The organism is Campylobacteraceae bacterium, assembly GCA_013215945.1.
Lineage (GTDB): Bacteria > Campylobacterota > Campylobacteria > Campylobacterales > Arcobacteraceae > NORP36.
Genome location: JABSOM010000010.1, coordinates 57,672 through 115,342, shown reverse-complemented (window position 1 = coordinate 115,342; position 57,671 = coordinate 57,672). Strand labels below are relative to the sequence as shown.

Here is a 57,671-nt window from a genome sequence, read left to right as displayed (position 1 = left end):
AAACTAAATAAAGTTGCACTTGCCCAGTATTTGCAATATTTTGTGCCTTTGGGTGAGAATACTTTTTATCAAGACATCAAAAAACTAGAAGCATCTTCGTATTTAATATATGAAAATAAGAAGTGTTTTATAAAAAAATATTACAAAATCAATACGTATAAACGTTATAAAGATGAGAAAGAAGCTTTAATTGGTATTGAAAATGAATTAATTTCTGCAGTTGAGCGTCGTTTAGTAGGAGATGTAGAAGTAGGGTCCTTATTAAGTGGTGGGATTGATAGTTCTTTGATTTCATCTTTATACACAAAAATCTCTGGAAAAAAGATTCATACTTTTTCTGTGGGATACAAAGAGTATAAAAACTATGATGAACTAGAGTATGCCAAAACTGCATCTTTGCATATAGGTTCGCAACACCATCCTTTAGAAATAGGACAAAAAGACTTTATTGATTCACTTGAAGAGGTATTTGATGCTTTGGAAGAACCTCATGCAGATGCTGCTGCTATCCCTTTGTATCATTTAACAAAAAAGATCAATAAAATGGGAATTAAAACTGTATTAAGTGGCGAAGGAAGTGATGAACTCTTTTTAGGTTACGATAATTATGCAAAATTTCTTAAGTATTATGAGTTCCAAGAGAGTTTGAAAACTCCTCAGAATGATTTTTTAAATTCCATTATCTCTGCTTTACAAAACAATACAAAAGAGAGTGAGTATTTAAGAAGAATAGTTAAAAAAGAAACCTTGTATAACAGTTTTGGAGAAATATATACTGATATACAAATCAAACGATTGTTTGTTAAAAGACCTACTTACAAAAAAGAAAAACCTAAGAGTGACCCTGTTGACTGGATGTCTTATGCGGATTTGAAAGTATGGTTGGGTCAAGCTCTTTTATCAAAAGTTGATAAAATTTCAATGGCTAATTCACTTGAAGTCAGAACACCCTTTTTAGATGTCAATTTAGTTAATTATGTATTTGCTATTGATTCTAAGTTAAAAGTAGGAAATACCAACAAATATCTACTAAAAAAAATAGCCAGTAAATATATTCCTGATGAAATTATAACTAGAAGTAAGAAGGGATTTAATTCTCCTTTTAATGAATGGATTTTTGCTGAATACGGAAACAGTATTTTTGATTTGATTAAAGAAGTCAATGATGAAAGTTCTTTATTTAATGAAAGTTATTTAGAACATATTTTTATCTTAGCAAAAAACAAAAAATTCAAACAACATCTTTGGGCAATATACGTTTTTTCAAAATGGTATAAAAAAGAATATATGTAAATAATAATTAGCGTTATATTATAAAAACCATTTTATGCCCTAATACTTTTTTTCATTTTTAAGCTTCATATTTTATTATTTATTGTTTTTAATTATGAGAAATTTCTATAATTTCTCATTTCACTTTTATTCCTTTTAGCTAATAAAATAATTTTAATCCATAGATATATTATTCTATAATATCTTCTTATCTTCTCCTTGATTTTCTATTTTTTTTCAATATAATAGGTAAATTTTCAGCTTTTATATTATATTTTATGTATTTTTTTAAAAATAAACATTTTTATATACTTTTTGTTATAATTATGTCTTAATAAAACTAGATAAAATTAGAAATAAATATTTATACTGATAAAGGTGCTATATAATGAATAATAAAGTTGGTAGACCCATTACTAAAAAAAATAGAGTTAAAATTGGTCTTTCTCTTGAAGGAGAAAGTAATAATGTCTTGAACAAATTAACAATACTTTGTGGAAAAACGAAAAGTAGAATCATAGAAGAAGCAATTGACTTATATTATGAAAAAGAGATTGGGTCTAGGAAGCATAAAAATAATTTTACTGAATTAAGCGCTATGGAAAACTTTAGAAATTATATGGGAACAAATAAACGTTCTTAAATTCTTATTAAATATTATTTTGCTAATATTTAATATATTTTATTAGGGAGAAACAATGAAATCAAATTTTTTAAAAATAATTTTAACTTTTTCACTTTTATTTGCAAGTTCTTTATTTGGAAAAGAAAAAGTGTATAAATTAAAATTAGCTACTACATGGGGACCAACAGCAATACCTTTAATTGATGCACCAAAGAATATGGCTGCAATGGTTAAAAAAATGTCTAATGGGCGTTTACTTATTAAAGTAGATGCTTCTAATAAACACAAAGCACCTTTAGGTATCTTAGATATGGTTAAGGGGGGTCAATATGATATGGGCCATTCTACTTCATATTTTTGGAAGGGTAAAGATATTGATACTTTGCCTTTTACTACTATGCCTTTTGGTATGACTGCTTTAGAGCAGTACGCTTGGTTTTACAACGGTGGTGGAATGGAATTAATGCAAAAAGCCTATGCTAAACATAAGGTTCTTTCTTTTCCTGGTGGAAATACGGGTGTTCAAATGGGTGGATGGTTTCAAAAAGAAATTAAAACACTTGAAGATTTAAAAGGTTTAAAAATGAGAATTCCTGGTTTTGCTGGTGAAATAATGGCAGAACTTGGTGTTTTGGTTACAAATTTAGCACCTGGTGAGTTATACACTGCGCTGGAGCGTGGAACTATTGATGCTTTAGAGTGGGTTGGACCTTCTATGGATATTAAAATGGGATTTCATAAAATCGCATCTTATTATTATACGGGTTGGCATGAACCAGGTGCTGAAACTCAGTATTTAGTGAATAAAAAGTCTTTCAATAAACTTCCAAAAGATTTACAAGAAATTTTAATTGTTGCAATGAGAGCCTCTGCTTATGATATGTTTATTCAAAACTACCACTTAAGCGGTCTTGCTTTAGGAAAAATGTTAAAAGAATATCCAAATATTAAAATTAAAGCTTTTCCAAAAGAAGTAATGGATGGAATGAAAAAAGCCAATACCCTTTTACGAGAGGTAGTATCGAAAAAATCTGCTTTATTAAAAGAAGTACTTGATCACCAAGCATCATACTTAAAACAAGTTAGACCTTGGTCAGAAATGTCTGATTATTTATATCTAAGAGATAATCTTACAAAATAACACAGAGTTTTTTCTGTGTTAATTTATACAAAGAAATAAAACATATTTTTATTTCTTTGTTTTATTCCCAAAAATCCTTTAACTCATTTTTTTCTTTTTTATTGTCTTCATCAGAGAGTTCTTCAATATCTTTTAAGGCTTTTTGTACTTTTTTTTCTTCAAGTTCATCTTCATTTTTTACTTTTGGTTTTTTAGATTTTTTTTCTTCTTTTAATATCATATATTCACTCATTATCTCTTCATATTTATTAAAATCTATTAAGATGAAACTGGGTTTCCCATCTCTTAAAATAACTGCTTTATCTATTTCACCTTTTTGAACACTGTTAAAAACTTTTTTACTTTTTCTTACCAACTCAGTAGCTGAGATCATTTCTTTGGATGTGTATTGTAAATAATTCATTTTATTTCCTGTTAATATTTATGTATTTAAATACGTATATTGAGATTTAATACGTATAACTATTGCACTTACAGCTATTTTGTATACTTGTATTAATAAATATTGTAGCTAAATTTTTTAATTATGAGTAAAAAGATACGTATTATTATTTGTTTAAGTATAAGTATATAAGAAAAAAATCTTATATACTTATTTTTTTGAGAAAATACTTTCTGCCCATTCAGTAATTGGACCTCTTAGTACTTTTTTTAGTCTTATTGCAAAAATATTAACCAAAGATGAGTCAATTTTTGTTGATTTTAGTAGGGTTGTTAAAGCATTAGTATGTTTATTAACATAAAAGTTGTCAATTTGTTTATTCGATCCTAAAACTACAACTTTACAAGTGCTGTCTATTCGTGATAAAACCATTTGCATAGTTTTATTTGACATATTTTGCGCTTCATCTATAATTACAAAAGCGTTTGATAAGGTTCTTCCTCTCATCTCTCCTACCCACATCGTTTCTATGGAATAGTTTTGAATTAAGAGTTCAACTCTTTGCTGCACTTCTTTATCTTCTAAATCTTCAAAACTGTCTTTTTTATTTGCTCTTCTTTTTTTGTGCTCACTTCTAATCATATAATCAAGTGAATCCATTAAAGGATGATTATAAATAGCAAATTTTTCTTCCAGACCTGGTAAATAACCTACATCTTCACCCTTATCTAAGGATTCGATAGAGTTTCTTATGTAAATTACTTTTTGTTTATTTTTTTGTTTGATTAATTTTAAGGCACCTGAGAGCGCGAGTAATGTTTTTCCCGAACCAGCCTTAGCTTCTACAATTATAACATTGTAGTGGTGGCTTAAAATAGCATTACAGAAGAGTAATTGTTCTGTATTTAAAGGCGTAACAATTTGATTTCTCACTTCTTCTTCATTTAGTACTTGAATTTTTTTATTTTCAATGCTAGCTAAAATCATTTGATCTGAATCTTTGACTTTAAAACAGTAAGAAAAATTAAATATTTCATAGTTTTTGTCAATTTCTTCTATATTTTTATTGTCTAAGTGTTCTATTTCACTAAAATTTATTTCAATTTGTTTGATAAATTCATAAGAGAATTTTTCACTGCTAGTTCCTAGAAGTGAATCTACTTTAAGATCCAGAGATAAAGCTCTGGTTCTAGCCATAATATCAAGTGATAAAAATTTTATTTTTTTGTCATAAAATGTATTACAAAAACTTGCAATTTCAAGTATTTTTCTATCATTTATTATATTTAAAGAAGTATTTTTAGAATCAAGATCATATGATTCTTTAGAAATAATATCAATAGTTGATACACTTAAGTCACTTATTTCTAAACGAATGATTTTATAGCCATCAATACTTTGTGATTTTAACACTTTCGCATTTTCTAAAATTCGTGCAAATTCTCTTGCTTGATAATTTATCTCATCAAAACCAGATTTTTTACTGTCTATTTCGTCTAAAACAGTTTCTGGAAGAATAATGAGATTTTTATTTTCATCCGATATCTTATAAATATTTTTTGCGTCTTCTAATAAAATATTTGTATCTAAAACATAATACTTATCAAAGTTCATTCTTATCCTTTTTTGTCATAATTTTATATATAGTAAAAACAAAGAGTAGTATTATCAAACTTGTAAATAGTATTGATACACTTTTTACAATTACATAGGTCACAATTAAAATGGCTAAAGCTGTAGGTAATTCATTATAGGCTCTAAAAAATTTTGAACTTTTATTACAGGTATTATTTTCTAATTGTTTTCTGTAATAATTTAGTGAAAGTGAATACATAATCATTAGTATTACCGTGATTAGTTTTGCGTATAACCAAGGTCCTGTATTAAATAAGTCTGGGTGCATAATAAGCATTGTAAGGCCTGAAATTATGGCTGCATACATCGCTGGGTTACCAATATATGCGTAGAGTTTATATTCTTGTATTTTTACAATTTTTACAAATTCTTGACTTTCTTTATTTTCAACATGATAAACAAATAATCTTGGCAAATAAAATAGCATTGACATCCAAGACATAAAAGCAACAATATGAAAACTTAATATCCATGTATAGTATTCCATTTAGTCCTCGTTCTTAATTTTTTTTAGCCATTCATTAAGTGTTTTTTCAAAACCTATATTTTTGCTCTTATATAATTCTATCGTTTTTTCTAAGTATTCTTGTTTAACATATCCCCCATAATCATGGGGATATTTATATCCTAAGTGCAAGGAGTTTAAGTGAGTAGGGATGTTTAGGATGTTTCCCTTTTTTACTTCTTCAAGTGCTTTATTAATTCCTAAATAAGAGGAATTTGATTTGGGACAAGAGGCTAAATATATAGCACATTGACCTAAAATAATACGAGATTCTGGATAACCAATTTTATTAACACTTAACATAGTGCTTACCGCTAAATTAAGTGCATTGGGGTTTGCATTTCCAATATCTTCGCTGGCAAAAATAACCAATCGTCTAACAATGAAATCAACCGATTCTCCACCTTCTATCAAACGAGCTAAATAATATAACGAAGCATCAACATCTGAGCCTCTTAAAGATTTAATCATAGCTGAAGCCAAATCATAATGTGAATTAGAGCTTGATACACCATCTCCTATTACATTTTGACGCAATTCTTTTAAAATTTCTAGAGTAATATTTCCTTCAACTTTATAGGCAAAATCGATTAAATTAAGCATAGCTCTTGCATCACCAGAAGAGGTATTAATTAAGTACTCTTTTTCATCAGGTTTTAATATACAGTCCAGCTCTTTTTGTGCATATACAAGTATATCTTCAAGTTCTTCTTTATTAAGGGCTAAAAACTCGAATAAAAAGGATCGTGAACGTATTGCCGAGGTTAAAGTAAAAAAAGGATTTTCAGTTGAAGCGCCTATGATTATTGCTGAATAATTTTCCATTATTGGCAATAAAACTTCTTGTTGCACTTTGTTTAAACGATGCACTTCATCAATAAAAATAAGGGGTTTTATAAGGGAGTTTTTATAACGATCAAAAACTTTTCTAAGATCATCAATTTTTAGACCTGTAGCATTAAAATAATAATAATCTGTGTCAATTTCTTTTGCAATAATTTTGGCTAGAGTAGTTTTTCCAGTACCTGGTTTCCCATGAAAAAATAAGTGAGGAATTTCTTTTTTTTTAATAAGTTTGTATAAAACTTTTGATTTTGAAATAATATGGCTTTGACCAACAAAGTTTTCTAAATTTGTTGGTCTAAGAATATTGGCCAGTTTATCCATTGTCTTTTAAATATGATCGTAAATTTTTATATTCGTCTTTACTTAAAAATCTGCTTTTTCCTGTAGGTAGATTATTTAGTGATACTCCACCATAATCAACACGTTTTAAATCCATAATATCTAAAGAAAAATGTGCAAAAAATCTTCTTAACTCTCTGTTTTTTCCTTCAGTAATGATAACTTTCAATTTTGAGAATTTATCACCATTGGTTAAAATCTGATAAGCCGCAAAAGGCTTAAAATTCATAGAAACTATTTTTGAATGAGCATGGCCACCAATTTTTGCATCTTCTAATTCTAAACCTTCTTGCATTGCCATTTCAAGCGTTTTACTAATAGGTCCATCAACTTTAATTTTATACGTTCGCTCTAAAGGTGAGTGCATTAGTCCATTTACAATATCAATTGAATCAGATAATAATAGTACTCCTTCTGAAGAATAATCCAATCTTCCAACAGGTCTGAAGTGTAAATATTTTTTACCTAAAGTATCATAAATGATTCTTCTTCCTCTGGGGTCATTCTTAGTTACTAATTCACCTTTTGGTTTATTATATACAATTACCGTATAGGTTTTATCATCATCAATTTTAATGATTTTATTATCAATCATAACTAAATCATTTCTGGGATCAACTTGTGTTGCTAAGTTATCAATAACTTTTTTATTGATTTTTACACGGCCTTCTGCTATTACTTTATCTGCTTCTCTTCTTGAGAACTTTGAGTTATGTGAGATAAATTTATTAAGTCTAACTAAATCGTTTTGTTTGTTTTCCATATTATTTCCTATTTTATTCCAGCTTCAATAAGATCATGAATATGCAATACACCTAATAGTTTCTTATTTTCATCTTCTACTATTAGTACTTGTATTTTAAAGTTTTCTATAATCTCTAAAGCATCACTTGCCAATAAATTCTTATTTTGAATTGTTTTTGGGTTTTTTGTTGCAATTGATTCAACAGAACAGTTAAGTGAAAAATTATCTTTCATTAATGCTCTTCTTAAATCTCCATCACTTAATAATGCTATCACTTTTTTATCATCATCAAGTATTAAAACAGAACCTATTCTGCCTTCACTCATTTTTACTATTGCATCTTTTAATTTGGTTTCACGTGAAACTATTGGTAAAGAATCTTTTCTTAATAAGTCAGATACTTTAACAAAAAGTTGTTTTCCAAGTGAACCCCCTGGGTGAAAAGATGCAAAATCTTCTTTTTTAAACTTTCTTTTTTCCATTAAACAAACAGCTAATACATCACCCATTGCCATTGTTAAGGTGGTGGAAGAAGTAGGGGCTATATTTAAAGGACAGGCTTCTTTTGTAATACTTATATTAAAAAAGATGTCTGAATGTTTTCCAAGGGTTGACTTAATATCTTTGGCCATTGAAATCAATGGTATATCAAAACGTTTTAAATGTGGAAGTAAACGAATCAACTCTTCACTTTCTCCTGAATAAGACAAAGCCAGAACTACATCACCTTTGGAAATCATTCCTAAATCCCCATGCATTGCTTCAGTAGGGTGTAAAAAGAATGAAGATGTACCAGTACTAGCTAGAGTAGCAGCTATTTTAGCTCCTACTAAACCAGACTTTCCAACACCAGTAATAATTAATTTTCCTGATGTTTGTACAATTAAATCAACTGCTTTTTCTAAGGCTATTTCATCCAGATTTAAAGCAGCTAATTCTAACTCTTTTGCTTCTGTTAATAAAACATCTCTTGCAATTGATTTATAATTCATTCTTTTCCTTCTTTATTGTACTAATAATGTAGGTACAATCATTGGGTATTTTTTGTATTTTCTAATACAATGTTTTCTTACTACTTTTCTTATTTCATCTTCAAACATTCTATTATTAGCAAAAATACTTTCTTTTGCATTACTTAAGAACAGTTCTAATAAGTCTTCAATTTCTTTTGCAAAAAATCTGTCTTGTTTATTTGAAACCAAACCAAAAGAGGCAACTCTCATTTTTCCTTCTAGTTTTCTCTCATTTGCATTGATTTGAGCTACTAACATTACAATACCTTCATTGGCCATTGTTTGTCTGTCAATTACAATATCTTCTGCAATTCTGTGGTTCATTTGATTATCAATATATGTTTTACCAGATTTGATTGTTTTGATTTTTTTCATGTATTTAGGAGTAATTTCAATTTGTTCTCCTGCATTCATTACATACATATTTCGCTCTAAAACACCACAATCAATTCCTGTTCTTCCATGTTTTAAAGCATGATTGTATTCACCATGAACTGGTAAAAAGAATTTAGGTTTAACTAAACGTAACATTAATTTTTGTTCTTCTTGCGCAGCATGTCCTGATACGTGTAAATCCGGATAATCATGATATGCAACAACGGCACCCGCTTTTAAGATGTTATTAACTAAACCAGATACACTTGCTTCATTTCCAGGAATGGCTTTTGACGACAGTACAATTGTATCTTCTGGTTTGATTTTAATATGTCTGTGTTCATGAATAGACATTCTAAACAATGCAGACATTGGTTCACCTTGTGATCCTGTTGTTACGATTAATACTTCATCATCTGTATATTTATTAACTTCATATGCATCAATGAATTTATCTTTTGGAAATTTTACATATCCAAGTCCAAGTGCTAAGTCTAAGTTTTTCTCCATAGATCTACCAATAACACAGACTTTTCTTCCTGCTGCAATTCCACGTACTATTGCTTGTGAAACACGGTGAATATTTGATGAGAAAGTAGACATAATAACTCTACCTTTTGCATTTGCAAAAATTTTATCAAAAGTAGGTCCAACTGTTTTTTCTGTTCTTGTAAATCCTGGAGAGTGAGAATTTGTTGAATCAGATGTTAATAACATAACACCAGCTTCTCCATAATGTGCAAGTCTATGAAGATCAGTAGGGTAACCATCAACAGGAGTATGATCTATTTTAAAATCACCAGTATGAATCATTGTTCCTGCATCTGTAATAATAGCAATTGCAGATGAATCAATAATTGAGTGAGTAACATGCATCCATTCAACTTCAAAATCTTCAGAAATTCTAATAGGTCTTCTTTTTTCAATACATCTAAATAAAGCTCTGTGTTGTCTCATTCTATGTTCATCAAATTTTGAACCAATCATTTCTAAAGGTAAAGCAGTTCCGAAAATTGGCCATTGCATTTCTTTAAATAAATAAGGTATAGCTCCAATATGATCTTCATGTCCATGAGTAATAATAACAGCTACAATTTTATGTTTGATTTCTCTAAGATAAGTAAAATCTGGAATTAAAATATCAACACCATGCATTGTTTCATCTGGAAAGTTCATTCCAACATCAACAATAATTGCTTCTTTTTCAGTTTCAATGATCATCATGTTTCCACCAATTTCACCTAAACCACCTAAAGGAGTAACTTTAATTTTAGCTGTTGTTCCTAAGTTTAGTTTATTGTGTGGATTTAATCTGTCTTTTTGAACACGCTCATTTATATTAAAACCTTTTTGTAAATCACTGGTCCAACCCTCACCCGTTGTAACTTTGATTTTAGGTTTTACTCCACCTTGATTGTTTCTACCACGTGGACCATTTGCTGGTTTTTTATTGTGATTGTGAACAGGTTTTTTATTGTGATTGTGAACAGGTTTTTTTGCAGGAGCTTTTTGAGCTTCTTGCGTATTTTCTGTTTTAGCTTCACTTGTAACTTCTGTTTTTGAAGCTACTTTTGTTGCAGGTACTTGTTTTTGTTCTTTTTCTACTGAACCAATTTCTGCACTAATTTCCGTAACATTATTGTTTTCTTCCATAATTATCTACCTTTTTGTACATTTGGCTATACAAAAATGCATCAATTTCATGAGGGCGAACATTATCATGAATATTAAGTTCTTCAAAAATTTTATTTACTGTATCTCTAGGGATAATTGAAGATATATTCCTCGAAAGTTTTTTTCTTGGCTGTACAAAACAGGCTTTTAAAAACTTCTTGAATCCAGGTTCAATACTCTTTAATGAGTCTTTTTTTATATATAAAATTGATGACATTACCTTAGGTGCAGGTTCAAATGAAGTGGGAGGTACATCAAAAAGTATCTTCGCTTCAAGTGATAAAAGTTTGGTTATAACAGATAAGGAAGAAAATGTTTTTTCTTTCACTTCTGCTGCAAACTTTAGTGCAACTTCTTTTTGGATCATAACTATAATATGTTCACAGTTATCATCTTCCAAGGCTCTTAAAATAATATTCGTTGCGATATAATAAGGCAAATTTGCTATCATATCGTACTTACTCTCAAATAATGTTCCTTGGTCATCCCAAGCCTCTAAAACATCTGTGTGAATCAGTTCTAGTTTGTTATCATCTATTTGTACAGCAAATTTTGTTCGTAGAATTTTGATTAAATCATTATCTACCTCATAAGCTCTCACATTTTTGTACTTGACTAATTTTTGTGTCAAATCACCTAAGCCAGGCCCGATTTCAATTAGCTTGTTTTTGTTGTAGGGCATCGATTCGATGATTCTTAATAAAATGCTTTCGTCTTTCAGAAAGTTCTGTCCGTATCTTTTTTTTGCTTTAATTTTTTCCATAAGCAAAGAGTATAGCTTCTTTTAACTTACAATTAGATAATATCAACAAAATATGTCGTAAAGGATATAAATTGAGCACATTTGCTAAGAGAATAATACCTTGCCTGGACGTAAAAGACGGACGCGTAGTTAAGGGTGTAAATTTTGTAGGTTTAAGAGATGCAGGGGATCCTGTTGAAGTTGCTAAGAGATATAACAATGAAGGTGCAGATGAAATCACTTTTTTGGATATTACAGCATCTGTTGAAAACAGAGATACAATTGTTGATATTGTAAGAGATGTTGCAAAAGAAGTTTTCATTCCTTTAACAGTAGGTGGAGGTATTAGAAAACTCGATGATATTTATAAACTACTAAATGTAGGTTGTGATAAAGTTTCTATTAATTCTAGTGCTGTAAGTAATCCAGACTTTATTAATGAAGCATCAAAACGATTTGGCTCTCAATGTATTGTAGTTGCAATTGATGTTAAAAAAGTTGCAGATGGTTCTTATCATGTTTTTGTTAAAGGTGGACGTGAAGATACAGGTCTTGATGCTCTGGTTTGGGCTAAAGAAGTTTATAACAGAGGTGCAGGAGAGATACTTTTAACTTCTATGGATACAGATGGGGCTAAAACTGGTTATGAACTTAATATCACTTCAGCTATATCTTCTTTATTGGATATTCCTGTAATTGCCTCAGGTGGGGCTGGAACAATGGGTCATATTAAAGAAGCTTTTGATTGCGGAGCAAGTGCAGCATTAGCAGCATCAATCTTTCATTTTAAAGAAATTGATATTATGGATTTAAAAAGATATTTGGATAGCAATGGCATTGCTGTAAGGTTATAAATGAAAAAGCATTATTTATTATTTACTTGTTTGCCTCTAAGCCTTTTCTCCTATGAAGTTGAATTTGAAAAAAGATTTGTTAAAGAACTGAAACCAGATACTTTATCTACGCAGATTGAAATTACTACCAAAAGTAATTCTATTATAACTGTATCAAAGATATTAAATAGATTTAGTAAAGAAATAAAGTCTAATAATCATGTTGATATTTATTTTAAAAACTATCTCGTATATCCTTTATATAAGAAGGATACAAATAATCTTCCTAAAATAATTTCTTATCTTGGTAAACTACAGTATAAAGTTTCAAGCAACAGTGCTTCAAGTTTGAATTCTTTCATATACAGTATTAATCAATTAAAAGAAAAGAGACAGACTTCTGTAGAACTTTCTTCTTTATCCTGGAAAATTAAAAAATCTTCTGAAGAAAGTGCTTATGAATTACTTCGTTTTCAAGCAATTAAATGGGGGAATACTTACGCTAAAAATTTATCAGTATCTTTAAATACCCAATGTAAAATCAAAGCAATAAAAATTAAGTTAAATTCAAATAAAGCTGATTCATCATTCACTTCTTTTGATAAACATGATGGTTTTATTCTTCCTACTTTTGCTTTGGAAAACTTAGCTTTGGATGCTTTATATTCTTTGGATTGTAAGTGATAGTTTGTGCTGGAAGAAAAGAAACTTTTGAATTTGCCAAAATTATTGGCGTAGGGTTAATTGAATCTGCTATTAATCTTACTGAGATTTGTTTGGAGAATAAGCCCAAAAATATACTTTTTATAGGCACAGCAGGTTCTTATGGTGAGTACAATATATTTGATATTATTGAGTCAAGAAGCGCAGCTAATATTGAATTGTCTTTTTTACGTAAGGACTCTTATACCCCTTTAAATACTCTTATAGAATCTCAAAATAAAATTGTAAAAAATGATACTATTGTTAACTCTAGTAATTACATTTCTACAAACAAAAATCTTACAGCTACTTTTTTAGAAGAAGGAATTGGAATAGAAAATATGGAGTTTTTTGCTGTTCTTGAAGTAGCAAAAAAGTTTAATATTCCAGCTGCTGGAATCTTCATTGTTTCTAACTATACCAATAAAGATGCGCATAAAACCTTCTTGAAGAATCATCACTTAGCAATGTCTAAACTAAGTTCTTATGTCTTAAATAAAGATCTTATCTAAACAATAACTACTTGATAAATGAGCTAGTATTGTTTATTTATCAACTTCTATCTATTTTACATTTTTTAATAAAATGCCTCTATACCGCTATGTAAGGATAAGATATGTACTTTATCTACTTGATATAGGATTGATGTTTCACGTGAAACAATATTAGTCCTTATTTTCTAACACACAAACTTAATAGGTAAAAGCAAAAATTTTTTAAAGAAGAATATATATATTAAAATAAATTCATTAAGCTTTAAAATATGATTCTATAAGTAAATCCATATTCCTCTTTTCGATTTATTGTTCATGTATAAAATGAAACATTGGCTTGAAAAAAGAGTTTTGAAATTTGTAAAATAATAGTAAATAAAATAGATCAAAATATTACAAATAATGTTAAAATACAAAATAATATAGACAAAGGATAATGTTGAAATCAATTTATGATTACACCTTAGAAGAATTAAAAGAAGAAGTGAAACCTTCATTTAGAGCCAAACAAATTTATGATTGGATCTATAAAAAATACGTAACTTCTTACGACGATATGAAGAACATACCTCAAGATTTAAAAGACAACTTGATATCAAATAATTATGATATTTCTATCTTAGAGCAAGTACGAAAAGAAGAAAGCACAGATGGTAGTATTAAGTATTTATTTAAATTAAGAGATGGACATACTATTGAAGCTGTTCTTTTATTGATGAAAAAAAAGAAGATTAATGAAGAAGGAATTGTTGAGAGAAGTGAAAAATATACTGTATGTATTTCTTCTCAAGTTGGCTGTAAAATAGGCTGTACTTTTTGTCTAACGGCAAAAGGTGGTTTCGTAAGAAACTTAACAGTAGGAGAATACATTGCACAAATTGTTCATTTAAAAAGAGACAATAATATTGCAGCTAATAAAGCAGTAAATATTGTTTATATGGGAATGGGTGAACCTCTTGATAATTATAAAAACTTTGTACAAGCTGTAAAAATATTTTCTGAAGAAGATGGTTTATCAATTGCAAGGAGAAGACAAACGGTATCAACTTCTGGTATTTCATCTAAGATAATTAAACTTGGGGAAGCAGATTTAGGTATTCAGTTGGCAATTTCATTGCATGCTGTTGATGATAAATTAAGATCAGAGCTAATTCCTATGAATAAAGCTTATAATATTCAATCTATTATTGATGCGGTAAAAGCTTTTCCTGTTGATGCCAGAAAAAAAGTTATGTTTGAATACTTAGTAATAAAAGATAAAAATGACTCTTTAGCAGATGCAGCTAAATTAATCAAATTACTTGATGGTATAAAAGCCAAGGTAAACTTGATTTACTTTAATCCTTATCCTGGAACCCCTTACAAAAGACCAAGTGTTGAGACAATGGAGAGCTTCAAAAACTTTTTAATATCAAAAGGTCAATTAAGTACTATTAGAGAATCAAAAGGTTTAGATATCTCTGCTGCTTGTGGACAGTTAAAAGAAAAAGACGCTAGCAATTTTGAAGAAGTTAATAAGACTAATAAAATTAAGGGAAAATAAATGGCAATAACACGATTTGCACCAAGTCCTACTGGATATTTACATATAGGTGGATTAAGAACAGCATTATATGCTTATCTTTGGGCACGAAAAACTAAGGGTGAATTCAAATTAAGAATTGAAGATACAGATACAGCAAGAAATAATGAAGAAGCAATGAAGGCCATTATTGAAGCTTTTGCCTGGGTTGGTTTATCTTATGATGGAGAAGTTGAATATCAATCAAAACGTCTTGATATATATAATAAATACATCAAACAACTTCTTGATGAAGGAAAAGCATATAAGTGTTATATGAGCAGAGATGAACTTGATGCTTTACGTGAAGATCAAATGAGTAAAAAACAAACACCAAGATATGATGGAAGATACAGAGATTTTACAGGAACTCCCCCAGAAGGAGTTACTCCAGTTATTAGAATTAAAGCCCCATTAGAAGGTGTGATTAATTTTGAAGATGGTGTTAAATCATCTATGAGTTTTCAAGCTTCTGAAGTAGATGATTTTGTAATTGCAAGATCAAATGGTATGCCTACCTATAATTTTGTTGTTGCTATTGATGATGCATTAATGAAAATGACAGATGTTATTAGAGGCGATGACCATTTAACAAATACGCCAAAACAAATTGTAATTTACAATGCTTTGGGTTTTTCTATTCCTAAATTTTATCATGTTCCTATGATTAATAATCCTGCTGGAAAAAAACTCTCTAAAAGAGATGGGGCGATGGATGTTATGGAATACAAAAGATTGGGATATTTACCAGAAGCACTATTGAACTTTTTGGTAAGACTTGGTTGGTCAAATGGAGATCAAGAAATATTTTCAATGGATGAAATGTTAGAATTATTTGATCCCAATACAATTAATAAATCTGCTTCTGCATACAATGAAGAAAAACTTTTATGGTTAAATTCACACTATATAAAAAATGCAACAAATGAAAGACTAATAAAAGAGCTTAAATTTTTTGATTGTGATTTAAGTTCTTATGATAAAAAAGATATGATTTTGGATTTATCAAAAGAGCGAGCAAATACGCTGGTAGAATTAAAAGCATCTGTTAATAAAATTTTGCTTGTTCCCGCTTCGTATGAGAAAAAAGGAAGCAAAAAATTTGTGAAAGAAAATACTTTAGATATTTTAAAATCATATATCTCTTTGTTAGAATCAAAAAAAGATACTTTATTAGTGGCAGATGATTACGAGTTAATTACAAAACCATTTATTGAAGAAAATGAATTAAAATTTCCTCAAATCTTTCAACCTATTCGCATTGCACTTACGGGAGTAACACAAGCCCCTTCTGTTTATGACATAATGGCTGTTTTAGGATGGCAAGAAACTATTAAAAGATTTTCTACTGCTATTGCTAAAAATTTCAACAAAGATGTAGAAAACTAATCTATTTGTTATATTTTTTTTGCTAGTATAATTCTATATACTAAAAAGGAAATATAACATGAATATTTATGTAGGGAACTTGTCGTATAAAATGGACAGTAAAGATTTAGAAGAAGTTTTTGCTAAATTTGGAGCTGTAAAAAATTCTACTATTATTTCAGACAGAGAAACTGGAAGATCTAAAGGTTTTGGATTTATAGAAATGGAAACATCTCTCGCAGGAAACGAAGCAATTGAAGCTTTAAATGGAAATGAATGTGATGGAAGAACATTAAGAGTCAATGAAGCAAAACCAAGAGAAGAAAAACCAGGTCAATCTTACTAGTTTAAAAGAGAACTAAATCTTTAGTTTTCTTTTCATTAAATAATAATTATAATTATTTAATGAAAAGATATTACCCTCAATTTATAAAATACTCATAAACGAATTTTAAATGCCCTTAAAGACAAAAAGTAACTATCTGAAGGCAAAGTACTCTTTTTATAATTTAATTAGAAGGTATAAGAGAGAAATCATTCAAAATCACTATTCTTTTTCATACTTTTCCAAATATCATAAACATCATCTTTCCAAAAACTTTGAAAATAAGCGATTACATTTTTAATATCATTTTTATTTAGTTCTTTTTCAAAAGCAGGCATTTTCCCATTATAAAGTTTGCCTCCTTTAGTAATGATTTCTGCTAAAGTATTATAATCATGATGCCAAGTATGAGCTTGCCCATTTAAAGGAGGAGGGGGATAAAACCCATCTTTATTTGTTTTTTTCCATAATCTAGTACCACTTGCATCCTCTTTATGACAGCTGGCACAATTTGTTAAAAAAATACTTTTTCCCTTATTTACATTTGATTCATTAAACCAGCGCTTATCATAAGCACTTGGAGTTAGGTAAATATAATTTAATAAAAAAAGCAGAAGAAAAAAAACAAGAAGTAAAATAATCTTTTTCATTTAATGTTTTTCGTAAATACTACTTGTTCCCTTTTTGTTTATTGATAAAATATTATAAGGTTTTTTAATATCTTTGTATTCCATTCCTGGACTTCCCACAACCATACCTGGAACACTTAATCCTGCAATATTACTTGGTTTTTCGCTTAAAAGTTTTTTAATTGCTGAATAATTTACATGACCTTCAATATAATAGCCATCTACAATTGCTGTGTGACAAGAAGCATGTTCGTTTTTAATATTAAGTTTATTTTTTATTTCATTCATTTCTTCTGTTTTAATAACCGTAATATCAAAACCCTTTTTTTCCATAATTTTTGTCCATTCTGTGCAACATCCACAAAAAGGAGATTTATAAACAGTCATCTTTTTGCCTTCAATTGCGAAAACATTACTTGCTAAAAGAGTAAGTATTAAGAGAGATTTTTTTAATATTGGTAATTTTATATTTATCATTTTTGTCCTTTTAGCCTTAATTGTAGCAGTTTTTTGTGCAAGTTATGTGGAGAGTAAATATATCTTCTACTAATAAACTTATGATATAATTTTTCAAGGAAAAAGTATGAAAATATTATTATTAGAAGATGATCCTATGTTAAATGAGATTATAGAAGAACATTTATTAAAAAATAATTATGAAGTAATAAGTGTATTTAATGGTGCCGATGCTGAAAGTCTTTTGTATTCCCAGACCTTTGATTTGCTTCTTTTTGATGTGAATGTTCCTAGTATTAATGGTTTTACTTTATTAAAAGACTTACGTGAAAAATCTATACTAACTCCAGCTATTTTCATTACATCCCTAGATATGCTTAGTGATGTTGAAAAAGGTTTTGAAGCAGGTTGTGATGATTACATTAAAAAACCCTTTGATTTAAAAGAATTGGATTTAAGAATAAACAATCTGATAAGACTTTTTAATATTAGTAACAAAGAAATAGAGATTGCAAAAGATTTATTTTTTGATAAAAAAAGATTAGTAATAAAAAAAGACAATAAAAAAATAAAAATATCTCAAAAAGAAGCAGATGTTTTAGACTATTTAATACGTAATAAAAACAAAATGCTTTCCGTTGAGAATATCTGTTTAAATGTTTGGGCTTATGAAGAAGCACCTCTTGGTTCAACAATAAGAACCTATATTAAAAATTTAAGAAAGATTCTTGGTGCAGATCATATTATAAACATAAGAGGACTTGGCTATCAATTTAATTAGCGGTGAAAAAAAAGCACTCTTAAGGTTTTTATTTTTATATTTAGGATCTTCTTTTATTTTAATACTTATTATTGCTTTTTTTTATTATGAAAATGAAAAAAAACTCTATGCTGATTTAATTAAATCAAATATGAATTATGAGGTTTCTTTATTGTCTTCAAAAATAATTTATGCACATATGACAAACAATGATTTTGATCCATCTATTTTATTAGCAAACAAAAAATACAAAATGGCTTTGTACAATGTAAATAAAGAAAAAATTCTTGGTAATCTTGTACATAAAATTGATTTTGATCTAAGTTTTCGTAAACATGGTAATAACTACGTACTTACTGATGATTCAGCGCTAGGACATTTAGGCGTATATTATATTACTCTTGAAGAACATTCTTATACGAATAAAGTAGAACATTTACAAATAGAAATCTTTATTTTCTTTTCAAGTATTTATTTTTTTGTTACTTTGTTAGCATTTTATTTAGCAAAACTTTTTATTGCACCTATTAAAGAAGAGAGAATAAAACTTAATAATTTTATCAAAGACAGTACTCATGAATTAAATACTCCTCTTACTGCAATTTTAATGTCCATTCAAAATGATAATCTAAGCACAAAACAAATCCAAAGAATACGTATTAGTGCAAAAAGAATTTCAGATATTTATAAAGATTTGCGTTACTTATTTTTAGAAAATAACAAGGAAAAAAAAGACTCAATTGATTTAGACTTAGATTTATCTTTATTAATAAAAGAGCAAGTAGAATCTTTATCTCCTCAAATAAAACAAAAAAAGATAAATATTATTTTAGATTTGCAAAGTACTTTGTATAAAATCAAACAAGAAGACTTTGAAAGGCTGTTCTTAAACTTATTAAATAATGCTATCAAATACAATAAAATAGATGGGAAAATAAGTATTTTTTTAAAAAACAATACTCTAAGTATAGAAGATTCAGGTATTGGAATTAACAAAGATAAAATCAAAGATATTTTTAAACGTTACTACAGAGCAACGAGTGAACAGGGTGGTTTTGGAATTGGTTTAAGTATAGTTGAGCGCATTTGTGAAGAATATAATATTAATATTCAAGTAAAATCAGAAGAAAAAATAGGAACAACCTTCACTTTAAAATTATAAAAAATAATTATTCTACTTATTCTAAAATAATGCAAAAAAAGATTCTTTACACTCTCTACACAAAAAATATATAAAATCATTTCATCAAAACCTTAGGAGTTAATATGAATAAAGTACTTGGGATTTTAGGATCATTATGTGTTGTGGGGACCATGGCATTAAATGCCAGTGTTCACAAATTAGATTTTGCACACAGCAATGTTGGTTTTTCGATTAAACATTTAATGATTAGTAATGTTAAAGGAAATTTTAAAACATATGAAGCTGCTATTGATTTTGATTACAAAACAAAATCTTTTAATACTTTTAATGCAACAGTTGATTTAGCATCAGTAAACACTCAAAACGAAAAAAGAGATAAACATTTAAGAAGTAAAGACTTTTTTCAAGCCAATATGTATCCAAAAATGACTTTTAAAATGGCTGAATACAAAAAAATGAGTGATAATCATGGTGTTATGACGGGTGAATTAAAAATTAAAAATATAAGTAAAGTTGTTCAATTTGATGTTGAAGACTTAGGTGTTATAAAAGATTTTAAGGGAAATAACAGAGTTGGTTTTACTTTAGTAAGCAAGATTAATCGGGCAGATTTTGGGCTTACATGGAACAAAGCTTTAGAATTTGGTGGATTTGCTGTAGGTGAAAAAGTAAAAATTACTATTGATGTAGAAGCAATAGAAAAATAAGTATATTAAAGGGAGAAACAATGAAAAAATTAATGATGGTAGTAACACTAGGTCTTGCGTTTGTAATAGCAGGTTGTGCTAATAAAGCGGACAATATGGATGATGGTATGATGAAAAACGAAAGTACTATGATGAAGAAAGAAAGTACAATGATGAAAAAAGATGGAATGATGAAAGATGATGAAGCCATGATGAAAAAGAAAAAAATGGATTCTATGTAAATTCTTATTTTATTGCCGTAAACATAAGAATATTACATTAAAAAAGAAGAGCATAATAATGCTCTTCTTTTTTCATTAATTACACAGAGTTTTTAATTTCTTTTTGGTATAAATAAAGGTAAAAATAGCAGCTGAATAAATCATTACAAGTATTCCTACCCATAAATAAATAAAATCAAGTTCTAAATAAATTACAATAATATAAGCTACCAACAGTTTTGCAATAATTTGTCTGTATAAAGCTATATAAAATATCATTTTAGGTTGTTTAATGGCTTGCAAGGTAGAAATAGAAATAAACAAAATAATATAAGCATAAAAAATCCATACTTCAATAAGTATATAATCATAACCATAGGCAATTACTTCTGGATTGTCATCAAACTGAGAAATAATCAATTTTCCAAATATATACAAAAAAGCTATTCCAAATGTAGAAATAACAGAACCATAAATAAAAGCTTTTTTAACAATTAAATATACTCTGTCATATTTTTTTGCCCCATAATTATTAGCAACAAGCGTTAAAACAGCAGTACTTAATCCAAGGGCTGGAAGTAACATTAACTGTTCAACTCTAAAACCTATTCCATAACCAGCAACTGCATTTACTCCATAAGATGCTACAAAATACATCAGAATTAAAGATCCAAAAGCCATAATTAACATATTTAAAGATGATGCTGTTCCTTGTTGAATAAAATCAAGATATATTTTTTTATGAGGCAAAAAATATTCAAGTTTATTAAAATGAATAAGTTTTGTATCTAATACTTTTTTAAATAAATAAAGATTATTAAAGAATTGAATTAAAACCGTTGATAATGCAAGTCCTGCAATACCCATAGGTGGAATAAATAAAAACCCATAAATAAACAAAGGATTTAGGATTAAATTGGCAAAAAAACCAAAAATCAAAGAGTTTCTATACGATTTTGTATCTCCACGTGCTACTAAAATAGCATTTAAAGCAAAATTGATCATAAAAAAGATCGTACCATATAGAATAACATCTATATAAGCATAAGCATCACTTAAATACTCATCTTTAGCCCCTAAAACCTCAAACATATAAGGCGATATTATAAAGCCTACAACAGTAAGTATAAGGCTTAATATGATAAAAAACATAATACCTTTATGGGCATAGATGGAAGCCAGATGATTTTTCTTTTTCCCAAAAGCATTTCCAATTAAAGCAGTAATAGCAGATGAAAATCCATATCCTAAACCAATGATGACAAAAAATATCATAAAAGATAAAGTAAGTGCAGAAATAGCTTGGGTAGAAATAAGTCCTGCATAAAAAGTATCGACAACATTGTACATAGTATTAAAAAACATTCCAGTAGATGCAGGAATGGCTATTTGTTTTAAGAGGGATGGAATATCATCTTTGAGTAAATATTCATTTGACATATTTTCTCCTTTGAGAAATAGGGTGAATAGAGGCTTAGTCCTCTATTCTTATCATGGAAGGTGTGCTTTTAACTTCACTTGTTTGTTTTAATGCACTTAATGCATTTGATATATCTTTTTCAAGTGAGATATGAGTAGCTAATAATAAATTCGAATTATTGTTTTCTAAGGGTTTTTGAATCATTTTTTCAATTGAAATATTATTCTCTTCAAATAAAGAGGATATTTTTGCTAAAACGCCTGCTTTATCTTCTATTTCTAATCGAATATAATATTTAGATTCAATTTCTTCTCTAGGCATTAGGCTTAATTCTTCGTTATGAGATTTTTCAAATCCAAGCATAGGAGAACCTTTTCCTTTTCTTGCAATATCAATTAAGTTAGCAACTACAGCAGAAGCCGTAGCATCTCCACCTGCACCTGGTCCTGAATACATTGTTTCCCCAACTTTATCTCCTATTACAGAAATACCATTCATAACACCATCTACTCTTGCAATCATTTGTGTATTTGGAATAAGAACAGGATGTACTCGTAATTGAATTTTTGAACCTACTTTTTTTGCAATTGCCAAAAGTTTAATTGCATAATCAAATTCTTTTGCAAAATCTACATCAGCAGGAGCAATATTTTGAATACCTTCAATTAAAATATCTTCAGGTTTAGCATCAATTCCATAAGCAATAGAAGCTAAAATAAGTAATTTATGTGCAGCATCATAACCACCGACATCAAAAGTAGGATCAGCTTCAGCATAACCTAAATCTTGGGCTTCTTTTAAAATAGAATCGTAGTCAATACCTTCATTAATCATTTTCGTAAGCATATAATTTGAAGTACCATTCATGATACCTTTTATACTTTCAATATGATTGGCACTTAAACCTTCTCTTAATGCATTAATAATAGGAATCCCACCAGCAACTGCTGCTTCATATTCAAAAGGAGTTTCCCCTGCTAAATCTTGTAACTCGTAACGGTGGTAAGCCAATAGGGCTTTATTAGCAGTAACCACTGCTTTCCCTTTTTTAAGTGCTTTTTTAACAACATCAAAAGGCAGTTCAATGCCTCCCATTAATTCAACAATTACATCAATTGAATCATCGTTAAGCACTTTGTTAATATCATCCGTAAGCTCAATGCTGACATTTCTGTCTTTTTTTAAGTTATTAACCACTCCAATAACAGGAACAATTTTTTTTCCTGCACGTGCTGTGATAATATCTTCATTATCTTTTAATATATTCGCAACACTTGCACCAACAGTTCCTACTCCAATTATTCCTACTTTTAACATTTCTTTTCCTGTACTTTTTATAAAGTTTTTAAATATTTTTTAACATTTTTTGCCGCTTGTCTGATTCTTTTTTCATTTTCAATCAATGCAATACGAACATATTCATCGCCATAATGTCCAAAACCAATACCTGGACTTACTGCTACTTTTGCTTGGGTTAAGAGTTGTTTTGAAAACTCCATTGAACCTAAGTGTCTTGCTTTTTCTGGAATTTTTGCCCAAATAAACATTGAAGCATTGGGTTTGTCCATTTCCCATCCTGCATCTTCAAATGCTTCTAATAAAACATCTCTTCTTATTCTATATTTTTCAATATGTTCAGCCACACATTCTTGTGGACCATCTAATGCAACAGTAGCTGCTACTTGAATAGGTGTAAACATTCCATAATCAAGCCAAGATTTAATTCTCTTAAGAGCCCCGATAAGTCTTTCATTTCCTACCATAAAACCAACTCTCCAGCCAGCCATATTGTAAGATTTACTTAAAGTAAAACTCTCAACTGCAACATCAATAGCACCAATAGCCTCGAAAATTGAAGGAGTTTTATATCCATCAAAAGTAATATCTGCATAAGCAATATCTGAGATTATGTAAAAACGTTCTTTTTTTGCTAAATCAACCAAACGTTGATAAAATTCTGGTGTAACCGTAGCTGAAGTAGGGTTATGTGGAAAATTAACCAAAACATATTTTACTTTTGGAATAGATTCATCCAAGGTTTTTTGAAGACGCTCAAAAAACACATCTTCATTAACTGCAAAATCTTTTCCATAAGCCAATTCAAATTTGTGAATAGCTGCACCACTTAACATAAATGCATAAGAGTGAATAGGATAGGTAGGATCGGGAACTACTGCTACATCGCCTACATTTACTATTGCTTGAATTAGGTTTACATAACCTTCTTTTGAACCCATTGTTGCAACTGCATGTTTATCTGGATCTAAATAATCTACATTGTATTTTCTTTTATACCAATTACAAATAGCTAATCTTAGTTTATAAATACCAGCACTTGAAGAATAACCGTGATTTTTATCTTTGCTAGCTGCTTCTTTTAGTTTATCAATAATATGTTGTGGGGCAGGACCATCAGGATTTCCCATAGAAAAATCAATAATATCTTCGCCCGCTCGTCGTGCTTCCATTTTTATGTTATTTACCTCTGCAAAAACATAATTTGGCAATCTTTTCATTCTTTCAAATTCAATCTCTGGAAACATATTACTCCTTAATTGTAATACTAAGACCTCTTTTAATATTAATTAATGAAAATTGGTCTTTAATTTTTATATATTTTGTATTTTCTGGCAATGAAACATTCATTCGTGATGTTTTATAATCTTGTTTTTTTACACCCAAGATATTTAAGTCTTCATCATAAAATGCAATATAAGGAAACCAATTGTTTAAGATTCTACTTTTAATATAAATGCTTTTTGCATTTGCATCTACTGTTAAAAAATAAGGTCTTAAGGGTTTACTTAATTTAATGCTTTCATTGTTTAATACATTCTTGGCTTCAAATATTGAGCCGTTTTGCGTATCGATTGTATATATCCATTTGTTGTTTTCTACTCTTGTTATATCGACAACTTTACAAGAATTTTTCAACAATTCCTTTGATAGTATCAAAGGATTGATGGCGGCTTCTGTTTTTAACTGAATGCTCCAAGTTAATTGTCCTTGTGTAGAATAACTTGTATTAGTAATAAAGTAATAATAATAACCTAAAGATTTAAGCGTATTTCTAAGAATCTTAAGTGTTTTAATAGCATCATAAGAGGCTTTAAACTCTAAGTTGATATTTTGAGGTGAAGAGAAACCAAGTTTTAATAAACCGTTGTCTTCTAGTTTTTTTATAAGTGGAATATAAAGAATGTTTTCGCCATTTAAATACTTGTCTTCATTTTTAAATAAAAATTTTACTAGGTTTTTATGCACAGCATATTCTTCTTCTCCAATAAGGTTTTCTATTTTTTCTTTTAAAACAGAAGAAGAAAGATTAAGTACTAGAAAAAAAGACAGTAAAACGGCTTTAAACATTTTAGTTCTTTAAGTTATAAATTAAGATTCCAGCTGCAACTGAAACGTTTAGAGAATCGAAATCATTACACATTCCAATAGAAACTTTTAAATCCAGTTTATTAATCACTTTTTTAGAGATTCCTGTACCTTCACTTCCAAGAACTAAAGCTACTTTTCCACTGTTTTCAATGGTTCCGTATTTTTTTAAATCAACACCATCTGTAGTAGCACCAATTAAAGCAAAACCTGCTTGTTTTAATTCATTTGCTACATCTCCTGAATTGGGATGTTTACAAAAAGGAATATCTAACATAGCTCCTGAGCTCGTACGTACTAGACCTGATTCTTTTAATGTTTTAATACCAGAGGCAATAACACCATCAACACCTAAAGAGTGTGCTGTTCGTAAAATTGCTCCAATATTACCAACATCGGTTAAACCATCAAGTACTAATACAAAATTAAGTTCTTTCATTTCAGAAAAATCTTTGTATTCGTAAATACTAAGTTTTAAGAAAAAACCTTGGTGATTTCCACCTTTTGCTAAAGCCTGTGCTTTTTGATTATCAAGTTTGTGTATTTTCTTACCTAACTTTAAAAACTTAGAGAACATTTTTTTGTCAATTTCTTTTGCAAAAAATACTTCATCTATTAACTGAGGGTGATTGTTGAGTACATAAAGTACTACTTGTTTTCCATATATTATCATGGCTAGATTTTAGCTAAAATTTGTTGATAAACATCTTTCACATTAACACCTTTTAATTTAGCAATTAATTTGGCTTTTATTTTAGGAGCTAAGTCCAAGTTTTCGAGGTCTTCTAGGGTGATTGGTAAACCATCAGTTGAACTGGCTTCTAGTACAATAACCCATTCTCCTCTAATTGTTTCATTTTTTACTGTTTTAAAAATATTTTCTGCACTGTCTTTAAAAACTTTTTGGAATTTTTTAGTGATTTCTTTGGCCAAAAATAATTTTCGCTCAGGTGCTTTAGCTTGAATTTCTTCCAGTGTTTTTAAAAGTCTGTGAGGAGATTCGTATAAAATACTCAAATTAGCACAAGAAAGTACTTTATCTAATTGAGCTACGCGTGATTTTCCTTTATGATCTAAAAAACCAAAAAAAGTAAACTTAGTATCAGAAAATCCACTCATTGCATAAGCAGTTAATACCGCATTTGCACCAGGAAGAACGTCATAAGTTATTTGATTTTCAAGAGCATAAGCTACTAAAGAAGCACCAGGATCAGAAACACAAGGCATTCCAGCATCAGATACATAAACAATATTTTTTTCAAAATCTTCAGGTTTTAATGTTGCTAATACAGCTTTTTCATTGTGTGAATGAAAAGATTTGAATTCAGTACAAGGGAAGTTTAGGTTTTGTTTTTCGCTTAAGAGAGAAAGGAGTCTTTTTGTGACACGTGTATCTTCACAAAAAATAAGTTCCGCTTCTTCTAGGGCAATAATTGCACGTTTAGACATATCGTCTAAATTACCTATAGGAGTTGGAACTAATGTTAACATATATGGGCTAACTTATTTTTTTAATTCGTACTTAGCTTTGAATTTCTCAACTCTACCAGCAGCATCAACTAATTTTTGCTCACCAGTAAAAAATGGGTGACAAGCGTTACAAATATCAACTCTTAAAGTCTCAGTAGTTGATCTTGTTTCGAATGCATTACCACAAGCACAAGAAACTGCACATAATTTATAATCTGGGTGAATATCTTTTTTCATAGGTTTTCCTTATTTTTTATCATATATAACAAAAGGTCAAGTCTAGATGTTGCCCTTTATTATCATATTCTTTTATTTTAGTGCGAGATTATACCTAAAAGAACTTAAGTATCACTTTATTTAAGTTTTCTATAATATTAGAATGCATGTTCTCATCAAATTGCCCTTTATTAAAAGTAACCTGACGTTTTGCTAGTCTTGCGGTATTCATAGATATTTTGTTAACAAGTTCTTCCCTTGTAAGTTTTCCATCGAGATATTGTAGTGTTTCTAAAATACCAATAGAGTTCATAGCATTGGCTTCTCTTGCGTATTTTTTCTCTAAAAATATGACTTCATCTATAAGACCATCATTTAACATTATTTTGCTTCTTAAAGCGATTCGTTTTTTTAATTCTTCTCTTGGCCATAAAATTTCAAATATTTTAAGATCTGGACTAATAGGTACTTTAGGGTTTTGTTTAAAATACTTACTGGGAACAAGGCCTGATATCTTGTATATAGAATAGGCTTTTTTAATTCTATATGTGTCATTAGAAGCAATATTTTTCATATACTCTTTATCCAATGCGCTTAAAAGTGCATGGGTTTCTTGAATACTTACGTCCAAAGAAACTTCTTCGTTAATTCCTTGGCTAATACCTTCTTTTAATGTTTTTACATAAAAACCAGTACCACCTACGATTACTAAGTTTTTTCCTTTTTCTTTTGCGAAATTTTTGGCTCTTTCATAAGTAGAAATAAATTCCATTACATCGTATTTTTCATCTACATTAACTTCATCAATCCCAAAATGTGTAATACCATCTCTCTCTTTTAAACTAGGTTTTGCAGAGGCTATATCAATTTCTTTATACACAGATAAAGAATCAACAGAGAGAATGATAGAGTTGGTTTTGTGGGCGATCTCTATGCTAAGGGAGGTTTTTCCTGAAGCCGTTGGGCCAATAATTGCTATTTCTTTCATAAAGAATTTTATCAAAACTTCTTAAAGTTTTTGCTTATTGACCACTATCAATGCAAAAGCAAAATTTTTTCTTTAAAATAAGCACAAATTACAAAGGAAAAATATGGATTCTTATAGTCTTGTTTTAATCATTCATTTATTATGTGCAATATTTTTTATTGGTTTTATTTTTACAGATATTTTTGTATTTCCTGTTTTATCAAAAACATTTTCGCAAAAAGAAGTTCAAGATATCAAAAAGAGTATAGGAGGAAGAGGCATTAAAATATTTCCTTTAATGGTACTTGTTTTATTAATCACTGGAACCATGATGTTTTCAAAATATATAAATGCAGAATTGGGTTACTTTGAAAGTACTTTTCAATATCTATTATGGTTAAAAGTTTTTTTGGTTTTTCTTATTGCTTCTGGAATTGTATATTCATTATTTTGCAAAGTAACAAAAAGAGTTCCTTTCTCATTTATGGAACATTTTCATAAGTTTGCATTTGTACTTACTGTACTAATTGTAATCATTGCAAAACTTATGTTCGTAGTTTAAAAAAGATTAGAAAAATCATTGATAAAAGTACTCAATATAAATCTATTATCTGCTAAAATCTCGCCATGAAAAATATATTTAAATTATTAAACGATTTTAATGAACTCGTAATGTTCAAACACTCTATTTTCTCCTTGCCTTTTATTTTTATAGCAATGGTTGTTGCTGCAAAAGGCTGGTTTGGATGGACTTTATTAGTATTAGGACTTTTAGCAGCTCTTAGTGCTAGAAACTTTGCAATGGGTTTTAACCGTTATTTAGACAGAGACATTGATGCCCTTAATCCAAGAACAGCCTCACGTCCAAGTGTAGATGGAAGAATATCTGCTAAATCCATGTTCTTATTTACTTTTGTTAATGCAGCTGCTTTTATAATAGTGGCTTATTTTGTAAATGAACTGGCTTTTTTATTGGCTGTTCCTATTTTATTAATCATAGGTTCATATTCTTATTTTAAACGCTTTTCTTATTTAGCCCATCTTATCTTGGGAATTTCTTTAGGTTTGGCTCCCATTGCAGGAGTGGTTGCAGTAACTGAGAGCATTCCTTTGTGGTCACTGTTTTTAAGTATTGGAGTTATGTTTTGGGTAGCTGGTTTTGATTTGCTGTATTCTCTTCAAGATATAGAAGTAGATAAAAAACTAGGCCTTCACTCAGTACCTTCAAAATTTGGAGCACAAAAAACTTTATTATTTTCAAAAATATTGCATGTTTTAACAATAATCTTTTGGTTCTTATTTATACAAGAATCAGACTCAGGAATTTTTGCATATACGGCTCTAGGCCTATCTGCACTTATGTTAAGTTATGAACATTATTTAGTAAATAAAGATTTTACCAAGATAGATAGAGCCTTTTTTACCATCAACGGTTACTTAGGAATTGTATTTTTCGCATTTATCATCCTAGATAATCTTTTCTAAAGAAAAGATTCACTATAATTCCAACCTAATAAACGCGTCTGTGGCTTAACTGGATAGAGCACTGGGTTTCGGCCCCGGCGGTTGCAGGTTCGGATCCTGCCAGGCGTACCATTAGAAAGCCCGATATAGTCACTATGTATAGTGTTTATGTCGGGCTTTTTTTATGCTCGATTTTAAACTTTCACCAGGCCATTCCCATGCATGATATTTTATATTCAAATTAATTTTCTCTAGTTCTATATCATAAGATAAAAGTATGTAGAACAAATCATTAAATGAATCATTCTTTCCTAAGGCTCTTTTCCCTGACTTTGATAAAGCTAAATCTTTTTATTTTTTGGCGGAAAAAGGTGAAAACTGTCTGAACGTAAAGAAATGTGCTCTTTAGCACGTTTTAGTGAGTTTTTGAACCTAGCTAACAAATAAAAATCTTTAGGTACCCGAAGGGCTTTATCAACTCGTCAGTTGCTTCTTTTTGTTTCTTTTTCTAACAATTAAGAAAAAGAAAAAAGCGCAAATGAAGTTTGAAAGAGCTCTTTAATAATCTCTTAATTCTTAACGTTATTTAATTAAAGGTGGTAGCTGTCCCCTTTATTTTGCCTTATTTAATTAATTCTCAGTAACTTAATAAATTTATACCTAAGAAATTCCGATATATAGAAATCAAGCTAGGCTCAATATATTGATTACTTATCTTTAAGTATTAAGTAATCATTTAGTTATAAATCTATACAATCATTCTAAACGTCCATAAACTTTTTCAAAAAATCGATGATTAAGATTTTTTATAGTTTAAGCAAATAATAAATTCATTCTAAGGGATTCAATATGAAATTAAGTTCGATTTTTAAAAGTGCGATTATATCAACGCTAATACTAAGCGGTTCACTTCAAGCGAAACCAGTTTATGTTGCGGTTACAGCAATTGTTGAGCATCCAGCGCTCGATGCCGTAAGAGATGGAATCAAACAGACATTAAAGGAAAATGGTTATAGTGGGGATCAACTAAAATTCACCTATCAAAGTGCTCAGGGAAAACCAGATATAGCAGCACAAATTGCGCGTAAAATGGTGGGTGATGAGCCAGATGTAATTGTTGCGATTGCAACACCATCGGCACAAGCCGCCGTAGTTGCTAGTGATACAATTCCAGTCGTATTTTCAGCAGTAACAGATCCCCTGGCTGCGAAACTCATTCCTCGTCTTATCCAACCAGGTGGTAATGTTACAGGTTTATCGGATATGGCTAATGTTAAAGAACATCTTGCTTTAATCAAAGAATTTTTACCTAATCTAAAAGCAGTTGGAATTCCATACAATCCAGGTGAATCAAACTCAGTTTCAATGCTTGCTGCTATCAAAGTGGAAGCTGCTAAAATGGGAATTAAAATTGTAGAATCTGCAGCACCAAAATCATCAGATGTAATGATTGCAACTAAACAATTAGTCGGTAAAGTAGATGCTATTTACTGTCCAATTGATAATACTATTATTAGTGCTGTTGAAGCTGTTATAAGAGTTGGTATTGATGCCCAAATTCCAGTTTTTGCTGGTGACACCGATACAGTTGCACGTGGGGCTGTTGCCGCTGTTGGTTATGATTATTTCGATTTAGGTCGTCAAACTGGAGATATCGTTGTTCGTATCTTAAAAGGTGAAAAACCTGGTTCAATTGATGTTAAAATGGCAAAAGGTACTAATTTGTTTGTTAATCCGAAAATGGCTGCACTAATGGGAATTAAAATTCCAGAGGCAGTTCTTGCTCGTGCCACTAAAATTATTGAAAAATAAGGGTTGTTAAATTGTCACTTTATGCTTTTTTAGGAACACTAGAGATAGCCTTTATCTATGGTTTAGTAGCTATGGGGGTTTATCTTACGTTCCGAATTTTAGATTTCCCTGATTTAACCGTTGATGGAAGCTTTACACTAGGGGCTGCTGTAACAGCTACTCTAATTGTTGCGGGTATTAATCCTTATTTATCGACATTATTTGGCACACTAGCAGCTGCTTGTGCAGGGATAGTTACCGCTTGGTTAAATCTACGCTTTAATATTCTTCATCTTTTGGCCAGTATTCTTACCATGACAGCTTTATATACTATTAATCTGCGCATAATGGGGAAACCTAATATCTCCTTGATTATGGAGCCAACGATGCTTAGTCCTTTTGAAGGATTAGGAATACCAGCTATGTATATGAAGCTTATATTTGTGGCTGTATGTTCCGTTATTGGGGGCCTATTGTTGGCGTGGTTTTTATACACTCAATACGGCTTAGCAATGCGCGCTGTTGGCTCGAATAAGCGGATGGCGCAGGCAAATGGTATTGTTGTTAATCAAAAAGTATATGTAGGGCTAGCTTTATCTAATGGATTAGTGGGACTTGCAGGCGCTTTATTTGCACAAACCAATGGTTTTGCTGATTCAACAATGGGAATAGGAACAATTGTTGTAGGTTTAGCAGCCGTTATTATAGGAGAATCATTATTCGCTACTCGTTCGATTTTAGTCATTGTAATGGGCTGTATCGTCGGATCTATTTTGTATCGTCTTGCTGTTTCTATGGCACTTAATGCTGACTTCTTAGGTTTTCAAGCATCGGATTTGAATCTGCTTACGGCGGTACTCGTTACTTTATCATTAATCTTTCCAAAATTGCGCAGTGAATGGAAAGCCAAAAAAGCGAAACAAAAAGGAAAAGAAGTATGATACGTTGCGAAAATTTGCATGTTACCTTTAATGCTGGCTTAGCAACTGAAAAACTTGCTTTGTGTGGGATTGATTTAACTATTCCTACGGGTGAATTTATTACGGTTATTGGTTCAAATGGTGCTGGTAAATCAACCTTACTTAATACCATTGCTGGTGATATTGAAACGACTCACGGTCATATATTTTTTGATGATAGGGATGTAACAAAATTGCCAGCTACTGGGCGTACTAAAGATATAGCACGTGTATTTCAAGATCCCCTTGCGGGTACTTGCGGTAATTTAACCGTAGAAGAAAATATGGCAATTGCTTATGGTCGTGGAAAGAGGGGCACTTTATCTTTTGCCTTGAATAGCAAATTACGTAAAATATTTAAAGAGCAGTTAAGTCGCCTTAATCTTGGTCTTGAAGATAGATTAGATTCTGAAATGGGACTTTTATCTGGTGGACAACGACAGTCTGTTAGTTTATTAATGTCCGCATTACAGCCAAGCAGTATTTTGTTATTAGATGAACATACCGCTGCACTTGACCCCAAAACAGCCGCGCTTATTATGGAAATATCTTCACAAATTATTGAAGAGAAAACATTGACGGTAATGATGGTAACGCACTCAATGCGTCAAGCGCTGGATCATGGTTCACGTACAATCATGTTACATGAAGGTAAGATCATCTTTGATTTAGCGGGAAAAGAACGCTCTTCTTATGAAGTTAAAGATCTACTTAATCTATTTGCACGTGCACGTGAGGATAGTGAAGAACTAGATGATGACAAATTATTATTAGATGTATAAGGCCTAAATATTTAAACTCTGATAGCTAATGTGAGATTTTTATTTGAAATTTAAAAACTTCTCACATCCTGCCCACCAAAAAAGAGATAAGTTGATATAAAATGACTTTATATGATATTTAGAGTCAAATTATTTTTCTAAAACTAAATCTTTTTTTTCATTCTTATTCTTTTATAATATTACTCTCTTCTGTCACTTTTCATATTGTACGTTTTCATAATACTTTTAATACTTTCTTTTGCTTCTTGTGTATTAAGAATAAATTTCTTCTTTTCCAGATACTCAAATACAGTAAACTTATCATTTACAGCATCAAGTACTTTTATTAAATGTTCGAAGTTCTTGATTTTTATATCATTCACTTTTGTTAGAATATAGGAACCTTGTTGGTAACCTCTATTTACTTTGTTTGGAAAGATGGTACTTAAACTTACAACTGGCTCTGTATAGTCTTCTGTTCTGCTCTTTTGGTAGAATAACATATTCATTCCACTTGATGAAGATAGTTTACTCAAATAATTACTTGTTAAGGGAGTGAATGTCAATCCTCCATAGATTATATACCTGGGCTCTTTCTCAAACTCATGTGAAATTAGAGATCTATACTTTGTAAGTCTAAAGTTGATTGTTTGTTCTTTTTTATCTCTCAAAACTTTTAAGCTAACAGTTTCCCCAATTTGTTTGCTGTGAAAAGCCATTGAATAACTTACATTTCCATATTCCGTTTTTATAGTACCTTCATTTGAAATATCTATATTGTCTATAGATAAAATTATATCATTGGCTTTTAGGGACTCTTCTTTTATTCCTACATGTGTTACTAGAATACCTGTACGCTTATTTAAACTATAATAATCCTTTAGGGCCTGATTATTCATCTTTTGAGCATAGAAACTGTCTTGATGATACCCATTGACTATTCCGTCTTTTGTATCATCTAAAAAATATTGAAGTACTGTTGAAGGCACTATATATCCTATATTACTTGCTTTAGATATTCTCATCATTGCAATACCTACCAGCTCATTTTTATTATTAATAACTGCACCGCCACTATTTCCACTGTTAATAGCTGCATCAATTTGAATAGCTAAAAGATTAAATTTACTCCAAACATAACTTCTGTATTCTATTCTTGATACGATTCCAGTTGTAGTTGATATATTATTACCTCCAATTGGATAACCTAATACGGTTACTTCATCTCTGGCTCTTATTGAGCTGGTTAATATTAAAGGTTGAACGTTTTTAAAGAAAGTTTTGTCTTTTATCTCTAAAATTGCTAAATCTGCTTGATGAGAAATGTATTTAACTGTGGCAATATATTTTTTATGTTCATTCTCTTTTTTGACTTCAATAAACTTAGCATTAGAAACTACATGAGCAGATGTTATTATTCTATTATCGCTTATAACCACACCTGAACCAGTGAATTTTATTATTCTACTTGTTTGCCATGGGTAGGTATAGTTAGGAATTGATGCTGCTGTATATATTTTTACAACTGAATTTGTTGCTAGGTTTGAAGAGAATGTTATGGTAGTAAACAATAGTATTAAAAGTTGTAGTATCTTTTTAATGTCAAGTCCTTTGAATGTAATAGTATTAGTGAAAGAGATATTATATTTAATCATTATAAAACCTAGCTTTGTTTTATTCCTTCTTCAAGAGTAAATGATTTTTCTCTATTATAAACAAAGCTACCCCTTTTGGACATAAAAAAGAGGTGGAGATCCAATACTATGGCGTAATTTTTGAATGTATATTCAGACAAGTTTTATACACAAAAACATATAATAGAATTTATTTTTATGAAAAGGAAGATTATGTTTAAAGAAACAATAAATAAGTTTTGTCCTCGTTCGGGAAAAAGAATAGTTTCTGATTCTTTATGTAACTATAAAGGCCATATTGTTGGTTTTTGCAATACTGGATGCAGAGACGATTTTATGAATAATATTTCAAAAAGACCAAATGATTCAACATATTTTGATGTAATTATTAAAGAAAATGAACTAAAAGAAAAAAATTAAGAATATATTTATTCAAATACGAAAAAACCACAGGCCTAGGGTTGGAATAAAGAGGACAAGATACTTTAACTTCTCTGCTCTTTACTTCGACACAGACATCAATCATACTGTTTCCATGGTATTTTATCCCCGATTTTATCCACCAAGTCTTAAGATATTTTTTCTTTCAAAGACTAGGTGACTACTCTTAAGAAAACGTTAAAATATCCAAATAACATGGAACCCTTATTGTTCAAGATAAATTAAATCAGGATTGGCATAAAGTTTATCTTCTTCATCCACTTTATTATGTAAATACCAATCAGAATACTCTTCTCCCCCACTATTTACCCAGGCATTATAATACTTATATACATTAGATATATTCTTTCTTTCAAGAGGATAAGCAAAAGACCTTGGAATTAAAAGAGCCCATGGTTTATCCGATGAGGTTTTATACGTAATGTTTAGATTTAAATTAGACGCATCATGCATGGTATTAAACAGATGGGTAGGTGCTAAAGAAGTTGGCATATAATTTGGCAAATGCACTTCATTGTATGCTAACACGCCATTATTGACAATCAAAAACGGGTTATAAGGTGGGCTAATTAAATCAACTGAATTTATAAATATAATAGAGCCTGTAATATTGGGACTGGATACTTGTACTCTGTTTAAACAGACATTGATAAATCTATTATAGGGGTCATTACAGCCAAATTTATCACCTATAGCAAAATCATAATAACTGTCTGTTTTTTTAAACTCTTTTACTGCATCGGTAAAAAAAGTAATAATAGTATTCTCTTCATCAGCTATAAGATTCGTTTCTAATTTAATACCGTCTATAAAAAACTCTGAGCTTTCAATATTATTCATAGGACTGTTTATTTGTATGGCAAAACCATTTTTATATGCTGCGCCATTGGTTTTTAGTCTGCTATCAAATTGTATTTCTTTTATTTTATTCAGACTGTCTTTAATCTCCACTATTTGTATTTCGATGCTAAGGTCATTCATATCATAATCACCTTCTTTAGGCCACATATCTTCGTACATAATAGTTGCTTTGTCATTTTGATTTGGATAATAAGTGGTATAGGCTCGTTCTGGGTCATTAATAAACTCATCAAATGCATCACTTACTCCATCATTGTCACTATCTGCTTCTACAGGAGCTACAGAGAAACTACCATTTTCTTCTACGAGTGCATTCATTGGATTTGTTGCAAATGAAAATAAAACATCGTTAAAGTCATGATCACAACTAGCATGTGTTCTTAAAATATCTTCAAAGCCCATAAGCAAAATATTTCCAGCTCCGACATTGCTCCATAATAAGGCAACATGTTTATGATTGGGTACTTCCAGTATTGAATCGGGATCATATTCTAAATTTAAATCAGATTTTGTAGAAAATATCCAGTCGGTATCTCTGATTCCTGTACCTGTCCAGCCATTTGATACGATAAAAAATATGAATTTTGTATTTGCTTCAAACTCACCTAAAGAGACGGTAAGCCCATAATACATTTGACCCCCACTATCAACAAAAGAGGTATTGGGAAAAATAATCTTTCCATGTTCTTTTAGTTCATCAACCGAGCTTGGAGCAGTTCTTCCTGTATCTCCATCATAAGTATAATATCCCAGCGTATTTTTATAGCCCGCACCTTCTGAGTAGAATGTTACAAAAGCATCTGCTTTTTGGTCAAGTGCTATTTCAGGTTCATTTGCTGGAAAATACTCAGGATGGTCAATATTTGCTTGAGAACTTTCTGGCAAAGCATACAAAAAAGTATTTAGAATATTTTCATCAATAGAAAAGGGGGCAGTGGTAATATTTTCATCTTTAATCCCTGCTCCTTGCCCAGAATATTTTGTATACGTATCAAATTGATAATTCCACGTAGGATCATCTTGTGAGGGAATAAAATCTCTACTTTCTAAGATTGTTATTATTAAAACAAGATATAAAATTAGTTTTTTCATGATTTATCCTTAATTCTCTATGTTTAAATTAATATTATTGTTGCTAATGGATACTTCTAACCTTAGCCTATAATAGGGAATAACAATCCAAACACTTTGTATATGATTGCCTAAAGTATAGGTGAGATTTAACTCTCCTTTTTCATCAAAAACGGTAGCCACAATTCTGTTTTCAAGTCTTTCTGTATTGCCTACGGGAGTCTTATAAACAGTGTTCTTTTCATAAATAACAATTTCTTTATTATATAAAAGCTCTTTTGTTGTAATATTTATTCTTACATCCCTTTGGTTATTATAAGAAAAGCCTTTTTCTTCTTGTTCTTTAATATTGTTACTTTCAAGATTAACAATAACATCTCTTATGCTAGGTTTTATGATTTCATCTCTTTCTTCTTCTTGAATAATTTCTTGCTCTTGAACACGTTCTTCTTGAGTAATATCTTTTGGAAGAGGCTGCTGTTTTTGTACAACTTTTTCTTGAATAAATTCTTGTATGTCAACGCTAAGTACTTCTTTTTCTTCTTCAGTCTTAGCAGGAGTTTTTTGCATTTTTTTAGAAAGTACTTCTTCTAAAAGACTGTTTTTGACTTCTGTTTTTTCTTCAAAAATATCATTTATTTCATCGTTTATATTTAAGGTGAGGTCAAACTTTGATCTTAGTGTTTTTTTATAATGTTTTAAAGCTTTTTCTTTTGAAACAAGCTTTTTGTTGATAACTTGAATTAGAGCAAGAATATCATTGTCATTAATACTTGCATTGCTAAAGTCCAAAAAATGGTATTTAAGTTTGTCTCTTAAGTCTTGAGTTATTTCAATACTGTTGTAGGGATTGTTATCATTATCTATTGTTTGTAAAAACTGTATTAACCTTACAAGTCTTTGATCTTGTGTATTCTCTCTCATAAGACCAAATAAATCCGCAGGCAGGACATTTTTATCTTCGTTGATATCTGTACTGTTTATTTTCCCTAATAAAATACCGCCTACTGTAAATACTATTTCACAGGAGTTGTTATAGGTAAACTCTCCATTAAAGGCAGTAATACCCTTAATATCATCACAGGTATATTCTACTCCCGAAATAGCTGAATCAATGAAATATGCAGTTTTCTTATTTGTAAGATTACTGTTATTTGAAGAACCACAACTGCTTATAAATAAGGAAATAAAGATAAAGAGAATTATTTTAAACATCTTATCCTCCTTTTTTAATATTACAGAAGTATAAAACTCTCAAATGCATAAAGATTGCAATTTAGGTATAAGGATTTAATTTCTTGATTATTGCAGGTCTAACAATCACTTGAAAAGGGGCATGGCATTTAATGAAAAGTGGTAGTGGCGCTTATGTAATGCTTTAATTCTTTTTATCCTTGTAAAATGATTTTTGACGCATTTTTAAGTATATTTTATCTATCATAATATAAGAGTAATGAATAATATAAAAGGGTGATTTTATGATTATAGATAATAACTTCCCATATATTGATGAGTATGTTGAACTCATACCAGACTTAGTATTTATTAAGAATATTAAGGGAGAATATACACATTTTAATAAAATATTTTTAGATTTTATTAAAAAAAACAGAACAGATGTTTTAAATAAAACAGATTTTGAATTATTTGATACTCTTAATGCAGAAAAATTTAATAAAATAGATCAAGATATTATTACAGAGGGAAAAATAAGAAGATACGAAGAATCATTTTTGAAAGAAAATGGTGAGTATTCCTTTTTTAATACATCAAAAGAGACTATTTATAATAATAAAAATGAAAAACTGGGGCTCTTTTGTATAGCAAGAAATATCACAGAAAAAAAACAATATGAAATAATTTATGAAGACAATGAAAAACTTCTTTCTTCCCTTGCAATTGAGCGTAAGTTAGAAACAATTCTTCTTAGTATTATATTTTTAGCTGAAAAAAGAAGTCCCAAAATACTTTGTTCTATTCTTTTATTAGATGAAGAAAAAAAACATCTAAGTAAAGGTTTTGCACCCAGTTTGCCTGCTTTTTATAATGAAGCGATTGAAGGGGTTGAAATTGGAGAAAAAATAGGTTCTTGTGGCGCAGCTGCTTATAAAAAAGAGCGTGTTATTGTAGAAGATATTAACAGCCACGAAAACTGGGCAGCATTTTTGGAATTAACCCAAAAAGCGAATCTTCATGCTTGTTGGTCTGAGCCAATTTTATCTTCTAATAAAGAAATATTAGGAACCTTTGCTATTTATAATAACAGCCCCAAAGCACCTAGTTCCTTTGAACTGAAATTGATTTCTTCTTATGCCAACCTAGCCTCCATTGCAATTGAAAAAGAGCTTACGTATAGAGCATTAGAGAAAACAAACAAACAATTAGGCGAGAGTGAAATACTGCTTAAGAATATTCTTGCAACTATTCCAGACATGTTGTGGTTAAAAGATAAAGAAGGTGTATATCTGGCTTGTAATCCTGAATTTGAGCTCTTTTTTGGTAAAAAAGAGAATCAAATTATTGGAAAAACAGATTATGATTTTGTAAAAAAAGAGCTTGCAGATTCTTTTAGATTCCATGATAAAAGAGCAATGAATTCACAAGAAGCATTAATTAATGAAGAGTGGATTACTTATTTCAAAAGCAATAAAACAGTTCTTTTAGAAACTACAAAAAAAGCATTATTTAACGATAAAGGAGAAGTTGCTGGTGTTTTAGGCATTGGTCATGATATTACGAATAGAAAAGAACAAGATGATATTATCCTTCAACAATCAAAAATGGCTTCTATGGGAGAAATGATTGGTAATATAGCACATCAATGGAGACAGCCTTTATCAATAGTCTCAACCTGCGCAACGGGTTTAATGCTTAGACAAGAAACAGATATGTTAAGCAAAGAAATTATTGTAGAGTATTGTAATATTATTAATAATAATGCACAATACTTATCTAAAACGATTGATGACTTTCGAAACTTTAGTTCTTCACGAAGAGAAAAGAGTAATTTTAACTTTTCAGAAAATATAAAAACATTTTTAAATTTAATTTCTTCTTTAAATATTGAACATAAAATTGAAATAATAACTAACTTAGATGATTCAATTATGTATTATGGTTCAGCAAATGAACTTATTCAATGTTATATGAATCTTTTCTCCAATGCAAAGGATGCTTTTTCTTCTTGTAAAAATCAAAAATACCTTTTTATTACAACATATTTAGAAGATAATAGGATACATATAACGTTTAAAGACAATGGCAAAGGTTTTCAAGAGAGTATTATAAAAAGAGTTTTTGAACCTTATTTTACAACCAAACATCAGCTTCAAGGAACGGGTATAGGATTAAGTATGACCTATAATTTAATAGTTGAAGGAATGATGGGTTCTATTAGGGCAAGTAATGAAGAGTATAAATATAAAGAAAAAACATTAAGCGGGGCTCAAATACATATCTCCATCCCTTTGTAAGTCTCAAGCAGTTCCTACATTACCCTATACTTAAGTAACTAAGTCTTCTTTCCTCACTAATGACATGCCACGTGTTCTGCTTTTAATATCTTACTTGAATTTGTCAAGAATATGTCAATGACTATAACCTTTTTAACTTTACAAAAGTATTTTATAATGAAAGTATCAAAAGGAGCTATCATGGAATTTTTAAGAAACTTGATAATAATAGACGCAGTGTTATTTATAGGTTTAGGCTTTTTATCTCATAGTTTAGCTTAAACTAAGATAGCAGTGCTTAGTTTCATATTGTTACTTGACTACTAATAATCTGGAGCTAAGTAGTGTTTATCCCTAATTAAAACTAAAGATGTTTATTTAAAGGATATAGAAAATATATTGTAGCTATCTTTATGCGTATATTCTAAATCAAAACTATGTAATTCTAAAATTTTACTAACAATATTTAAGCCTAAACCATGGCCTTGTTGCTGGTTTTCTTCTCTTGTAAAAGGTTGGAGATAGTATATTAAATCATTTAAAAGTTCATTTGAAATATTTTTGACATAAATAGTATTCTCATAACTCTCTATTATAATAGGAAAATCTTTCGCATATTTTATGGCATTGTCAAGCAAGTTTTTTAGTGCAAGGCTGAGGTAATAAAAATCTGCTTCAATATTAAAATCATTTTTGATGTTTACTTTTATTTTGCTTTCATCTTCAATTAAAAGCTTGGATAAAGACTTAAGAATCAAAGAACTTGCTTTAAAATTACTTCTTTTTAAAACAGCAAAGTTTAGTTTCTCTCTTTCTAAGAGTTTTGAAGTAAGCATTTCAATATCATAGAAAATGGTATTTATATCCTTAAATGTCTGTTTATCTTCTGTATTCTTAATTTTCGCAAGCATAAACTTTGCTTTGGCTATTGGGGTTTTTAGCTCATGACTTATGTTTCTTAATAGCTCTTCTCTTGAATGAATAATATCTGCTTGTTTTTCTAAATAAGAATTAAGATTTTTGGTGATTTCATAAAGTTCATTGTTTTCTCCAATATCTACTTTGATCGTTTTTTCTCCATTTTTAAAAAGTTGCAATACACCTTGATTGAGTCTGTATAATTTCTCTTTTATCTCGCTTATGATTTTTGAAGAAATAACAAAAGAAAGTAAAAACAAGATAACAAAAACAACGAGTAATTCAAGTTTTATAGTATCAAGAAAGGCATCTCTTAAATCTTGTGTTTGTGTTAGTTTATTTTTTAGATAGTTTATTTCTAGCGCGAGTACTTTTTGTGTATTTATATATATGTTTTCAAACTTTTTGTTAAAAACGTTAAAGTCACTGTTTTTCTTAAGTACTAATGTATATAAATCATCTTTTATCATTATTTGCATTTCTTCAAAATACGTAAAAATCAAAAGCAAATTCTTTTTTTCTTCTTGTGATTCTGAATTATTTATAATTGTAGTTTTTAAAGAGTTTAGGTTTTTAAAAAGCGCGTTGGCTTTTTTAATTCTTAGTTTTACTATTTGTATTTTGTCAAAATCAGTTATCACATCAAGCACTATCCACGAATAAGAGTTGTTAAACTCACTTAACTTTTTTACTCTTATTAGTTGGTCATAACGATGATTTTGTTGGGAGTTGATGCTGTTTAGTTTATAAATAGTATAGAAAAAAACGCCAATAATAAAAGCAACAATTATTAATATTAAAGCAAAAGAGATAAAGAGTTGTTTTCTAATTGTCATAAAAAAACTTATACCCAATACCCCAAATAGATTTTATATACTTAGGTTTTTTTGAATTGTCATCAATCTTATATCTAATATTACTTATATGCATATCTACTGTTCTGTTTTTAGTATCGTGTTTAAGGGAGCTTTGGTTTACTATATCTTCTCTTGAGAAGATTTTATTTAGATTATTGATAAATAATAAAAAGATTTCTTTTTCAATTTTGGTAAACTCAATTTCAAGCGTATTTAAAAAAACTCTTGAGCTGCTTATATCAATACTTAAATCATGTATTTTAAGAGATGCTGATTTATTGTATCTTTTTAAGGTGGCTTCAATTCTAAGTACTAATTCTCTTGGTTCATAGGGTTTTGAGAGATAATCATCGGTTCCTAACTCATAACCATAGATTTTATTTCCTATATCATCTCTTGCTGTTGAGATGATGATGGGAATGTCTTTTATTTGTTTTAATTTTTTAAACAAATCAAAACCATCCATATTAGGAAGTCCTAAATCCAGTATTGCAATAGTAAAATCATCTGGATTGTCTCTAAATGTTTGTAATGCTTCTACTGGATTTGAGAACGCACTGCATAAATAACTGTATTCTTCCAGATATTCACTTATTAACTTTTGTAAAACTAAGTCATCTTCAACGAGCAGTACTTTTTTCATATTTCACTTTTCATTTATTATACCCTCTTTGCAATATACTTTAACCAAAGAAAACCAAATAATCCAGCAAATAAAGAAGCACAAAGTATTCCGACTTTTGCTTGTAAGATTAGCTCAGGAGTGTTTATAAAAGCTAAATCTGCCACAAAAATAGACATTGTAAAACCAATACCACCTAAAAAAGACACCCCAAATATTTGACTCATAGTGCTTCCTTTTGGTAGTTGTGCAATTTTTAGTTTTATAGCAAGCCAAGATAAACCAAATATTCCAAGTACTTTTCCTCCTATTAGCCCTGCAATAATTCCAAGAGATACGGGTTCTAAAACGGTAGTAGCAAGAGAGGAAAAATCAATGGCTATCCCCGCATTTGCTAAAGCAAAAAGAGGAATAATAATAAGTGCAACTGGCAGATGAAGGCCATGTTCAAGTCTTGCTGCTGGAGTTCCTATTGCATCTATTTTATCTTTTATATTGATAATCAGCGCTTTTTGATTTTCATGCATGGCGTGATTTTCTTCATTCGGATATTTTTCATACTCTTTTATAAGTTTTATTGTATCTTCTGGAAATGACGCGGGAGCTCTTTTGGGTTTAGAAGGAATAGTAAGAGCTGCTAAAACCCCAGCAATCGTGGCATGAACCCCAGATTCCAGCATGAAAAACCACATAAGTAATCCCACAATAAAATAAGGCAAAATGGCATGAATTCCGAATCTGTTTAAGCTTATCATGACTAAAAACATAAGCGCAGCCAATCCTAAAGCTAACATATTTATAGTATCTGTATAAAAAAGTGCGATGACTAAAACAGCTCCTAAATCATCAACAATTGCAAGTGCTACTAAAAAAGTCACCAGTGCAGTAGGGACTCTTTTACCTAAAAGAACAAGTGCACTAATGGCAAAAGCAATGTCTGTAGCCATTGGTATTCCCCAGCCATTTGCACCTGCTCCATCATAATTAAAATATAAATAAATCATAGCAGGAAATACCATTCCCCCAATAGCTGCAATAATAGGTAAGATTGCAACTTTTAAATTTGACAATTCTCCTGCTGTTATTTCTCTTTTTATTTCAAGCCCAATGATAAAGAAAAATACAGCCATAAGACCATCGTTAATCCAGTGATGAAGGCTATGAGACAAAGCCCAAGAACCAACTTTAAAATCAATATTAATATGAAAAAAATCCAAATATGTCTGCGAAAAGGGGGAGTTTGCCAGAATAAGAGCCAAAACTGTCATTACTGCTAGTACAAGACCCGTTGTCGTTTGTGCATGTATAAAATGTTCAAAGGGTGTTGCAATTCTTTGAAATGCTTTTTCCCATGGTGCAAATATTTTCATAATACTCCTGTAAATAATTTATTTTATGAATTGTGATTTTAATCTTTTTTTGCAAAGTTGAAAAGTACATATATCTTGACACTTTGTTGACAATTGAAACTTTTTTAGCAGAATAACTTTATTTATTGCTGTTTAAAAATGTTATAATTTCAAAAAAAATCATAATATTTAAGGAATAAAATGTACGAAATGATAGATGCCGTAATAGCAATAATTGCAGGTATATACCTTTATTTGGTGGCTGTAGGTAAAATACAAAGTAAGATTGAAGCAAATATGTTAATTAAACTTTCAAATTTTATGAAAATATTATCAATGCTTCTTCTTGCTTATGGAATAATTAGCTTAGTTATGTTCTATAAATAAAAAGAAGTTTTGTTCAATAATGAGCAGAGGTAAAATTTACTTATAAGATAGGAATGTAAATTTTTATATGTTTGTTACAAAATTGTTCAAAGGGAGGAATTTTGTGGTTCATTATAAAGTTATATTTTTTTAACCATGAATAAATCAAATAATTATAACTTTGAATTAATTCTTCAAAACTACCTTGATGAACAGCTACAATATAAAAACCTTCTTGCAGTTGTTGCTGTAAAGAAGCTGTTTTTTTATCGTTTTTTACAGCAATACAAGCGTCATATCTTATATTCTTTTCACTGGTGATTGAAGGGTCATCATGGCTTATTCCAAATAATTCATACTCCAATATATTTTTTGATTTTAAATCGCTTTGTAAGAGTATAGAGTGCCAAAGAGAATTCTTTTCATAAGGAGTGCCACTTTTAGTGTACAGGCCTGTATGACGCTTAAATATACAGGTTCTTCCTTTAAAATATATTTTTTTAATACTGTTAATATTTGAGTCATTGTATAAAGATACTTTATTTTTATATTTAGAAGGAAGTTTTCCAAAGTATTTATTAAATGCTTTAGAAAAAGTTTCAGGAGTATAAAAACCACTGTCAAGTGCAATATCAATAATACTCTTGTTTTGTATTTGTAAAGAAAAGGCTGCATTTTCCAGCCTAATTCGTCGTATATAAGATTTAAGAGACTCTCCTATGACTTTTTTGAAAATTCTGTGAAAGTGATATAAGGAGTAACCTGCTTCTTTTGCTATATCACTTAAGTCAATGTTTTCTTCTATATTATTTTGAATGTAAATAATTGCTTTAAAAGTAGACTCACAATACGTATCAAATCTTTTTTTATTCATTTTATTCCAAGTGTTGAACTATATCGATAGAAATATTATTTGGATCTAACATTCCAAAATGAATTTGCCCCCATTCTTCTTCTTTAAGATCAAATTCTATATCAATACTCTTATTTTTCATTAAATTATACTCTTTTTTAGCATCCTTAACTTGAAAACTTAATATCAAACCTTTGGCGTTTAATTCATTTTTAAACATAGCTCCTTGAGAGGGATGATTTGGCTGCATAAAAGCCAATTCCATTCCACTACTCTCATGTTTAAGGTGTACGTACCAATCTAAGTTGGCAACAATCTCAAAGTTGAACATTGATGTATAAAATTGCACTGATTCTTTTACTTTTTTTGTTGTAATAACATTAAATATTGTTTCTAATTCCATAATAAGCCTTTTTCTTTAAGTATATAAAGTTTCAATTTTTTAATCTTGACATTTTGTGCTATTTTTATTTTAAACTAAAGGCCAATAGCTTGTTAATTGCCATAAAAAGAGAATAATTAAAGGGAACAGTGGTTACCTTAAAAAAACTTGAAATTCTAAAACTATAGTGTTTCATTTATTTAAATTAATAATAAAGGCTGGAAACTGTCACTTCTTTTTTTTAATATAATATATTTATCTTGTTATTTATTGTTATTAAAAAAAAAGACAGAGAATAAAACATGAAGAATACCTCTAAATTATAGGCATTCTATTGAAAAATAGTAAAAAAAGATAAAAGAAGGAGAAAAAGTTTATTTAAAATAAAAGGAGGAGTAATCATTCTATAGTTGTTTATTTGTAACCATTTTGTAATTAATATATATTATGCTTTAATATGGTGAAGACTTTACGGAGACTTTTTAATTTTAGTAAAGCCTTGAACTTAAGACAGAGAATATAACTAATTTACCTATCTTTAGAATAAAAGATATTTTAATTTAGATTAACCCTACAGGAGTGATGATGAAGAAAATATTAAAAATGTTATTACCAGCAATAGCTGTAATTGGAATGAGTGCAAGTGCAGGTACTTTTGAAAAAGTAAAAAAAGAAGGTGTTGTACATTGTGGTATGTCAACTGGTTTTGCTGGTTTCGCTGAAATGGGAGATGACAAAGTTTGGAAAGGTTTTGATATTGACCTTTGTAGAGCAGTTGCAGCAGCAGTATTAGGAGATGCAGATAAATTAACGAATCATCCTTTAACTTCTAAAGAAAGATTCATTGCACTTCAAAGTGGTGAAATTGATATGTTAGCAAGATCAACAACATGGACATTTACTAGAGATGCATCTCTTGGTCTTAACTTTGCTGGAGTCAATTATTATGATGGGCAAGGATTTTTAGTAGCTAAATCACTTGGTGTAAATGATGTAAAAGAATTAGATGGTGCAACTTTTTGTATGCAAACTGGTAATACAACAGAGTTAAACATTGCTGATTATTTTATGGAACATAATATGAAATATAAGTCTGTTTTATACGATACAGATGCACAAGTTATTGCTGGTTTTAAAGCAGGACGTTGTGATGTTATTACAACAGATCAATCAGGATTATATTCTAAATTAACAGTACTTGATAAAAGTAAATTTAAAGTTTTACCAAATATTATCTCAAAAGAACCATTAGGTCCAGTTGTAAGACAGGGTGATGATCGTTGGTTTAATATTGTTAAATGGTCATTAAATGTAATGATTACAGCAGAAGAACTTGGTATTACTTCTAAAAATGCGGCTTCTTTAGCTAAAACTTCTAAAAACCCAGAAATTCAAAGAATTTTAGGTGTTAACAGTAACCTTGGAAAAATGTTAGGTTTAGATCCTAAATGGGCTTATAATATAATTACACAAGTTGGTAACTACGGTGAGTCATTTGAGAAACATTTAGGTGTAAATACACCACTTGGAATCAAAAGAGGCGTAAATGCTTTATGGAACGACGGTGGGATTCTTTATTCTCCTCCCTTTAGATAAAAATTTAAATTCAAGAGCTTTGCTCTTGAGTTTCATATCTTTTGGAAAATTCAAAAATCAAATAAATAAATATTTGACTTTTTAATTTCTCAAGATATTACTCTTTAAAATAAATTTAAAAGGTCATTCTTGTCATTTTTTTATAATAAAACAGTTAGAGCTATATTTTTTCAATTTGTTATTGTTACTCTTTTAGTTATAGGTTTGTGGTTTATGTTCACCAATTTATTTATTAATATTGAAGCAAGAGGTATCAAAACAGGATTTGATTTTTTAAATGAGAGAGCAGGTTTTGAAATTTCAGAATCTCCCATTCCTTTTGATTCTAACTCCACCTTTTTTGATTCTTTTTTAGTGGGTATTTCTAATACTCTTTATGTTTCAATAGTTGGGATTATATTTTCTACAATCATAGGCGTAATAATAGGTATTGCACGATTATCAAAAATCTTTTTGGTCTCTAAATTTGCTTGGGCATATGTAGAGATTTTTAGAAATATACCCTTATTATTACAAATATTATTTTGGTACAATGTTGTTTTAGCCTCCCTTCCTAGTCCAAAAAAGAGTATTGAACTTGGGGGAGACATGATATTAAACAATCGTGGCTTTAGTGTACCAAGACCCATAATGGAAGATGGTTTTTCTTTGGTTATTTTCGCTTTTTTTGCTGCTATTGTTATGGTTATTTATTTAACAAGAAGAGTAAAGAAAAAATTTGAAGAAACAGGTAAAGATACTTTTCTTTTACCTTGGAATATCCTTATTCTAGTATCTGTTCCTTTTCTTGTGTATTTATTAGCAGGAAGTCCCTTGAGTTTTGATACTCCTGTATTACAAGGTTTTAATTATGAAGGCGGAATGACTTACAGTCCTGAATTTTTAGCTTTGGCATTTTCTTTATCTATTTATACGGCTACATTTACAGCAGAAGCCGTAAGAAGTGGGATAGAAGCCGTTGATAATGGTCAAAAAGAAGCAGCTATTGATTTAGGTCTTAGTAAATATGAAGCCTTAAAATATGTAATTTTACCTCAAGCAATTAGAATCGCTTTACCTCCCATTATTAGCCAATTTTTGAATGTTGTAAAAAACTCATCCTTAGCAACCGCTATTGGTTACCCCGAACTTGTAACCATTTTTTCTGGAACAGCATTAAATCAAACTGGACAAGCAATAGAAATTATTATGATGACTATGAGTGTATATCTAGTCATTAGTTTGATTATATCTCTTGTATTAAATTACGTAAATAAAAAGATGGAAATAAAGGGTAGATAATGGCAATATTTAAATTAGAAGAAATAAAAGAAGCTCCTACCTCTGTAAAAGGTCCCTTAAGATGGATTTTAAATAATCTTGTTTCCTCGCCACTTGAAGTGTTTTTTTCACTTTTAATATTGGCATTTTTATATATAAGTGTTCCTCCTTTTGTTACGTGGGCACTAATTGATGCTAATTTTATAGGAACAACAAAAGCATCCTGTACAGGAGATGGAGCCTGTTGGGTTTTTATCATACATAAAATGGATTTTTTCATTTATGGTTTTTATCCTGAGAGTGAAATATATAGAATTAACTTGATGTTTGCTTTATCTATTGTATTTATTGCTTTATTTAAATACACAGGAAAAGATTATAAAACAAAGATTGCTGTTTTTTCTTTATTTCCTATAATCTCATATTTTTTATTAACAGGTGGGTCTTTTGGTTTAGTTGAAGTACCTACAGATAAATGGGGTGGCTTGACGCTTACTTTAGTTATCTCTTCAATAGGAATAGTATTCTCTATGCCAATAGGAGTCCTCTTGGCTCTTGGAAGACAAAGTAATCTTCCTATAATAAAAAGTTTAAGTGTGGTTTATATTGAGTTTATTAGAGGTGTGCCTCTTATTACTATTTTATTTATGGGTTCCGTTTTATTGCCAATGTTTTTTCCTGAAGGTATGACCTTCGATAAATTATTACGGGTTTTAATTGTTGTTACTTTATTTCAATCTGCTTATATAGCAGAAGTAATTAGAGGTGGTTTACAAGCAATACCAAATGGGCAATACGAAGCAGCTGATTCTGAAGGACTAGGTTATTGGCAAAAAACCTTAGTAATTATATTACCACAAGCAATTAAAGTTTCAATACCCAATTTAATTGGAAATGCCATTGGTTTATTTAAAGATACAACACTGGTATTAATAATAGGTTTATTTGATTTACTTACTATGGTTGGTTTAACATCTGCTGATTCACATTGGACTGGTTTTGTTACAGAAGGTTATGTATTTGTAACAATAATATTTTTGATATTTTGTTCGGGTTTATCAAAATATTCTAAAGTTTTAGAAAACCGATTAAATACTGGAAGATAGATAAAAAAAGAGTACATAATTAGCTTACTTTAAGTTATAAAAGGAGAGAATATTAGATGAATAATATTATTGAGATGAAAAATTTACATAAATGGTACGATGATTTTCATGTACTAAAAAATATTAATTTAAATGTTAAAGAGGGTGAAATAGTAGTGATCTGTGGACCCAGTGGTTCAGGGAAGTCTACGTTAATAAGGTGTATAAATTATCTTGAACAATTTCAAAAAGGTACTGTCGTAGTGGATGGTATTGAACTAAAAGATGATGTGAAAAAAATAAAAGAATTAAGAAAAAATGTTACGATGGTTTTCCAACATTTTAATTTATTCCCACATCTTACTATTTTAGAAAACTTAACACTTGCACCAACGCATGTAAAAGGTGTTTCAAAAACAGAAGCTACTAAAACGGCAATGAAATATTTAAAGAGAGTAAATATAGAAGAACAAGCGCATAAATATCCAAATCAACTAAGTGGGGGTCAACAACAAAGAGTTGCAATTGCTAGAGGACTTTGTAAAAATCCTGCGATTATGCTTTTTGATGAACCAACATCTGCACTTGATCCTGAAATGATTAATGAAGTATTGGATGTGATGATAGAATTAGCCAAAGAGAAAAAAACAATGGTTTGTGTAACTCATGAAATGGGTTTTGCAAAAAAAGTTGCTGATCGAGTTATTTTTATGGACGGGGGACAAATCATTGAAGAAAATACTCCAAAAGAGTTTTTTGAGAACCCCCAAAGTGAAAGACTAAGACAGTTTTTAGAACAGATTATTACAGATTAAAAAAAAGAGAAATTATGAAAATTCTTCCAAAAGTGGTAGAGCAAGATGTTCTTGTAAATTACCAAGTAAACCTTCAAAATGTGGATCAGATTGAGTCTATAGAAATATCATCTAAGAATGATTTTTTTTATAAAGAAGAGATAGCTTTTGAGAGAGAAACAAATCATATTTTCTTTTCCTATAAAATGCCTCTTTTAGGCGAATTTTTAGTAAAAATTCATTATAAATACAAAGACAGCCAATCCCTTCCTCTTTATTGTCTTGATAAAGATATGATGCAAAGAAGACCCTTAAAAGGTGATTTACATATGCATTCTACTTATTCTGATGGAAGAACAAGTCCTTTTGCAATGGTTTTGGCTTCCCTTGATGCAGGCATGGATTTTTTGAGTATTACTGATCATGATGGATATGAGGGCTGTTTGAATGCACTTGAGAAAGTAGAAGAACACAATGTTGACATTCTACTAATAAAAGGTGAAGAAGTAAGTACTGGTGGTAGAAAAGATATGTCAATTGCTCAAGGAAATGGGCATATGTTAGCAATTAATGCAAATACATCTATAGAGAACCAAAGAAAAGATGTGGATAAGTATGAAAAAGAACTTGAAGAAATTGTTGAAGATTTGAAAACACAAGATTTAGAAAAAGACCTGAATTTGACGCATTATGCAAAAAATATTTGGGTTATAAATAAAATAAAAGATGCCAAGGGCCTTGCCATCTTATCTCATCCAAACTGGGTGTATAGAACAGGCAAGTTGCATCTTCATCAAGCAGCGTATAAAGAGATGTTAAAAAGTTCAAGACTTGATGGTGTGGAAGTATTTGCGGAAGAAAAAGTAAGAGAACATAATAATTTAACATCTTTAACTACCTATCAAAATGAAAATAAATATAAATATTTAGCTCCTTTTGGAAATTCTGATGCCCATGATAGTGATCATGAACTAGGGGACAGATTTACTATTATATTTGGAAAAGAAAAAACGGTGGGAGGTATTGTTGATGCTATTGAAGAAGGACTTACTTGTGCAGTTTCTAAAGTAGATAATAAAGAACATCAATTCATGGGGAAAGATGAATTAGCAAAATATGTTTATTTTTTACTTAGAGAATATTATCCCAGTCACTACAGCTTTAAAACAAGATTATCTAAATTATATATAGATCAATTTATCAATGAAAAAAGTTTTGAGAAAAAGATTAATCGTGAAATAGAAAATCTGAGTCATTATAATAATAAATTTTTCGCAGTATAAATAAAGAAGAAGATCTAATAAAAACATAGGTCTTTTTCTTAATATAAATTTTATTTTTTTCTTAAAATTCTATTCGTTTTAACGCAGCATCAATGGCATCAAATTCATTAACAACATTCATTATACTTTCTTGCTCATTGTACTTAAAATGAGGCATAAATATTTTGATATCTTTACTTGCTCTTGTAATAGAAACATAAGCCAAACGATATTTTTCTTCATCACTCATATATCTGTTATCAGATAAAGAAAACAAATCAATGTAAGCTATATCGTGGGTACTTCCTTGCAATTTATGTATAGTAGAAGAGTGTACGTATTGAACATCAGCAAACATATCTCTTACAGCATAGAACGTAACCCATAATTCTTTTTTCTGTGGGTGTGAAGCTCTCTTAGCTGCACTTACAATGGCTTTTAATTTATCATTAAAGGTTTTAAGAGAAGAAGGTTCTATTACTCTAAATACTTGTTGCTCCAAAGCCCCAATATTTTGGCACTCCCAATAATAAATTCCCAAACTGTCATGGTATTTCTGCTGGGCCCTTTGAAGTTCTACTACTTGACCATTGTGATATAAAGAAATATCATTTACACTGTAGGCTTCTCTAAAGCGTAAAGTATCCCCTTGTAAATAAGTAGGGGGATTAATAACACCATGTTGTTCCCAAAATTTTCTTCTTATAAGATTGTTAAATGAATCTACATCTTTATTTTTATACGTAGCTATTATCTTATCTTCTTTATACCAACGTTCATTTTTATGAAAATCATCAGTAAAGTCTTTAAAATTGTTAAAAAATGCCAATTCTTTATGGTAATTTTCCATAAAAAATTCTTGCAGAGGAATAAAGTTTTTTTGCATTATTCTTTCTCTTAGTTTTGTAGCAATCTTTATAATATAACTGTCTTTGGCTTGTCTAACAACTTCATCCAAAGAAAAACGATTTTTTAATGAATATATTTTATTTTCACTGTTATCTACTGGTAACAACTGATAAGGATCACCTATGAAAAAAACAAAATTAATGCGTTCTTCTTCTATGGCTTCTTTTATATAAGAAAAGAGTTCAGCCCCTATCATAGAACTTTCATCTACGATCAAGATAGAAGCACTTTCATGGGCTTTTTTTGTTTTATCTATTTTGAAGGTCTCAATTCCTTTATCAAAATCACGAAAAGGTTTGATTCCTAAAAAAGAGTGAATGGTTTTACAAGAGGCTTGTATTTTATTGGCTCGTAACATAGAAGATATTACAGCTACTGCTTTATGAGTAGGTGCAGTAATGGTGAAAGAAAAATCTTTGTCTTTTTTATCTCTTAAATATTTAGCAATTTGTGTTGTAAGGTAGGTTTTACCCGTACCTGCTGCTCCTGTTAAAGATAACATATAATCATCAAGATTGTTTGATTTTAAAATAGATTTCACTTTTGAATCTATTAAGGACGTAACATTATTAAAAACTTCTCTTTGATGAGGTGTTAGTTCGTTTGTAGGTGTTTTAATATTTACATTGTTATTGCTTTTAATTATATCGGTCATTTTTGCTCATTATTAATAATTATGCTTGAAGTTAGTATCGTAGGAAAATTCTTTTTATTTCAAGCTTTGATTTATCTTTGTATCTTGACACAAAGTTTCTAAAACTTTCACTTGCTTTTTGCTTTTTTATTAAAATATGAGATTAAGAGAAAGATTTTATATTCTTATTTGATAGTTATTTTTATAAATAGGTAGTATTGCCTATATATTTAGAATAAAATATTAATAAATTGTATGTTTCCGAAGTATTGCATATAATTGCGATTTTTTGCTCTTTCCTTAATTATTTTAAACAGTTAGAATTACCTTAGAAAAAACGAAGAGAAACTTCAACTAAGGAAAAAAGATGAAAACAAAGTTATTTTTAGGAATACAAGTTATTACAGGCTTATTATTAGTATTATTTGGTTTAAATGGATTTTTACAATTTCTGGCTATGCCTCCTGCTAATGAAGCACTAGCAGCATTTGGAACAGCGGTATACAAAACAGGGTATATATTCCCTATAATGGCGTTCTTAGAGCTTATAGCAGGCCTTGCGTTTATATTTAATAAGTACAGCGCGTTAATGGCAGTATTGCTTATGCCTGTTATGTTAAATGCTTTTTTAGCACATGTTTTTTTAGATATGAATGGAATAGAACCCTCAGCACTTATTGTTTTTGCATTAATTTTAATTATGATTAAAAATAAAACAGCCTATGCTTTAATCTTCAAAGCGTAAAAATAGTATAAAAAAGCCTTAAGTATAAAATTTCTATACTTAGCTTTAATATTTTTTGTTACAATAATAACAAGTAGGATATAAACAGTATGATTAAATATCAAGAGAAAACTCAGAACACTTGTTTTTATGAACTAAGACGTAAAGGCTCTCTGCCCTTACTAAATATGAATCAAAGTATCAATGTATATAAGAATCTTTATGAAAAGAAGCCCCTTTTAGGAATGGATATTAAGAATATTGATTTTAAAGCAGATGGTTTCGCTATTTTACAAAATAAGGGAAAAGAAAATATATCTATTCCCCTTTGTTGCTCTCACTACATTCTTATTCTCAATCTTAAAGGTAAATCTTTACGGCATATTAATCAATACAGTTATGAAACAAATGCACACTCTTTACAGTTATTAGTACCTGGGATTATTTATTCTTTTGAAGATCTTAGTGAAAGTTGTGAATCTTTAATGGTATTTTTTGAATATGAATTTTTATCTTCTTTGAATACTGAGTTATTAGAGTTCTTTTCAAGAAAATTTGAAGTAAATCAATTAGATCAAGAACACTTTATTCAAATATTAAGACTTTTTAAACTTTTAAATCAAGAATATAAAAATAAAAAACTTGATTACCAAGAGTATTCAAAAACACTATTAATTCAAATATTATATCTCTTAAAACGAGAGAAAAGTGCTCCTTTCTTAGAAAAAGTAAAAACAAGATCACAGCAAATTTTAAAACACTTTTTAGCATTAATTGAAGAAAATTTTCAAACAAAAAAATCGGTACAAGAATATGCAGATATCTTAGGGCTTACTCCTAAACACTTAAGTGAGACCATCAAAGAAAGTACAAATGAGAGCGCACTGTTTTTAATACATAAAAGAATTATAAAAGAAATACAATATCAATTATGTTACACGACTTTAAGCATCAAAGAAATTTCTTCTTCTTTATACTTCTCAAATAGTTCTGATTTTGGAAGGTTTTTTAAACGCTATAAACTTATTAGCCCAAAATCCTATCGACTTAAATTTCAAGTTTAATAAAACAAGTTTTTAGCTCAAAGCTCTTTTTTTAACATATCCATATACTGAATAATATTTTCCACTTTGGCATGGAAATCATTGAATCTTACGATTCCTGTTTTATCTATTATTACTGTCCATGGAGTTCCTCCACTTTTGTAACGTAACATGAATTTTGATCGTTTGCCATTTATTCCACTGTGACCTACGGGCATGCTAAGTTTATATCTTTTAATTATTTCTTCTGCTGCTTGTATGGTATTGCTTGAATAGCCTTCAAAAACAGTTTGAATAGCTACAAAAGCTACTTCTTTATCTCCTTCATAGTGTTTTGATAATTTTGAAGAGTAGAAAAACCATGAGAATGGCATCCTGGACACCATGCTTGAAATCCATAGACATAAAGTACTTTCCCTTTGAAGTCTTTGATATCAAGAGAAGCTTTATTATTGTTTTGAAGCCATGTATCTACGCCAAAACTAGGCGCTTTTTGCCCCAGTATACCACTAGCAAACATATTAAAAGTAAAGATACACATACATAAAAATAATTTCATTTTTTCTCCTACATTTTTCCTAAAGTTTAGTTTACTTTTGTGTAGTTTTTGTTAAGAAACATAAGCTCTAAGAGATATTTTCCTATTAAATACATGATATTGAACTTGATTTTTTGTAATAAGAGTAAATATTAAAGCTAGGAGTTTAAAGATACAACTTACTAAACGTATATAATTTAGCAAGTGTATATTAAGAAATATAGTAGTGTTATTTTTCTTTTACTTCAAAACCACCACCTAAAGCAAGATGAAGTTGTATTCTATTAAATACCCTTTTGCTTGATATATCTATAAGTGAGATTTGTGACGAGATTAAATTTTTAGTAACTTGCGAAACTTCTAAATATTCAACTTGACCTACTTCGTAAGATATTTTAGTAAGTTTTAGTACTTTTTTATTGTCTAAAAGAATATCTTTCATATAGTTTTCTTGTTCTAAAAGTTTTACTTCAAGAGACAAAAATGTTTCAACTTCTTTGAATGCAAGCAAGACTTTTTGCGCATAGTTTTCAATGGATTGTTTTTGTGCTGCTGTAGCATTATCTACTTCTGCTTCAATAGCCCCTCCTTGATAAAGTGGTGCAAAAATCCCCGCAACTAAATTACTTGCGGCATTGCTTAAATTATTTAAAGAAGCCCCAATTGAAAACGTAAATTTAGGCAAGTGCAATAATTCAGACTCTCTTTGTTTATAAAATGCAGCGGCAACTCTTTGCTCAGCAGCAACTAAATCAGGACGTCTTTCTAATACTCCTGAGGGTATTCCAACAGGTATTGAAGTACTTAAACTTATTAACTTATTAGTACCTTGAATTAAAGCAGAGGGATATCTTCCTAAAAGAAGCTCTAAACTTCTTTGTGCATCTTCATAAGAAACAGTGGCTTTTGAATAAGCATTTTTAGCAGAAGTTAAATTTGATTTCGCCAAATAAATGCTTTTTTTAGTAACCTGTCCTATTTCATATTTGACATTCATAATTTTTAATTCTTTTTCAAATAACATAACAATGTTTTTCGCATATTGTCTTTGCAGTTTACTGGTAGTAGTCATAAGCCAAGCTTTTGCAGTTGAAGCAACAAGCGATTGTCTTGCAAATTCATAGTCTGATTGTGTTGCTAATGCATTTTCTTTAGCTGAAGTCCGAGACAGTTCTAATCTGCCCCAAATATCTGCTTCCCAACCAACACTTATTCCTCCACCATAAACTTCACCCAAAGCATCACTATTTCTATCATTATATTGGCCACTTAATCCAACAGTAGGTTTAAGTGCAGCACCTGCTTTTTTTACTAAAGCATCTGCTCTAGCAACTTGTATTTTTAAGGATTTAATTTCTCTATTATTTTTTAATGCTTCTTTTACAAGTGCTTCTAATATCGGGTCATTAAAGGATTTAATCCAATTGGTATCGACTTTTCCTTGATCTTTTACTTTTGACCAGACTTTTGGCTGATTAAAGTTTTCTTTTTTTGTAGTTTTTTCAAGAACTTGATCATGTGTCAAAATATTCTTACTACATCCTGTTATAAATAATAAAATTAAAATTAAAACTAAGTTTTTCATAATTATACCTTTCTAATGAAGCCGAATGTAGTTTTTCCAACTCATCATTCGTATAAGTATTTTTCTTACTATTGAAATGTGATGGAAATCTTCACTGTAAACTGCAATAGTTGCAGCACTTCCCATAGGTAGATAAAAACTTGACATATCATCTGTAATTTCAATAACAACAGGTATAAGTCCTTCTTGTACTCTTGGATTAACACTGACCATAGTAGCTGATGGAGAAAGTTGTCCTTCTGCAATAGCTCCCATAACTTGAATTACTTTTGCTTTAAAAACTCTTCCTGGAATTCCTGGAAAGAAGATTTCTGCATCATTACCTACTTTGACATTTTGCATGGGTTGTTGCGTAAATCCTCCAATAAAACTTAATTTATTTTTGTGTATAAACGTCATTACTGGTGCAAGAGGAAGAGGCACAGCCATCATTCCAGGTAATAATCTTAAATGTGTAACAAAACCGTCGCTTGGAGCTTTAATTATTGTACTTTCTAATTCAAACTGCGCATTAGTAAGTTGGGCTTGAA

The 57,671-nt window shown here is 29.7% G+C and carries 59 protein-coding genes and 1 tRNA gene (2 of these 60 cut by a window edge); 29 read left to right on the top strand and 31 right to left on the bottom strand.

Annotation, left to right across the window (positions count from 1 at the left end):
• The 3 genes from asnB to dctP form a co-directional block, all read left to right on the top strand.
• Window positions 1-1,293, top strand: partial view of an asparagine synthase (glutamine-hydrolyzing) gene (gene asnB / locus HRT41_11555; GenBank protein NQY24656.1) — the 3' portion only. It extends 486 nt beyond the left edge of the window; the window shows 1,293 of its 1,779 coding nt (coding positions 487-1,779); its start codon lies off the left edge, out of view; its stop codon occupies window positions 1,291-1,293.
• A gap of 367 nt (window positions 1,294-1,660) precedes the next feature.
• The gene (locus HRT41_11550) at window positions 1,661-1,915 is read left to right on the top strand and encodes a hypothetical protein (protein NQY24655.1); all 255 of its coding nucleotides are present in this window, start codon (window positions 1,661-1,663) and stop codon (window positions 1,913-1,915) included.
• A gap of 55 nt (window positions 1,916-1,970) precedes the next feature.
• The gene (dctP, locus tag HRT41_11545) at window positions 1,971-3,038 is read left to right on the top strand and encodes a TRAP transporter substrate-binding protein DctP (protein NQY24654.1); all 1,068 of its coding nucleotides are present in this window, start codon (window positions 1,971-1,973) and stop codon (window positions 3,036-3,038) included.
• Window positions 3,039-3,099: 61 nt separating this feature from the next.
• Here dctP and HRT41_11540 read toward each other — a convergent pair whose 3' ends face one another.
• The 8 genes from HRT41_11540 to rsmA all read right to left on the bottom strand — a co-directional run bounded on the left by HRT41_11540 (window position 3,100) and on the right by rsmA (window position 11,315).
• Window positions 3,100-3,441, bottom strand: a complete 342-nt coding sequence (locus HRT41_11540) for a hypothetical protein (GenBank protein ID NQY24653.1) — start codon at window positions 3,439-3,441, stop codon at window positions 3,100-3,102.
• 189 nt (window positions 3,442-3,630) lie between these two features.
• On the bottom strand, window positions 3,631-5,034 hold the full coding sequence (locus tag HRT41_11535; GenBank protein ID NQY24652.1) for a PhoH family protein: 1,404 nt from the start codon (window positions 5,032-5,034) through the stop codon (window positions 3,631-3,633).
• On the bottom strand, window positions 5,024-5,542 hold the full coding sequence (hemJ, locus tag HRT41_11530) for a protoporphyrinogen oxidase HemJ (protein ID NQY24651.1): 519 nt from the start codon (window positions 5,540-5,542) through the stop codon (window positions 5,024-5,026). Before hemJ ends, HRT41_11535 begins: the two co-directional genes overlap by 11 nt.
• Window positions 5,543-6,727, bottom strand: coding sequence for a replication-associated recombination protein A (locus HRT41_11525; protein NQY24650.1), 1,185 nt, complete (start codon window positions 6,725-6,727; stop codon window positions 5,543-5,545). It abuts the gene before it with no gap.
• Window positions 6,720-7,508 (bottom strand): rRNA pseudouridine synthase, encoded by a 789-nt coding sequence (locus HRT41_11520; GenBank protein ID NQY24649.1) that lies wholly within the window; start codon window positions 7,506-7,508, stop codon window positions 6,720-6,722. The genes HRT41_11525 and HRT41_11520 overlap by 8 nt, the downstream gene beginning before the upstream one ends.
• Window positions 7,509-7,516: 8 nt before the next feature.
• The gene (locus tag HRT41_11515; protein NQY24648.1) at window positions 7,517-8,482 is read right to left on the bottom strand and encodes a KpsF/GutQ family sugar-phosphate isomerase; all 966 of its coding nucleotides are present in this window, start codon (window positions 8,480-8,482) and stop codon (window positions 7,517-7,519) included.
• A 12-nt stretch (window positions 8,483-8,494) separates the two neighbouring features.
• Complete coding sequence (locus HRT41_11510; protein NQY24647.1) at window positions 8,495-10,531, bottom strand: ribonuclease J; 2,037 nt, start codon at window positions 10,529-10,531, stop codon at window positions 8,495-8,497.
• Window positions 10,515-11,315, bottom strand: coding sequence for a 16S rRNA (adenine(1518)-N(6)/adenine(1519)-N(6))-dimethyltransferase RsmA (rsmA, locus tag HRT41_11505; GenBank protein NQY24646.1), 801 nt, complete (start codon window positions 11,313-11,315; stop codon window positions 10,515-10,517). The genes HRT41_11510 and rsmA overlap by 17 nt, the downstream gene beginning before the upstream one ends.
• Window positions 11,316-11,386: 71 nt before the next feature.
• On the opposite strand from rsmA, the gene hisF reads away from it, so the two are divergent.
• The 6 genes from hisF to HRT41_11475 all read left to right on the top strand — a co-directional run bounded on the left by hisF (window position 11,387) and on the right by HRT41_11475 (window position 16,598).
• Window positions 11,387-12,148 (top strand): imidazole glycerol phosphate synthase subunit HisF, encoded by a 762-nt coding sequence (gene hisF / locus HRT41_11500; protein ID NQY24645.1) that lies wholly within the window; start codon window positions 11,387-11,389, stop codon window positions 12,146-12,148.
• On the top strand, window positions 12,149-12,811 hold the full coding sequence (locus HRT41_11495) for a hypothetical protein (protein NQY24644.1): 663 nt from the start codon (window positions 12,149-12,151) through the stop codon (window positions 12,809-12,811).
• Window positions 12,808-13,341 carry a purine-nucleoside phosphorylase gene (locus tag HRT41_11490; GenBank protein NQY24643.1) on the top strand — a complete coding sequence of 178 codons (534 nt, stop codon included), beginning with the start codon at window positions 12,808-12,810 and terminating at the stop codon, window positions 13,339-13,341. The genes HRT41_11495 and HRT41_11490 overlap by 4 nt, the downstream gene beginning before the upstream one ends.
• Before the next feature lie 418 nt (window positions 13,342-13,759).
• Entirely contained in the window at window positions 13,760-14,866 is a 1,107-nt protein-coding gene (gene rlmN / locus HRT41_11485; protein ID NQY24642.1) for a 23S rRNA (adenine(2503)-C(2))-methyltransferase RlmN, read from the top strand.
• Window positions 14,867-16,273, top strand: a complete 1,407-nt coding sequence (locus tag HRT41_11480; protein NQY24641.1) for a glutamate--tRNA ligase — start codon at window positions 14,867-14,869, stop codon at window positions 16,271-16,273.
• Window positions 16,274-16,331: 58 nt separating this feature from the next.
• Window positions 16,332-16,598: an RNA-binding protein gene (locus tag HRT41_11475; protein ID NQY24640.1), complete on the top strand. Its 267-nt coding sequence runs from the start codon at window positions 16,332-16,334 to the stop codon at window positions 16,596-16,598.
• Between the two features lie 188 nt (window positions 16,599-16,786).
• Here HRT41_11475 and HRT41_11470 read toward each other — a convergent pair whose 3' ends face one another.
• Together HRT41_11470 and HRT41_11465 are read right to left on the bottom strand one after the other, a co-directional pair.
• Complete coding sequence (locus tag HRT41_11470) at window positions 16,787-17,227, bottom strand: cytochrome c (GenBank protein ID NQY24639.1); 441 nt, start codon at window positions 17,225-17,227, stop codon at window positions 16,787-16,789.
• Window positions 17,228-17,683 (bottom strand): DUF411 domain-containing protein, encoded by a 456-nt coding sequence (locus HRT41_11465; protein ID NQY24638.1) that lies wholly within the window; start codon window positions 17,681-17,683, stop codon window positions 17,228-17,230. It abuts the gene before it with no gap.
• A gap of 106 nt (window positions 17,684-17,789) precedes the next feature.
• Between HRT41_11465 and HRT41_11460 the strand changes: the two genes are divergently transcribed.
• From HRT41_11460 to HRT41_11445, 4 genes are all read left to right on the top strand, one after another.
• Entirely contained in the window at window positions 17,790-18,443 is a 654-nt protein-coding gene (locus tag HRT41_11460; GenBank protein NQY24637.1) for a response regulator transcription factor, read from the top strand.
• Entirely contained in the window at window positions 18,424-19,584 is a 1,161-nt protein-coding gene (locus tag HRT41_11455) for a HAMP domain-containing histidine kinase (protein NQY24636.1), read from the top strand. Before HRT41_11460 ends, HRT41_11455 begins: the two co-directional genes overlap by 20 nt.
• Window positions 19,585-19,688: 104 nt before the next feature.
• The gene (locus HRT41_11450) at window positions 19,689-20,273 is read left to right on the top strand and encodes a polyisoprenoid-binding protein (protein NQY24635.1); all 585 of its coding nucleotides are present in this window, start codon (window positions 19,689-19,691) and stop codon (window positions 20,271-20,273) included.
• Window positions 20,274-20,293: 20 nt separating this feature from the next.
• Entirely contained in the window at window positions 20,294-20,494 is a 201-nt protein-coding gene (locus tag HRT41_11445; GenBank protein NQY24634.1) for a hypothetical protein, read from the top strand.
• A 75-nt stretch (window positions 20,495-20,569) separates the two neighbouring features.
• Here HRT41_11445 and HRT41_11440 read toward each other — a convergent pair whose 3' ends face one another.
• The 8 genes from HRT41_11440 to miaA all read right to left on the bottom strand — a co-directional run bounded on the left by HRT41_11440 (window position 20,570) and on the right by miaA (window position 27,951).
• Window positions 20,570-21,913 (bottom strand): MATE family efflux transporter, encoded by a 1,344-nt coding sequence (locus HRT41_11440; GenBank protein NQY24633.1) that lies wholly within the window; start codon window positions 21,911-21,913, stop codon window positions 20,570-20,572.
• A 34-nt stretch (window positions 21,914-21,947) separates the two neighbouring features.
• On the bottom strand, window positions 21,948-23,210 hold the full coding sequence (locus HRT41_11435; protein NQY24632.1) for a homoserine dehydrogenase: 1,263 nt from the start codon (window positions 23,208-23,210) through the stop codon (window positions 21,948-21,950).
• A 17-nt stretch (window positions 23,211-23,227) separates the two neighbouring features.
• Window positions 23,228-24,436 carry an LL-diaminopimelate aminotransferase gene (locus HRT41_11430; protein NQY24631.1) on the bottom strand — a complete coding sequence of 403 codons (1,209 nt, stop codon included), beginning with the start codon at window positions 24,434-24,436 and terminating at the stop codon, window positions 23,228-23,230.
• 1 nt (window position 24,437) lies between these two features.
• Window positions 24,438-25,259 carry a hypothetical protein gene (locus tag HRT41_11425; GenBank protein ID NQY24630.1) on the bottom strand — a complete coding sequence of 274 codons (822 nt, stop codon included), beginning with the start codon at window positions 25,257-25,259 and terminating at the stop codon, window positions 24,438-24,440.
• A 1-nt stretch (window position 25,260) separates the two neighbouring features.
• A complete protein-coding gene (rlmB, locus tag HRT41_11420; GenBank protein ID NQY24629.1) occupies window positions 25,261-25,950 on the bottom strand; it encodes a 23S rRNA (guanosine(2251)-2'-O)-methyltransferase RlmB in 690 nt (229 codons plus the stop codon).
• Between the two features lie 2 nt (window positions 25,951-25,952).
• Window positions 25,953-26,768: a 16S rRNA (cytidine(1402)-2'-O)-methyltransferase gene (gene rsmI / locus HRT41_11415; GenBank protein ID NQY24628.1), complete on the bottom strand. Its 816-nt coding sequence runs from the start codon at window positions 26,766-26,768 to the stop codon at window positions 25,953-25,955.
• A gap of 12 nt (window positions 26,769-26,780) precedes the next feature.
• On the bottom strand, window positions 26,781-26,984 hold the full coding sequence (gene rpmE / locus HRT41_11410; GenBank protein ID NQY24627.1) for a 50S ribosomal protein L31: 204 nt from the start codon (window positions 26,982-26,984) through the stop codon (window positions 26,781-26,783).
• A gap of 94 nt (window positions 26,985-27,078) precedes the next feature.
• Complete coding sequence (gene miaA / locus HRT41_11405; GenBank protein NQY24626.1) at window positions 27,079-27,951, bottom strand: tRNA (adenosine(37)-N6)-dimethylallyltransferase MiaA; 873 nt, start codon at window positions 27,949-27,951, stop codon at window positions 27,079-27,081.
• A gap of 103 nt (window positions 27,952-28,054) precedes the next feature.
• Here miaA and HRT41_11400 point away from each other — a divergent pair, with 103 nt between their 5' ends.
• The 6 genes from HRT41_11400 (at window position 28,055) to HRT41_11375 (ending at window position 32,926) form a co-directional block, all read left to right on the top strand.
• Complete coding sequence (locus HRT41_11400) at window positions 28,055-28,492, top strand: hypothetical protein (protein ID NQY24625.1); 438 nt, start codon at window positions 28,055-28,057, stop codon at window positions 28,490-28,492.
• Between the two features lie 65 nt (window positions 28,493-28,557).
• A complete protein-coding gene (locus HRT41_11395) occupies window positions 28,558-29,415 on the top strand; it encodes a 4-hydroxybenzoate polyprenyltransferase (protein NQY24624.1) in 858 nt (285 codons plus the stop codon).
• 34 nt (window positions 29,416-29,449) lie between these two features.
• Window positions 29,450-29,526, top strand: a tRNA-Arg gene (locus HRT41_11390).
• Window positions 29,527-30,243: 717 nt separating this feature from the next.
• The gene (locus HRT41_11385; GenBank protein ID NQY24623.1) at window positions 30,244-31,206 is read left to right on the top strand and encodes an ABC transporter substrate-binding protein; all 963 of its coding nucleotides are present in this window, start codon (window positions 30,244-30,246) and stop codon (window positions 31,204-31,206) included.
• Between the two features lie 11 nt (window positions 31,207-31,217).
• Window positions 31,218-32,126: an ABC transporter permease gene (locus tag HRT41_11380; GenBank protein NQY24622.1), complete on the top strand. Its 909-nt coding sequence runs from the start codon at window positions 31,218-31,220 to the stop codon at window positions 32,124-32,126.
• Complete coding sequence (locus tag HRT41_11375) at window positions 32,123-32,926, top strand: ABC transporter ATP-binding protein (protein NQY24621.1); 804 nt, start codon at window positions 32,123-32,125, stop codon at window positions 32,924-32,926. The genes HRT41_11380 and HRT41_11375 overlap by 4 nt, the downstream gene beginning before the upstream one ends.
• Window positions 32,927-33,105: 179 nt before the next feature.
• Here HRT41_11375 and HRT41_11370 read toward each other — a convergent pair whose 3' ends face one another.
• On the bottom strand, window positions 33,106-34,560 hold the full coding sequence (locus tag HRT41_11370; protein NQY24620.1) for a trypsin-like peptidase domain-containing protein: 1,455 nt from the start codon (window positions 34,558-34,560) through the stop codon (window positions 33,106-33,108).
• Between the two features lie 192 nt (window positions 34,561-34,752).
• Here HRT41_11370 and HRT41_11365 point away from each other — a divergent pair, with 192 nt between their 5' ends.
• A complete protein-coding gene (locus HRT41_11365) occupies window positions 34,753-34,959 on the top strand; it encodes a YHS domain-containing protein (GenBank protein NQY24619.1) in 207 nt (68 codons plus the stop codon).
• Between the two features lie 225 nt (window positions 34,960-35,184).
• On the opposite strand, the gene HRT41_11360 is transcribed toward HRT41_11365, so the two are convergent.
• Window positions 35,185-36,933: an LruC domain-containing protein gene (locus HRT41_11360; GenBank protein NQY24618.1), complete on the bottom strand. Its 1,749-nt coding sequence runs from the start codon at window positions 36,931-36,933 to the stop codon at window positions 35,185-35,187.
• 9 nt (window positions 36,934-36,942) lie between these two features.
• Window positions 36,943-38,127: a hypothetical protein gene (locus tag HRT41_11355; protein NQY24617.1), complete on the bottom strand. Its 1,185-nt coding sequence runs from the start codon at window positions 38,125-38,127 to the stop codon at window positions 36,943-36,945.
• A gap of 263 nt (window positions 38,128-38,390) precedes the next feature.
• Between HRT41_11355 and HRT41_11350 the strand changes: the two genes are divergently transcribed.
• Window positions 38,391-40,385, top strand: coding sequence for a PAS domain-containing protein (locus HRT41_11350; GenBank protein ID NQY24616.1), 1,995 nt, complete (start codon window positions 38,391-38,393; stop codon window positions 40,383-40,385).
• Between the two features lie 353 nt (window positions 40,386-40,738).
• Here the strand turns inward: HRT41_11350 and HRT41_11345 are convergent, their stop codons facing one another.
• From HRT41_11345 to nhaA, 3 genes are read right to left on the bottom strand one after another with little or no spacing between them, the layout of a single operon-like run.
• On the bottom strand, window positions 40,739-42,118 hold the full coding sequence (locus HRT41_11345; protein ID NQY24615.1) for a HAMP domain-containing histidine kinase: 1,380 nt from the start codon (window positions 42,116-42,118) through the stop codon (window positions 40,739-40,741).
• A complete protein-coding gene (locus HRT41_11340) occupies window positions 42,108-42,782 on the bottom strand; it encodes a response regulator transcription factor (GenBank protein ID NQY24614.1) in 675 nt (224 codons plus the stop codon). Before HRT41_11340 ends, HRT41_11345 begins: the two co-directional genes overlap by 11 nt.
• Window positions 42,783-42,799: 17 nt before the next feature.
• On the bottom strand, window positions 42,800-44,131 hold the full coding sequence (gene nhaA, locus HRT41_11335) for a Na+/H+ antiporter NhaA (protein ID NQY24613.1): 1,332 nt from the start codon (window positions 44,129-44,131) through the stop codon (window positions 42,800-42,802).
• Window positions 44,132-44,311: 180 nt separating this feature from the next.
• Between nhaA and HRT41_11330 the strand changes: the two genes are divergently transcribed.
• Window positions 44,312-44,497, top strand: a complete 186-nt coding sequence (locus tag HRT41_11330; GenBank protein NQY24612.1) for a hypothetical protein — start codon at window positions 44,312-44,314, stop codon at window positions 44,495-44,497.
• A gap of 40 nt (window positions 44,498-44,537) precedes the next feature.
• Here the strand turns inward: HRT41_11330 and HRT41_11325 are convergent, their stop codons facing one another.
• Both HRT41_11325 and HRT41_11320 read right to left on the bottom strand, forming a co-directional pair.
• Window positions 44,538-45,350 (bottom strand): helix-turn-helix domain-containing protein, encoded by an 813-nt coding sequence (locus tag HRT41_11325; GenBank protein ID NQY24611.1) that lies wholly within the window; start codon window positions 45,348-45,350, stop codon window positions 44,538-44,540.
• A 1-nt stretch (window position 45,351) separates the two neighbouring features.
• Entirely contained in the window at window positions 45,352-45,732 is a 381-nt protein-coding gene (locus HRT41_11320) for a VOC family protein (protein NQY24610.1), read from the bottom strand.
• Between the two features lie 564 nt (window positions 45,733-46,296).
• Between HRT41_11320 and HRT41_11315 the strand changes: the two genes are divergently transcribed.
• The 5 genes from HRT41_11315 to HRT41_11295 all read left to right on the top strand — a co-directional run bounded on the left by HRT41_11315 (window position 46,297) and on the right by HRT41_11295 (window position 51,729).
• The gene (locus tag HRT41_11315) at window positions 46,297-47,307 is read left to right on the top strand and encodes an amino acid ABC transporter substrate-binding protein (GenBank protein NQY24609.1); all 1,011 of its coding nucleotides are present in this window, start codon (window positions 46,297-46,299) and stop codon (window positions 47,305-47,307) included.
• A 213-nt stretch (window positions 47,308-47,520) separates the two neighbouring features.
• Entirely contained in the window at window positions 47,521-48,588 is a 1,068-nt protein-coding gene (locus HRT41_11310) for an ABC transporter permease subunit (GenBank protein ID NQY24608.1), read from the top strand.
• The gene (locus HRT41_11305; protein NQY24607.1) at window positions 48,588-49,673 is read left to right on the top strand and encodes an amino acid ABC transporter permease; all 1,086 of its coding nucleotides are present in this window, start codon (window positions 48,588-48,590) and stop codon (window positions 49,671-49,673) included. Before HRT41_11310 ends, HRT41_11305 begins: the two co-directional genes overlap by 1 nt.
• A gap of 65 nt (window positions 49,674-49,738) precedes the next feature.
• Window positions 49,739-50,467 (top strand): amino acid ABC transporter ATP-binding protein, encoded by a 729-nt coding sequence (locus HRT41_11300; protein ID NQY24606.1) that lies wholly within the window; start codon window positions 49,739-49,741, stop codon window positions 50,465-50,467.
• Window positions 50,468-50,481: 14 nt separating this feature from the next.
• On the top strand, window positions 50,482-51,729 hold the full coding sequence (locus HRT41_11295) for a PHP domain-containing protein (protein ID NQY24605.1): 1,248 nt from the start codon (window positions 50,482-50,484) through the stop codon (window positions 51,727-51,729).
• 61 nt (window positions 51,730-51,790) lie between these two features.
• Here the strand turns inward: HRT41_11295 and HRT41_11290 are convergent, their stop codons facing one another.
• On the bottom strand, window positions 51,791-53,272 hold the full coding sequence (locus HRT41_11290; protein NQY24604.1) for an AAA family ATPase: 1,482 nt from the start codon (window positions 53,270-53,272) through the stop codon (window positions 51,791-51,793).
• Between the two features lie 346 nt (window positions 53,273-53,618).
• Here HRT41_11290 and HRT41_11285 point away from each other — a divergent pair, with 346 nt between their 5' ends.
• Both HRT41_11285 and HRT41_11280 read left to right on the top strand, forming a co-directional pair.
• Window positions 53,619-53,996 (top strand): hypothetical protein, encoded by a 378-nt coding sequence (locus HRT41_11285; protein ID NQY24603.1) that lies wholly within the window; start codon window positions 53,619-53,621, stop codon window positions 53,994-53,996.
• A gap of 89 nt (window positions 53,997-54,085) precedes the next feature.
• Entirely contained in the window at window positions 54,086-55,039 is a 954-nt protein-coding gene (locus HRT41_11280) for a helix-turn-helix domain-containing protein (GenBank protein NQY24602.1), read from the top strand.
• 17 nt (window positions 55,040-55,056) lie between these two features.
• On the opposite strand, the gene HRT41_11275 is transcribed toward HRT41_11280, so the two are convergent.
• The 4 genes from HRT41_11275 to HRT41_11260 form a co-directional block, all read right to left on the bottom strand.
• Window positions 55,057-55,392 carry a hypothetical protein gene (locus tag HRT41_11275; protein ID NQY24601.1) on the bottom strand — a complete coding sequence of 112 codons (336 nt, stop codon included), beginning with the start codon at window positions 55,390-55,392 and terminating at the stop codon, window positions 55,057-55,059.
• Window positions 55,326-55,577, bottom strand: coding sequence for a redoxin family protein (locus HRT41_11270; GenBank protein ID NQY24600.1), 252 nt, complete (start codon window positions 55,575-55,577; stop codon window positions 55,326-55,328). Before HRT41_11270 ends, HRT41_11275 begins: the two co-directional genes overlap by 67 nt.
• Window positions 55,578-55,785: 208 nt before the next feature.
• Window positions 55,786-57,141, bottom strand: coding sequence for a TolC family protein (locus tag HRT41_11265; GenBank protein NQY24599.1), 1,356 nt, complete (start codon window positions 57,139-57,141; stop codon window positions 55,786-55,788).
• A 12-nt stretch (window positions 57,142-57,153) separates the two neighbouring features.
• Window positions 57,154-57,671: the 3' portion of an HlyD family secretion protein gene (locus HRT41_11260; GenBank protein ID NQY24598.1), read on the bottom strand. 430 nt of this gene lie beyond the right edge of the window; 518 of the gene's 948 nt are visible here — the last part of the coding sequence; its start codon lies off the right edge, out of view; it ends in the stop codon at window positions 57,154-57,156.

Bases quoted from the DNA above. Each gene is read 5' to 3' on its own strand.
- HRT41_11550 (NQY24655.1), top strand. From the start codon at position 1,661: ATGAATAATAAAGTTGGTAGACCCATTACTAAAAAAAATAGAGTTAAA.
- dctP (NQY24654.1), top strand. From the start codon at position 1,971: ATGAAATCAAATTTTTTAAAAATAATTTTAACTTTTTCACTTTTATTT.
- HRT41_11540 (NQY24653.1), bottom strand. From the start codon at position 3,441: ATGAATTATTTACAATACACATCCAAAGAAATGATCTCAGCTACTGAG.
- HRT41_11535 (NQY24652.1), bottom strand. From the start codon at position 5,034: ATGAACTTTGATAAGTATTATGTTTTAGATACAAATATTTTATTAGAA.
- hemJ (NQY24651.1), bottom strand. From the start codon at position 5,542: ATGGAATACTATACATGGATATTAAGTTTTCATATTGTTGCTTTTATG.
- HRT41_11525 (NQY24650.1), bottom strand. From the start codon at position 6,727: ATGGATAAACTGGCCAATATTCTTAGACCAACAAATTTAGAAAACTTT.
- HRT41_11520 (NQY24649.1), bottom strand. From the start codon at position 7,508: ATGGAAAACAAACAAAACGATTTAGTTAGACTTAATAAATTTATCTCA.
- HRT41_11515 (NQY24648.1), bottom strand. From the start codon at position 8,482: ATGAATTATAAATCAATTGCAAGAGATGTTTTATTAACAGAAGCAAAA.
- HRT41_11510 (NQY24647.1), bottom strand. From the start codon at position 10,531: ATGGAAGAAAACAATAATGTTACGGAAATTAGTGCAGAAATTGGTTCA.
- rsmA (NQY24646.1), bottom strand. From the start codon at position 11,315: ATGGAAAAAATTAAAGCAAAAAAAAGATACGGACAGAACTTTCTGAAA.
- HRT41_11495 (NQY24644.1), top strand. From the start codon at position 12,149: ATGAAAAAGCATTATTTATTATTTACTTGTTTGCCTCTAAGCCTTTTC.
- rlmN (NQY24642.1), top strand. From the start codon at position 13,760: ATGTTGAAATCAATTTATGATTACACCTTAGAAGAATTAAAAGAAGAA.
- HRT41_11480 (NQY24641.1), top strand. From the start codon at position 14,867: ATGGCAATAACACGATTTGCACCAAGTCCTACTGGATATTTACATATA.
- HRT41_11475 (NQY24640.1), top strand. From the start codon at position 16,332: ATGAATATTTATGTAGGGAACTTGTCGTATAAAATGGACAGTAAAGAT.
- HRT41_11470 (NQY24639.1), bottom strand. From the start codon at position 17,227: ATGAAAAAGATTATTTTACTTCTTGTTTTTTTTCTTCTGCTTTTTTTA.
- HRT41_11465 (NQY24638.1), bottom strand. From the start codon at position 17,683: ATGATAAATATAAAATTACCAATATTAAAAAAATCTCTCTTAATACTT.
- HRT41_11460 (NQY24637.1), top strand. From the start codon at position 17,790: ATGAAAATATTATTATTAGAAGATGATCCTATGTTAAATGAGATTATA.
- HRT41_11450 (NQY24635.1), top strand. From the start codon at position 19,689: ATGAATAAAGTACTTGGGATTTTAGGATCATTATGTGTTGTGGGGACC.
- HRT41_11445 (NQY24634.1), top strand. From the start codon at position 20,294: ATGAAAAAATTAATGATGGTAGTAACACTAGGTCTTGCGTTTGTAATA.
- HRT41_11440 (NQY24633.1), bottom strand. From the start codon at position 21,913: ATGTCAAATGAATATTTACTCAAAGATGATATTCCATCCCTCTTAAAA.
- HRT41_11435 (NQY24632.1), bottom strand. From the start codon at position 23,210: ATGTTAAAAGTAGGAATAATTGGAGTAGGAACTGTTGGTGCAAGTGTT.
- HRT41_11430 (NQY24631.1), bottom strand. From the start codon at position 24,436: ATGTTTCCAGAGATTGAATTTGAAAGAATGAAAAGATTGCCAAATTAT.
- HRT41_11425 (NQY24630.1), bottom strand. From the start codon at position 25,259: ATGTTTAAAGCCGTTTTACTGTCTTTTTTTCTAGTACTTAATCTTTCT.
- rlmB (NQY24629.1), bottom strand. From the start codon at position 25,950: ATGATAATATATGGAAAACAAGTAGTACTTTATGTACTCAACAATCAC.
- rsmI (NQY24628.1), bottom strand. From the start codon at position 26,768: ATGTTAACATTAGTTCCAACTCCTATAGGTAATTTAGACGATATGTCT.
- rpmE (NQY24627.1), bottom strand. From the start codon at position 26,984: ATGAAAAAAGATATTCACCCAGATTATAAATTATGTGCAGTTTCTTGT.
- miaA (NQY24626.1), bottom strand. From the start codon at position 27,951: ATGAAAGAAATAGCAATTATTGGCCCAACGGCTTCAGGAAAAACCTCC.
- HRT41_11400 (NQY24625.1), top strand. From the start codon at position 28,055: ATGGATTCTTATAGTCTTGTTTTAATCATTCATTTATTATGTGCAATA.
- HRT41_11395 (NQY24624.1), top strand. From the start codon at position 28,558: ATGAAAAATATATTTAAATTATTAAACGATTTTAATGAACTCGTAATG.
- HRT41_11385 (NQY24623.1), top strand. From the start codon at position 30,244: ATGAAATTAAGTTCGATTTTTAAAAGTGCGATTATATCAACGCTAATA.
- HRT41_11375 (NQY24621.1), top strand. From the start codon at position 32,123: ATGATACGTTGCGAAAATTTGCATGTTACCTTTAATGCTGGCTTAGCA.
- HRT41_11370 (NQY24620.1), bottom strand. From the start codon at position 34,560: ATGATTAAATATAATATCTCTTTCACTAATACTATTACATTCAAAGGA.
- HRT41_11365 (NQY24619.1), top strand. From the start codon at position 34,753: ATGTTTAAAGAAACAATAAATAAGTTTTGTCCTCGTTCGGGAAAAAGA.
- HRT41_11360 (NQY24618.1), bottom strand. From the start codon at position 36,933: ATGAAAAAACTAATTTTATATCTTGTTTTAATAATAACAATCTTAGAA.
- HRT41_11355 (NQY24617.1), bottom strand. From the start codon at position 38,127: ATGTTTAAAATAATTCTCTTTATCTTTATTTCCTTATTTATAAGCAGT.
- HRT41_11350 (NQY24616.1), top strand. From the start codon at position 38,391: ATGATTATAGATAATAACTTCCCATATATTGATGAGTATGTTGAACTC.
- HRT41_11345 (NQY24615.1), bottom strand. From the start codon at position 42,118: ATGACAATTAGAAAACAACTCTTTATCTCTTTTGCTTTAATATTAATA.
- HRT41_11340 (NQY24614.1), bottom strand. From the start codon at position 42,782: ATGAAAAAAGTACTGCTCGTTGAAGATGACTTAGTTTTACAAAAGTTA.
- nhaA (NQY24613.1), bottom strand. From the start codon at position 44,131: ATGAAAATATTTGCACCATGGGAAAAAGCATTTCAAAGAATTGCAACA.
- HRT41_11330 (NQY24612.1), top strand. From the start codon at position 44,312: ATGTACGAAATGATAGATGCCGTAATAGCAATAATTGCAGGTATATAC.
- HRT41_11325 (NQY24611.1), bottom strand. From the start codon at position 45,350: ATGAATAAAAAAAGATTTGATACGTATTGTGAGTCTACTTTTAAAGCA.
- HRT41_11320 (NQY24610.1), bottom strand. From the start codon at position 45,732: ATGGAATTAGAAACAATATTTAATGTTATTACAACAAAAAAAGTAAAA.
- HRT41_11315 (NQY24609.1), top strand. From the start codon at position 46,297: ATGAAGAAAATATTAAAAATGTTATTACCAGCAATAGCTGTAATTGGA.
- HRT41_11310 (NQY24608.1), top strand. From the start codon at position 47,521: ATGTTCACCAATTTATTTATTAATATTGAAGCAAGAGGTATCAAAACA.
- HRT41_11305 (NQY24607.1), top strand. From the start codon at position 48,588: ATGGCAATATTTAAATTAGAAGAAATAAAAGAAGCTCCTACCTCTGTA.
- HRT41_11295 (NQY24605.1), top strand. From the start codon at position 50,482: ATGAAAATTCTTCCAAAAGTGGTAGAGCAAGATGTTCTTGTAAATTAC.
- HRT41_11290 (NQY24604.1), bottom strand. From the start codon at position 53,272: ATGACCGATATAATTAAAAGCAATAACAATGTAAATATTAAAACACCT.
- HRT41_11285 (NQY24603.1), top strand. From the start codon at position 53,619: ATGAAAACAAAGTTATTTTTAGGAATACAAGTTATTACAGGCTTATTA.
- HRT41_11280 (NQY24602.1), top strand. From the start codon at position 54,086: ATGATTAAATATCAAGAGAAAACTCAGAACACTTGTTTTTATGAACTA.
- HRT41_11275 (NQY24601.1), bottom strand. From the start codon at position 55,392: ATGCCATTCTCATGGTTTTTCTACTCTTCAAAATTATCAAAACACTAT.
- HRT41_11270 (NQY24600.1), bottom strand. From the start codon at position 55,577: ATGAAATTATTTTTATGTATGTGTATCTTTACTTTTAATATGTTTGCT.
- HRT41_11265 (NQY24599.1), bottom strand. From the start codon at position 57,141: ATGAAAAACTTAGTTTTAATTTTAATTTTATTATTTATAACAGGATGT.